The organism is Collinsella sp. AM29-10AC, assembly GCF_003469085.1.
In the GTDB taxonomy this organism is placed as follows: domain Bacteria; phylum Actinomycetota; class Coriobacteriia; order Coriobacteriales; family Coriobacteriaceae; genus Collinsella.
This window is the reverse complement of sequence record NZ_QSKB01000027.1, coordinates 1-41,537: the sequence shown is the minus strand read 5'-3', so window position 1 is coordinate 41,537 and position 41,537 is coordinate 1. Positions and strand designations below refer to the sequence as shown.

The following is a 41,537-nucleotide window of genomic DNA, read 5'->3' as shown; positions in this document are numbered from 1 at the left end:
CGGAGGCGGGGCATGCCCCGCCTCTTACACCACATCTCTGCGCGCTACCCTCAGCGAAAGTTTGGCCCGTTTCGATGCACAAAAATGGGATGAATCTTCCCTGGCAACCGCCCAGAAAGATCCACCCCAAAGCAAGCGCTCACTAGAACGTTCCGCCGCCGCCTCCGCCGGCGCCGCCACCACCGCCGCCAGAGAAGCCGCCGCCGCTGCCGCCGCTCGAGCTGTCGGAGCTCGAAGCCAGCTCGCGGATGGTCTCGTGGTACACATCGTTGAACGAATCGAGTGGGGACTCGTTGCCGTAGTGATGGTAATACCACCAGTAGCAGGGGTAGTTGTCGTAGAAATCGTCGCTGTTGCGCAGGTCCGCAGGCACGGCTTCGGCCAGCTGTCGCAGCACTTCTTTCGAAACGCCCAGGGCAACGCCCATCACCAGCAGCTTGTTCCACAAGATCAGGTCGCTGGGGACGGCCTCCTTCAGACGCGTAAAGTCCTCGAGCCAATGCTTGAGCGCCTTGCAGCGAGCCGCCACCTCGGCGCCCTCCGGCGTGTAACGGCGGAAAGTGCAGCTCAGGGCAAAGCCCACGATCGTGACGGGGATCGAGATCATAGCGGCACCGACATTGGCATCCGCAAAGTCGGTATAGATCAGAGAGCCCAGAATGCCAAAGACGATGATGATACCGAGAACCAGGCCGGCCACCATCGCGATGGTGCCATCCGATGCGATAAGCTCGCGCGCCTCCAGCTTGCCCTTAACCGTGCTCTGATAGTCCTCGAGCTTGTCGCCAACAGATGTGGTGCGCTCGCTAGCGTACTCCTCCAGCTCGCTAAACGTGCGCGAACGGACTCCGTCCTTATCGGGCTTAACGCCGGCGAAGAAGACCTTGAGCACATCGCGATCGATGCCGTCCTTCTTGGCAGCCTTCCAGGCCTCGTCGGTCACTGTGATGCGATACGTCTGCTCCTCTTTTTCGCGACGGAGCAGACCCTTCTTCTTGGTCTCGGTCGCTTCTTCCAGCTTGATCACGCGGTCGTCGGTGAGCTTCATAAGCGTGGCGATATATGCCTGATCGGGCACGTCGTTCCAGCTCATGAGAGCTGCAAGCACCGCGGGATGGTCGGCCGAGGGCACATCGCGGAAGTACTCGTCCTGGAAGAGCGGCTTGGGCTTGGGCCTGCGCAGCTTAAGCATCACGATCACACCGGTATAGGCAACCGCCACGACAACACACACCACGGCAATCGCGCTGGCAACCGCACGCGCGTGCTCACGGCGGGCGTTAGCTTCGTCGGCCCATTCCTTCTCTTCGCTCAGGATCGTTGACATGCGCTCTTCGCCCGAGGCGGCAAGCTGCGGCACCCAGTCGCTGGGGAAGGCGATGCGTGCCTCGGCGAATTCGCCCTGATGCACGCAGGGAATGGTATAGGTGACCATGGGCTCGTCCTCATCGAGCGACACGTCGCCCGTCAGCGGACCGTGGCCCCATGCGCGGAAGTTATCGCCCTTGACGGCAGCCGTCCCGGCAGCGGCATTTGCGAAATACACTTCCATCTCGACGTCATCGGAATCCGCCGACCAGCCGTCACCCACAAATTTCCAGTAAAGCTCGGCGGTATCGGCCCAGTTCATAACCGCACCGGTCATGGAATAACTCACGTAGTAGATTGCGCTGTCGCCGCTCTCGTGGGGGCTGAACACCTTAATCTTTACGCCGTCGTCGGACTGTTCCACCGTGTAAACGCCGTCGTCGCCTTTGTTTGCGCTGTCGACCTTGTTAAACGCAGTGTCGTCTTCCTCGACGCTTAGCACATTGACGACCACCGAGCCGCCTTGCTGGTTAGAGCCTGTATTGATATCCCAATACACGCCGTTGATGTCGTCGTCGAAATCGAACTGGCGTCCCTCGACAACGGTCAGCGAGCCATCGGCCTCAACCGTGGCGCCGATGTAGGTTTGGCTCATGGAGTAGCCGTCGGCGTGCGCGGCGGCAGGCAGCAGCAACAACGCAAGCGCGACGAGTGCGCAGACGGAAGCGAATCGCGCAAACAGGCGGCGCTGCCGACAGGGCTGGGCAACGGGGGCGTTCATAGGCACATCCTTTGTCTGTGGTACCAGTAGCGTCATTGTCCCACGTTTGCGGGCTCATGTGACGAACATCTAGGCCAGCGGAGTATCAAACGGGACGAAAGTCACGTCCACGGCCGGCACTTGGGGACGTTCCTTATCTGCCGGCAGTCTGGGACACTCCTTGCCATGGCCCGCGCCAGCAGCAGACACCACTTCACAGCTCCGTCACAGGTGTAGCGGCTTTGTGTTGCCGCTAAAACGCTGATTGAGCCTGCGGGCGAAGGGCATAAAGCAGTTGAGCGAAAACGGTTTGCCCCTTTCCCGTTCGCTCGAGGATCATGTCCCCCTTTTCCGCGGAAACCCCGGCAGTTGCGAAGAGCTGCCGGGGTTTCTGTCGTCTTAGGTGCCGAGTTGATGGACAGGTATCAAAGCACCGAGTCTGCGACCCGCCATACGCAATGAGGGGCCTCGACAACTTGCGGACCACAGTGACGCCTCCCCATCGCGCCCCGCGCTATACTCGTCCGCATGGATATCAAAGCACGCAACATAGCAACGCCCGCCGTGGCCACGTCGACGGCGACTCCCTCTCCCACCCCCGTCGTGGGCCGCTTTGCCCCGTCGCCCTCGGGCCGCATGCACCTGGGCAACGTGTTCAGCTGCCTGTGCGCGTGGCTTTCGGCCCGCAGCCAGGGCGGCAGTATCGTGTTGCGCACCGAGGACCTGGACGATCGCTGCAAGCGTCCCGAACTTGCGGCCCAGCTGATCGACGACCTGGCCTGGCTGGGTCTCGAGTGGGACGAAGGCCCCTACTACCAGCACGATCGCCTGGATCTGTACGAAGCCGCCTTGCGCCAATTGCAAGACGCCGGCCTCACCTACCCTTGCTTTTGCACGCGCGCCGAGCTCCACGCCGCGAGCGCACCGCACGCCAGCGACGGCACGCCCATCTATCGCGGCGCCTGCCGTGCTCTTTCGGCCGAAGAGGTTGCCCGCCGCAGCACCCTGCGCGCCCCGGCCACGCGCCTGCGCGTACCCACGGTCGATGACCTCGCCGACGATGTGGTCGAGTTCGTAGACCGCACGTACGGCGCCCAATGCGAGGCGCTCGCCACCGAGTGCGGCGACTTTTTGGTGCGCCGCAGCGACGGCGTATTTGCCTATCAGCTGGCCGTAGTGGTCGACGACGCCGCCATGGGCGTCACCGAGGTCGTGCGCGGATGCGACCTGCTGGGCTCCACGCCCCGCCAGATCTACCTGCAGCATCTGCTGGGACTTGCCACGCCGCACTACGCGCACATTCCGCTGCTCATGTCGGCGGACGGCCGCCGCCTTTCCAAGCGCGACCGCGATCTGGACCTGGGCGAGTTGCGCACCCGCTTTGCCACGCCCGAAGCACTGCTGGGCTGGCTCGCCGGGCAAACGGGCATCGCGCCAGACACCACGCCGTGCTCCGCCGAGCAGCTGGTCGAACACTTTAGCTGGAACGTCATTCGCGCACACCGCGAGAACATCACCATCATGGCCGAGTAACCAAACGCCCCGCCCCTACGCAACGTCCCAGGGCTGGAGTTCATCGCCCAGGCGAACGATGCAGTCGTAGAGCACGGTGTGGCGCTCGGCCGGGTTGGCATCCCGATGAAAATGCCCGTAGTACCAGCGCTTGTAATCCAGGCGGCCTTCTAGCTCGTCGAAAAATGCCGTAAGCCGATCGACATCGGGGTAATTCCAGCCAGGTGCCGGATAGAGCGTGGGCGAGAGCATGCGCGTGGAACAGGTGTGGGTGATTACGTAGTCGACCTTCCAGCCCACGCTATCGAGCTTTGTCCGCGCTTCCTCAAAGTTGCGCTCACCCGGCAGCTCCTGCGGCCACCAGCTGGAATACGGCACGCGGTATTCCTTGTCCACGCTCGTGGCGCCGCCCATGGTAAAGATCGTTGAGCCGTCGAGCTCAAAGACCTCGCCGCGCGTCAGGCGCCGTATGGGCGAGGTGTCCGATAGGCGCTGTGTCAGCCCACCGTGCCACAACTCCATGGGACGCTCCGCCCAGTGATCGAAGCGCTCGTGGTTGCCGTCGACGAACAGCACGGTATAGGGACGCGACTCGAGCCACGCGATATCGGCGCATTCCTCGGCAGAGAAATCCCACGGAAAGCCAAAGTCGCCCGCGATGATGAGATAGTCGTCGCTCGAAAGCGAGTCGCCGCGTTCCCAATCGCGCAGCTTTTGCATGTCGATGCCACCGTGGACATCGCCCGTCACATAAACCGTCATCGGATTGCCACTTCCCTCTTATAGGCTTCGAGATCGCGCTCAACCTGCTCATCGCCCGTGGCGTTGACCCACCACGGCCATTTAGCGCAACACACCGGCTCATCGACCTGCGCAAACCAAGACTTGAGCTCCTCCAGGCTCACCGGGGCGTAGCCGTTGGCGTCCACGCCCACGTCATAGCGCCGCAGCCCCTGCCGAAGGTTGAACGTGTTGTACGCGCCGCCGCAGCTGTGGATATGCCCGTGAAGATGCCAGCCGCCGTGCGACATACCCTGCCAGTCGGCCATAGGATAGTGACTCAGTACGATTTTTTGACGGTCGATCTTAAGCACGCAAATGGGCGGCTCGACGATCAAAGCATCCGCCACCGCAGGCTGCGTCCAGTCTTTGTCGTGGTTGCCGGGCAGCAGATGGACGCGCTTGCATGCGATGCTTTTGCGCAGTTCGTAGGTTTCTTGGACCGTCATCTTAAAGCTAAAGTCACCCAAAATGTAAAGCTCGTCGTCCACAGCGACTTTGCCATTAATGCTAGCGACCATGTCGTCGTTCATCTGCGCAACAGTCGACCAAGGCCTATCGGCGAGCCGTAGCACGTTCTCGTGTCCAAAGTGCGTATCGCTGGTAAACCAGATCATGGGGACCTCCTAAGGCTGCGGGGCGTCCATCCCTTAGGGCTTACCCTTCGTTCTTCCATCCAAACGGGTCAAACACCCAAAAAACTAGATCGAGTACGCCACCGGTCATCATGGCACCGGCAAGGGCGATGCAAACGTGCAGAGAGCTGGCACTTCGAAGCACGTCGAACGGCCTCAGAACAGCCAATAGCGCGACCGCTGCGCCGGCAAGGCACAGCGCGAGGCACAGCCCCGCGTCCTTAACACATTTCTTTGCGAGATGCTTGGTGTTGTCACTCATCGATTTCGAGCTCCTTAGAGAATCGTTGCTCAGGTTCATGCCGCCGCGGAGGAGTTGGCAGCAGGTTAAGTGTCACATGTCGTGCGGACACCGCTTGCAAGCCCTCGTATCAAAAGTCGCCCAAAACACGAACGATCGATCTGCTATCCTGGCGCAAACGTAGTCTTTCGAAAGGCCTGGTGAAATGGTTGCTCAGCAGCAGATTGATATTGAATTCGATTCGCTTACACGCGAGAACGATTCACCCAAGCTCATCGCCAACTCGAAGGCGACCGGCGGAACACTACTATCCGTTATCGAAGAGCAGCTCTCGACCTGCAGCTCCTTTGACTTTTGCGTTGCGTTCGTCGCGGACGGCGGTTTGCAGATCCTGGTCGAAGCATTCCAAGAGCTCAAGCAACGCAACATTAAGGGCAGGTTGCTCACATCCACCTATCTCAACTTCAACTCACCCGATGCGTTTCGCAAGCTCTTGGAGTACGACAATATCGAAGTCCGCGTGTTCCAAGGAAATTTGCACGCTAAGGGATACATTTTTGATAAAGGCGAAACCAGCACGGTTATCGTCGGCAGCTCGAACATGACGCAGACCGCCCTCACCTGTAATAAAGAATGGAATGTGCTCTACCAGACCGTTGAAAACAGCCGCCTGCTCGGAGAACTTAGAGGCGAGTTCAATTCGCTGTGGAACGACACCTCAACCGTTGCACTTTCCCAAGACTGGATTGATAACTACGCCACGTATCGAATGACCCATCCGCCAAAAACTAAATCGAAACCGACATTCAAATCTAGTGAGACGCCGACGCAAAATGACCTCGCTGAAATCAAGCCCAATAAAATGCAGCAGCGTGCCCTCGAAGCGCTTGGAGCGATCCACCGCAAGGGCGAAACTCGTGCTTTGCTGGTCTCTGCCACGGGTACAGGTAAAACCTTCCTTTCAGCTTTCGACGTACTCGCAACTAAACCCCGGCGCGTCCTCTTTCTTGCGCACCGCCGGCGCATTATTGACGCCTCCCGCGCAAGCTACGAACGGCTCTTAGGTAGTGCCTATACGTTCGACACCTATCAAACTGGCAAGAATACAAGCAAAGCCACCTGCGTGTTTGCCATGTGTTCTTCGGTCGCCAAACATTTGAGCGATTTCTGTCCCGATGAGTTCGACTACATCGTCATCGACGAGGCCCACCGCACGGGATCCCAGGGCTACCAATCCATCATGTCGCACTTTACGCCTCGGTTTTATCTGGGCATGACCGCTACACCCAATCGCACCGACGGCTATGACGTCTTTGCCCTTTTCAATCACGTCATCGCGTTCCAGATCACGCTGCAGGACGCTTTGGCCGAGGAGATGCTTGCCCCCTTCCATTATTTTGGCATTCACGATCTGGAGATTGACGACGAAACGGTCGAAGATACCGCCTTGTTCGGACGCTTAACATCCGACGAGCGCGTGCGTCACATCGCCGAGAAGATTGAGGAATATAGCGTCACCAAAAGCAACCGCAGGGGCTTAATCTTCTGCAATCGAAACGCCGAGGCCGAAGAACTGTCACGCAAGTTCAACGCTCTCGGATATCGAACAACTGCGATTAGCGGTCAAGATTCCGATGAGGTCCGCGATGTCGCAATCAGCCGACTTGAAGCCGGCGAGCTCGAGTACATTTTCTCGGTTGATATCATGAACGAAGGCGTCGACATCCCCTCGCTCAATCAGATCATCATGCTTCGACGCACCGACTCCGCAATCATCTTTATTCAGCAGCTCGGCCGTGGCCTGCGCTTGGACAGCGGCAAGGAATACGCACTGATACTCGACTTTATTGGCAATTACCAGAGCAACTTCTTGGTACCCATCGCGCTTTCGGGCGACAAGACGTACAACAAAGATCGCCTGCGTCGTCTCGTCCAAGAGGGCGATTCGGTGATACCCGGATGCTCGACCGTGAGCTTCGATCGTATTTCCGAGGCACGCATTTACAAGGCCATCGATGGCGGCAACTTTACCTCCGCCCGCTTTTTGAAGAACGAATATCTCGACTTGCGGCAGAAGCTCGGAAAGATCCCCTCGCTGCTCGAATTTGATCGCAACGGCTCTATCGACCCGCTACTCATCTTCAAAAGCAGCAAGTCCTACCACGATTTTCTTTCCAAATGTGAGCCGGACTACACGGTCCAGTTTTCCTCGGACCAGATCAAAATCCTCAGATTTATTTCTCAAAAACTTGCCGCGGGCAAGCGATTTGAAGATCTCTATTTGCTTCAAACGCTCGTCGAAGCCGGACACGAGGGCTACCGGCATATGCGCGAGGCTGCGCTTAGGAACTACCGCGCACAACTTAAGGACAGCGCCGTTAGGTCGGCAATCGCAGTCCTTAAGGGCGACTTTGCCACTCCTAAGGATTTCGTTTCCCTGCTTATTGACGATGGAACCGGACCTCGTCTGACCGAAGCGTTTGCGACCGCCCTGCGCAACGCAGAGTTCAAGCGTCAGATTCTTGAAGTGCTGGATTTTGGTATTGCGCGCAACCGACTCGACTATGCCGAGACGTACGAAAACACAAATTTCGTTCTCAACGCCAAGTACACATACGAGGAGGTTTGCCGCCTGATGAACTGGGAAAAGAACATCAACGGCCAAAATCTTGGCGGCTATTTCTACGACGAGAAGACCAATACATTCCCCGTGTTTATTAACTATGACAAGGCGCCCGACATTAGTGAGTCAATTCAGTATGAAGACCGCTTTGTTTCGCCGAGTAAGCTAGTTGCAATCTCTAAGAACAACCGTACGCTCAACTCCCCCGAGATTCAGCGCCTGAAGACATGGCCGGAAAACGGCCTGAAGACGTATTTGTTTATGCGAAAGAACAAGGACGATAAGGGTGGCAAGGAGTTCTATTTCTTAGGCGAAATGCATCCGACCGGTGAGTTCGAAGCTATTAAAACTAAGAGCGGCGACAACGCCGTTGAAATCGAATATGAGCTCAACGCACCCGTGAGGCAAGACATTTACGAGTTTATGCTCAGCGATTTGAGCGAGGCAGAGTGACAAAAAGGGGCGAGGCACCATGTGGCGCCCGCCCCTTTCTTACTTAAGCCCGAGTTTCTTCTCGAGCTCCCTAACGACTTTAACGTCCGCTGGAAGCCAATCGACATCCCACAGGTTATTGGTATCGAGCCACTTCATGTCCTCGTGAGCGTGCTCTTTGAACTCCCCCGAAAGGATGTTAGCCAGGTAGCACTGCATCGACAGGTGGAACGTCTCGTAATCGTGCTCGACCGTGCAAAGATAGTCGAGGTTACCGATCGTGACCTCGAGCTCTTCTTGAATCTCGCGCACGATTGCCTGCTCGCCGGTCTCGCCCGGCTCGAGCTTGCCGCCCGGAAATTCCCAGCCGTCTTTAAACTCGCCATAGCCGCGCTGGCAGCTCAGGATTTTTCCGTCCCTCTGAATAATCGCTGCTGCAACATTGATTGATTTCATAACTATTTATCACCTCTCCAGTTGAGCTCAACCAGTATAGGTGATCAACAAAGATCCGCGTGACGGAACGCTGTTAGAGACTGCATGTTTATTCGCATTACCCGTTCAGTACCATCAGCAAAGGCCTCATTAGTTCGCGTCGTTTGGCGGTTTTAGAGTTCTCTTCTACAAGATCTTTCAGCCGCTGCATATCGAGCCCTCGCCCAAGCGCGTCGTTATAGGCATCGATAATTAATGAGGGGTCCTCGCAATCGAGGCAAAGATCGACAAGCGTGCGCTCGGGTTTAGTTACCGGCAGGCCGTCGAGCCAAACGATGTCCCGCTCAGCAATCTCGCGCTTTACAAAAGAAAGGGATTCGTTTCTTGTATTGATACGCATGGGCGCGGTCATCCTGTAGGGGGACAGATAGAAATCGCCCATTTGCTGTAGGTTCGCCGCTGTCGTACCGCTCACGGCGATGCCATCCCACTGACGTTTTCTCTCCCACGCGCAAAGGGAGGGATTGGTGAGCTTCCAAAAGGCGTTGAGTTCGTCGGTGTCTCGGCGCTGCGTTCCAGACATCCGGTAGGCGCCGTGGCATATCCGTTCAAGACGCCCTGCGCGGCATGAGTGCGCCAGCGCATCTCGAGAGATGTCCATGCGAGCCGCCTGGGCTGTGGTGAACACGCCCTCGCTCTCGGAAAGCTCGCTTATCGCCGCTATGTTGCTAAAGTACTTCATGCTGCAATTGTAGGATATTTTCATACTTTTGCAACGTAGTTTTGATCCATGCGATCCATACACCTTTCTTATCCCATTTCTGCCGCCGGCTTGATACCGGCTCACCATCCCCCGCTATCGAGGTCTAATACTTTTCCCACCGCCACCCAAAAACTCATCCAACATTAATCTTGGCTCAAGAATCGCTTAATCTATAACCTGCACTATAGAGTTCGACCAAGGGCGGGGCGGCACCGCGCAACGCAGACCGCCGAACGCAACGCTCGCGCCCGGGCAGATCGCCCGGCGTCGCGCCCATCGAACGAAAGGACAGGTCATGGACGACCTCGAAAAAGTTGAAACCATCCGCACCAAGTGCAACGTGAGCTACACCGACGCCAAGGCCGCGCTCGACGCCGCCGACGGCAACGTCCTGGACGCCATCATTTGGCTCGAGTCGCAGGGCAAGACGCAGACCACGTCGGCGCACGCCGCCACCGAGTCCGCACCAGCCGACGAGCCCTCGGCTGAGATGGTCGCCGCGCAGGTCGCCTACGAAAAGTCGAGCGAAAAGACCGACTTCTCCAAGAAGATGGACAGCGTGTGGGAGTACCTCAAAAAGCTCTTCCGTCTGAGCCTGGACACCAAGTTTATCGCCACGCGCCGCGACGCGATCATCCTCAACATTCCCATCCTGATTCCCATCGTCGCCCTGTTTGCCTGGGGCGCCACGATATGGCTGATGCTGCTTGGCTTGTTCTTTGGCATGCGCTACCGCATCGATAGCGACGGCGACGTGCCCGGCAGCATCAACAACCTGATGGACAGCGCTGCCAATGCCGCGGACGACATCAAGCAAAATCTGAACGACGACAAGTAATCGCAGACGGGGGCACGTATGGCACGGATCCTGATTGTAGAGGACGAGGAGAAAATCGCCCGCTTTGTGACGCTCGAGCTGGAGCACGAGGGCTACCAGGTGGAGCACGCCGCCGATGGCCGCACCGCCGTTGACCTAGCGCTGGAGCGCGACTACGATCTGATTCTGCTCGATGTACTGCTGCCGCAGCTCAACGGCATGGAGGTGCTGCGGCGTGTCCGCAAGCACAAGGATGTGCCGGTGATCATGGTCACCGCGCGCGATGCCGTGATGGACAAGGTGGCCGGGCTCGACGCCGGTGCTGACGATTACCTGACCAAGCCGTTTGCCATTGAGGAGCTGTTCGCACGGATCCGCGTGGCGCTAAAGCGCTCGGAGGCTGTGCGGACGGCTTCGGGCGTTGGCGGCGTTGGGGCGGGCGGTGCGGGCGGGTGCGCCGTTGCGATACCCCCAGCTGGCGACTCGGCCAAGACCTCTGCCTCGCCCTCCCCCACCGCGCTCACCGTGGGCTCGGTTGCGCTCGATCCCGACCGCCGCGAAGTCACGGTCGGCGGCTCGCCCATCGTGCTGACCGCCCGCGAGTTCGATGTCCTCGCCCTGCTTATGACGCATGCCGGCACCGTGCTCACGCGCGAGCGCATTGCGCACGAGGCGCTAGGCTACGACTATGTGGGCGACACCAACAACGTCGACGTGCACATCGCGCACCTGCGTGCCAAGATCGAAGACGCCGGCGGTGCCCGCATCATCCAGACCGTGCGCGGGGTGGGCTATGTCTGCCGCGCGTAACGACGAGGCTAAGCGCGTCACCTCCATCGCCCGCGCCATCAACTGGAGCTATATGTGGCGCCGCTTGGTGAGCTACGTCTGGCTGGATCTGTTACTGCTGCTTGTTGCGGCGGCGATCCTCGTCTATGGCTACAACCAGACGCTGCCCGATGGCGCGTTTACCGCGGGATGGATCCCCAGCGCCAGCGTTCACGGCATGTCACTGACGCCCGCGCGCGGCTGGGACCTGACAACGCTCACCTATACCGTCGAGTTTGCGCGCACCACCAAGACCTTCCCCCTCGCGCAGGACCTCGTCGCGCTATGGCCTCTCTACCTTGTCGTTGTGGGTTGGCAGGTCATCAGCGTGCTCAACATGCTCGGCGGCGCCCGCCGCGTGCGCCGCACTATGGCGCCGCTCAACGACCTGGCCTTGCGTGTGGACGAGCTCGGCCGCATGCAGCTCGCCGGCGGCAAGATGGAAACGCTGGAGCAGGCCATCGAGCGCGCAAGCGTCGACTCGCCGAGCGTCACCACCGGCGACGCCGACCTGGCGAGCATCGAGGTCGCACTCAACCGCCTGCTGCGCCAGATGCAAGAGGCAAAGCTGCAGCAGATGCGCTTTGTCAACGATGCGAGTCACGAGCTGCGCACGCCCATCGCGGTGATTCAGGGTTACGTGAACATGCTCGACCGCTGGGGCAAAGACGACCCGGACGTGCTGGCAGAATCCATCACCTCGCTCAAAGCCGAAAGCGAGCATATGCAGGAGCTCGTGGAGCAGTTGCTGTTTTTAGCGCGCGGCGATGCCGGTCGCACCGTGCTGCGGCGCGCGAATACCAACCTGGCTGCACTGGTCGGCGAGGTTTGCGAAGAATCACAGATGATCGATGCCGGGCACACATATCGGCTGGCGTATGATGCCGCACTTACCGGCGACCCGCGCTGCAACGCATCGGTTGACGTGGCACTCGTGAAGCAGGCGCTGCGCGTGATCGTGCAAAACGCCGCCAAGTATTCGGACGCAGGCACGACCGTCACGTTTGCCATAACACCCGATGCGGGCGCGGGCACGATCGACATAAGTGTTGAGGACGAGGGTATCGGCATGAACCAGGAATCCGCAGCTCACGCGTTTGAACGGTTCTATCGCGCCGACAACGCACGCGATGCCGGCGCGCAGGGCTCGGGTCTGGGGCTCGCCATTGCCAAGTGGATCGTCGACAGCCATGGCGGTGTCATCGGCGTGACCTCAGTCGAGGGCGTCGGCAGCCGCTTTACGATTCGCCTGCCGCGGTAGGGGCGTCTCTCACGAATCGAAGGTGAATGCTTTTCCGCGAAGTGAACGACCTATTTTGGACCCCCGAAGCATCCACACTTTTTGACGCCAAAACCGCAGGAAAAACCTTACGAAACCGCAGGAAACGGTGCCTCCAAAGTGTCGATGCTCCAGGGGTCCGATTTCACTCGTTCACTTCGCGGAAAAGCATTCACCTTCGTTTTACGGCAGCCCGTCAGTCACCCTCTCGGCATTAAAAATGGGGTAAGGCCACGTGGCCTTACCCCATTTTTCGTTAGCTATAGCAGCCTGTGCGCTACTCGCGGCACAGGTGCACGGCAAAGCCAGCGAACTCGCGCTTAAAGTACACGAGCTTGGTGCCGCCGTCGGGCAGCAGCACGCGCGACTCCTCGTTGACCTCGAGCCCGCGCTCGGCAAACCACTTCTCGGCCGCATCGATGTCGTTGACGGCAAAGCCAATGTGACCCTTGGCGCCACGACCGTTCTGCTTCATGACCTCGATCAGCGAATCGTTAAAGTACGAAACCGGGGTCTCGATAACGGGCAGGCCCATCATCGTCGAGAACAGCTCCGCGATCTCCAGGGCATCTGCCGGGTCGGTGGCGTTAATGCCCACATGGGCAACGCGCATGCCAAAGAGCTCGACCGGATTGGCGTTCTGCTCACTCATACAGTCAGCGCCTACTGAGCCATGACGTCGAGGACGGCCTTCTCGGCAGCGACGCGGTTCATGCCGGTCATGAAGGGCACGCCGCTCACGTACGGGCAGGTGAGGCCCTCGGGGGCAACGGTGGTGGCGATCAGCAGGTCGGCGCCCTCGTCGCAGTAATCCTTGGCCTCGGAGATGGCGCACTGCACGATCTCATACTTGCCGGCATAACCGTTGGCGTCGAGCATGGTAGCGACCTTCTGGGCAACGAGCGTGGAAGTAGCAGCGCCAGCACCGCAAGCCAAAACGATCTTCTTCATGGGTAATGTCTCCCTTCATGGTTTACTTTAGGTAAGTGTACCGCAGCGAGCGATGGCACTCAGCCTCGATGAGCTTTTATGCCAGTTTGCTTGTGCGCTGCGTATAATACATCTAGTACGTGTTGTCATACCGCTCGCTTTATGAGCGACTAAGGATCCTAACATGCCCGATTCCCGCACACTCTGGACCGCCGTCGTTATCATCTGTATCGCCGTGTCGGTGTTCTTTAGCGTCAAAAAACGCACTACGTTTAAACGCCTGCAACAGTTGATGGCCGCCAAACAGTGGGCCGAGTTCGATCGTTTGCTCGACGGCAAACTCACCAGCATGCTGTACCCGCGCTACAACCGCGACTACCTGCGTCTGAACTCCTATCTGCTGCGCGAGGACCACGAGCGCGCCGGCGAGATGTTCGACCTGCTGCTGGGACTCAACCTGCCCAAGATGCAGCGCGTCGACCTGGTGATCAAGGCCTTTAACTACTACGTTGGCCAGGAGGACCGCAAAAAGTCCAAGGAGCTGCTGCACGAAATCAAGGGCTTTGAGGGCGGTCAGGCCGAGGCGGTCGCGCACGAGTGCCAGCTGATGTACGACACGATGATCCTCAAGCGTCACAACGACATTCCCGAGCTGGAGCGCATGCTCGAGGATGTGGGCGACGACCCGGTCAAGCGCTGCCGCTTGGAGTACCTGCTGGCCCTGCAGTACCAGAACAAGGGCGACGAAGCCAAGTTTGCCGAGTACTTGGAAAAGTCAGGCCAGCACTCGATGGCCGTCAACGCGTAACGGACGGCTTGTGCTAGACTTCTAGTCTCACGGGGGCGTGGCGGAATTGGCATACGCAGGAGACTTAAAATCTCTCGCCGCAAGGATTGTGGGTTCGAGTCCCACCGCCCCTACCATATGGCTTTTACGGGCCCGTGTCCCTTTGAGATGCGGGCTCGTTTCTTTTGGATGCCGGTGGGACTCGAACCCGCGAGGGGGCGAGCGTTAAGCGGACGCGCAGCGTCCGTAGTGAGCCGGCGAGGGCGCCGACAGGCGGCCGAAGCCGGTGCGTATTTGCGCAGCAAATGCGCGGACGTCCCACCGCCCCTACCATGTATTGTTTACGAGCCCGTGTCCCCTGGGGATGCGGGCTCGTTTCTTTTGGATGCCGATACAGATGGTGAGTTGCGGTGGAATAGTTCTTGTTTATGCTGTTTACCAGCCTATTTAAGAACTATTTCACCGCAGCTTAGGTTGATACTCCCACATTTTTCGATGGAAGAACGTGGTTGTCTCGCACATTTTTCGATGGAAAAACGTGGTTGTCTCGCACATTTTCCAAGGGAAACGCGCATATGGCCTTATACTAGCCGAGAGGGTTGGGAGGCAATATGCAACGACAGCTTATGAGTGAACTTATCGCTTGGAAATCAAGGGCGAATCGCAAACCTCTCTTGCTTAAGGGAGCCCGCCAGACAGGAAAGACGTGGCTTCTTAACAAATTCGCAAGCCAGCAGTATCGAAACGTCATTCGTTTTGACTTTATGCTCGAGCCGAGCGCACGTTCGCTGTTCGATGGGGACCTCGACCCCAAGCGCATCATCTCCCAGATAGAGCTCCTACGTGGCCAAACCGTAACGCCGACAGACACGCTCATCATCTTCGACGAGATCCAAGAGGCGCCACGCGGGATCACCTCGCTCAAGTACTTCAACGAGCTTGCACCCGAATACCACATCGTAGCAGCCGGTTCCTATATGGGCCTCGCGCTCCGACGCGAAAACGAGTCATTTCCCGTCGGCAAAATCGACCAGCTCACCATGCGTCCCATGGGGTTTGCCGAGTTCGTTCGCGCCGTCGACGGCAACCCGCTCGCCGACGCCATCCTTGCCGCAGACATGAACCTTCTAGCAAACGTCACCGAAAAGCTCGTGCACTTGCTCAAGGAATACCTTGTTGTCGGTGGTATGCCCGAAGTTGTCTCCGCTTTCGCCGAGACACGCGACTTCATTGAAGCCCGAAGGCTTCAGCAGCAAATCATCGAGGCTTACGAATCCGATTTTGGCAAACATGCACCCGCCCGCATCGTCGAGCGCATGAGGTTGGTTTGGAAATCCCTTCCCGGCCAGCTTGCCAAGGAGAACAAGAAGTTTGTCTATGGCGCCCTTCGCCCTGGAGCGCGCGCACGCGATTTTGAGGAAAGCCTCCAGTGGCTCACGGACTACGGAATCGTTCATAAGGTGCCACGTGTTTCCGCTCTAAAGGCACCGCTCTCGAGCTACGAAGACCTCTCGGGCTTCAAACTGTTCTGCATCGACACCGGCATCCTCGGAGCGCTCTCCGGTCTCTCTCCGGCCATCGTTCTTAACGGATCCGCTGTTTTTACCGAGTTCAAAGGTTCGCTGACCGAACAATACGTCGCGCAGGAGCTTTTGCTCCAGGACAAAACTCCCGTGTATTGGTCCTCTACCTCTGGCAATGCCGAAACCGACTTTGCCATCGACCATGCGGGAACCGTGCTTCCGCTTGAGGTCAAGGCGGCAGAGAACCTTAAAGCGAAGAGTCTGAAAATAGCCTGCGAAAAATTCAAACTCGAGCGTTGCGCGAGGAGCTCTCTGGCGGCATATAGAGACGAGGACACGCTCGTCAATATTCCGCTTTGGGAGATTGGGCAAATCGACAGGCTGGCATAAGTAGCTAAAATAGCCCCGTCCCAAAAAGACTAGTTTTAGAGGGTGCTCAGGCTCGGAGTCCAGGCGATGGTGGGGGTCGCGCCGTCGAGAACCTCATTGATGGTAGCGGCCATGCCGGCGAGCAGGCTGTTCTCGCTTACGGTGAGCGTGTCGTAGTTGCCGGCGCGCATGAGCTCGCGCATTACCACGGCACCGGCCAAGATCACGCTCGCGCGCTTGGGCTGCACGCCCGGCAACGCAGCGATGCCCGCAACATCAAGCGTGGACATACGCTCAATGGCGGCCGAGACCTGCTCCAGCGAAAGCTCGCGCAGGTGCACAAAGCTCGAGTCGTACGGCTCCAGTTCGTGGACCAGCGCCACGAGCGTGGTGACGGTGCCGCCCACCGCAACGAGGCGTTCGGCGCGCTCAAAGTCGCTGGGCAGGCCTTCAAAATAGGCGGCAAACTGCTCGCCTGCCCACGCGGCAGCGGCAGCAAGCTCGCCATCCGCGGGCGGCAACGCGGAGAAAAAGCGCTCCGTCACGCGGCGACAACCGATGTCCAGCGAGCGCGTTCCCTCCAGCGCAAAGACGCCGCGCTCCGGCGCGTACACGCCAGTCGCGAGCTCCGTGGATCCGCCGCCCGAATCGGCAACAATGATGCGCTCGCCGGCAAAGTCGTGCGCCACGCCGAAAAACGTCAGGCGCGCCTCGACCTCGCCCGGAATCATCTGTGGCTCAAGCCCCAGATCGCGCAGGCCGTCCAACAGCAGCGCGGCATTGGACGCATCGCGTGCGGCACTCGTACACGTGGTGCAGACGCACACGGCCCCAAAGGCACGGGCCTCGTCCACAAACATGTGACACGCAGCGAGCACACGCTCGACAGCCGCCTTGCAAAAGCGCCCCGTCGTGTCCACGCCCTCGCCCAGGTCGGTAATCTCGGTATGCTTGGACGATTCCACAATCGCTCCGCCCTCGACCTGGGCCAACACCAGTCGCGACGACACCGTTCCCAGGTCGATCGCGGCTACCTTATAGCGTTTGCAATTTGTCATTGCGGGCTCCCCTCCGGGCGCTATTTGCCGTTGGACACGACCGTCTGACCCTCGACGCCGTTAAACCCAAACAGCATGTCGAGCGCCTGGATGTACCACGGCGCGTCCTTGCCGACTTCTTCGATTTCCTTGGCCACTTCGCTGGCCTTCTTGGCGTTTGAGGACTTTTTGCTCGACGACGAGTCCGAATCGTCGTCCAAACCTAGCACGTCAATCTTCTTCTCGCCGGGCATCACCAGGCCCAGGTCCTCGGACGCCGCGTCCTTGATACCCTCCTCCGAGAGCAGCTTGTCGACGCTTTTTTGCAGCTCATCATTGTATTGCTGGCGAATCTCGACCTGCTTGGCCAAGATATCGCTCGAACGCTTTGCCACGTACAGATCGCGCACGGGGAAATACAGGCTCACGAGCACCAGCGCCACCACGATACCGATAAACAGCGGACGCAGAGGGCCATGCGTAAAGTCATAGATCGCCTTGACAACCGCGTTGTCGTTGGCGTAATGCATAAAGTCCGAGCCCGAAAGACGGCTCGAGGGCCTACTCGATTTGTCGTGTGCTTGAGTCGAGGGACGCGACGCATGCGACGAACGTGCCGGGCGCACCGGTCCATCTGCCAAGGTATTTGATTGAGCATTGGGGCGCGAGGTACTTGCCGGGCGCTGCGTGGAGCGGTCGGCGCCGGCATAAGCGGACCCACCGAGCTGCACCGTGCGCGCACGGCGAGGCGACGGCTCGCGCGAACCGGCGGAATAGTACCTGTTGTCGTAAATCTGATCCATGTGCGCCTTGTGCGGTTGAGGTTTGTTTGCGCTAAGTCCTTTAGTTATAGCACGAGCGCCCGCACCGCCTTCGCCAGCCTTTGCTCGACATAAAAAAGGCGCTGAGCCATATGGCCCAGCGCCCACAGCGCTTTGCGGCGTCCAGCCAAGGCGGGGCGGAACCGAGTCAGCCTCCTCCTCGCCAAATTCGCCCGTTTAGCGAATGTTGTAGAACGCGGCCTTGCCGGCGTAGCGCGCGCTGCCCTCGAGCTCGTCCTCGATGCGAATGAGCTGGTTGTACTTGGCGATACGGTCGCTGCGGCACGGGGCGCCCGACTTGATCTGGCCGGCATTGACGCCCACGACCAGGTCGGCGATCGTGGAATCCTCGGTCTCGCCGGAGCGGTGACTCACGATGCAGGCGTAACCGGCCTCCTTGGCGGTCTCGATGGCCTCGAGCGACTCGGTGAGCGTGCCGATCTGATTGACCTTGACCAGGATCGCGTTGGCGGCACCCAGCTCGATGCCCTTCTTGAGGCGCTCGGTGTTGGTGACGAACAGGTCGTCGCCCACCAGCTGCACCTTGTTGCCAATGCGACGGGTGAGCTCAACCCAGCCGTCCCAGTCTTCCTCGGCCATGCCGTCCTCGATGGAGATGATGGGATAGGTGTCGACAAGCTTCTCCCAGTAATCAACCATCTGGGCACTCGTGTACTCCACGCCCTCGCCCTTGAGCTCATACATACCGGTCTCAGCGTTGTAGAACTCGGTGGACGCCGGATCCATGGCGTACATGAAGTCGACGCCGGGCTTAAAGCCGGCCTTCTCCACGGCCTTGGTGATGTACTCGAACGGCTCGGCATTGGTCTTGAGGTTGGGCGCAAAGCCACCCTCGTCGCCCACGCCGCCGCCCAGGCCGGCCTCGTGCAGCACACCCTTGAGGGTGTGGTAGACCTCGGCGCACCAACGCAGGCCCTCGGCAAAGCTCGGGGCGCCCACCGGCATGATCATGAACTCCTGGAAGTCGACGTTATTGTCGGCATGCACGCCGCCGTTGAGGATGTTCATCATGGGCGTGGGCAGCAGGTGGGCGTTGACGCCGCCCAGGTACTGATACAGCGACAGGCCCGCCGACTCGGCAGCGGCGCGGGCAACTGCCAGCGACACACCCAGAATGGCGTTGGCACCGAGATTGGTCTTGTTGGGGGTATCGTCCGCGGCAATCAGCGCGGCATCGACGGCGCGCTGGTCGAAGGCGTCGAGGCCCACGACGGCGTTAGCGCACTCGTTATTGACGTGCTCGACGGCCTGCGAAACGCCCTTGCCCAGATAGCGACCCTTGTCGCCATCGCGCAGCTCGCAGGCCTCAAAGGCACCGGTCGAAGCGCCCGAAGGCACCATTGCGCGGCCAAAGCTACCGTCCTCGAGCACGACCTCGACCTCGACAGTGGGATTGCCGCGGCTGTCGAGCACCTCGCGACCGTAGACGTCCAAAATATCGCTCATGTTGTCTCCCTCTCACTTGGAAACATAGTGGATGCAAGCGACCGGCTGACCGTGCACCATTGGTGCGCCTCCGTAAGTTAGCCACGTCGCACTTTTTGCATTATGCCCTAAGTTAGCCGAGGGATACAATTGTTTTTCGAAAAATTCGGCGGGAACGATAAGGCATGTCAGCCCGTCGTTCCCGCAGTCTTACTCCTCTGCCTTTGCGGCATCCCAGAGGTCATTGAGGCCGTGGGTCGAAAGCTCGGCAAGATCCACGTGGGCGTCGGCCGCCATCTCCTCCATCGCGGCCCAACGGTGGCGGAACTTTGCCGTGCTCGCGCGCAGAGCACTCTCGGCGTCTATGCCCTCCTTGCGCGCAACGTTGACCAGGGCAAAGAGCAGGTCGCCAAACTCCATCTCGCGCTCGGGCGAGCCGGGAGTCTCGGCCTCAAACTCGACGCGCTCCTCGGCGACCTCGTCCCACACGTCCTGGACTGTCTCCCACTCAAAGCCCACGGCAGCCGCCTTGCGCGACACCTTCTGAGCCTGCATCAGCGCCGGCAGATGCGTGGGCACGCCGTCGAGCAGGCCCTCGGGCGCAGCCTCGCCCGCTGCCACGGCCTTGTCCCTTGCAGCCTTCTCGGCAAGCTTAACCTCGTCCCAGATCTTGAGCACCTCATCGGAGCTCTCGGCGTCCGCATCGCCAAACACGTGCGGATGACGACGGATGAGCTTGGCGTCGATATCGCGTGCCACATCGGCAAGTGTAAACTCGCCGGCGTCCGCCGCAATCTGCGCATGCAGTACCACCTGCATGAGCACGTCGCCCAGCTCCTCGCGCAGATGCGCCACGTCGTCCGCCTCGATGCAATCGAGCGCCTCGTAGGCCTCCTCGATCATGTTCTTGCCAATGCTGCGGTGCGTCTGCTCGCGGTCCCACGGGCAGCCGTCGGGCTGACGCAGGCGCCAGATGGTCTGCACCAGATGCTGCAGCTCGGCCGACACATCTACCAGCGTCGACAGGTCGCGCGAACCCTCGGCATTTTGCTGAGCCATATGCTCGGACATGGTTACTCCTCCTCCAGGATCACGTGGCGGAACGCGCCGCCCTCGTAGATACCGTAGCTGTGCGTGCCGTCTTTGGGAATGCTCACGCTACCGGGATTGAAGAGCCACAGGCCCGGGTGCGTCGCGCTCGCTTCGTTGACCTTAATGTGCGTATGGCCGTAGACGAGCGCGGAGCCCTCGGGCAGCGCGGGCGCGTGGTCGACGCTGTTGTGCATGCCGGCGCCAAAGACGTGGCCGTGCGTCAGGAACAGCTCGCGGCCGGTCTCGTCGAACAGCGTGGCGTAGTCGGCCATGACGGGAAAGTCGAGGACCATCTGGTCGACCTCGGCGTCACAGTTACCGCGCACCGCGATGATGCGGTCGGCCAGAGCGTTGAGCAGCGGAATCACACGCTTGGGGGCATAGTCGCGCGGCAGGTCGTTGCGCGGGCCGTGGTAGAGCAGGTCGCCCAGCAGAACGATGCGGCCGGGCTGCTCGGATTCGATGGCGGCGCACAGGCGCTCTGTCCAGTATGCCGAGCCGTGAATGTCGGAGGCGATGAGGTATTTCATGGTGGTCCTTTCGGGTGGGGTTGATGGGGCTGGACGTGGCGTGCCACCGGCCGCGTTACTCAAATCGCAGTGCCGAGGCTTGTGCCGCCTGCATCACGCGCTGGAGCGGCACGTCGCACTCACGGGCAAGGCGGGCGCAGTCCTCGTACTCGGGCGCCGCGCGCTCGCTGCCGTCGGGCAGGGTGGCCACTTTAACGGACACCTCGCCCCATGGCGTCGCTACGCGCTCAAAGCGGCGTGGCAGGCAAACACGCTCCATAACCTGGCGGCGGATGCCATTGGTCGTGGTTTCCAAAAAGATAATCGTCTGTAGACGTTCGATATCCTCATGCGAGCAGATCACCTGCAGCTGCCAGCCGGGACGGCCTTTCTTGCAATAAACGGGCAGCCAGTGCACCTCGCGGGCGCCCGCCTCGCGCAGGCGGTCGGCGGCATAGGCGAGTACCTCGGGCGACGCATCGTCGATGTCGCACTCCAGCTTGACGATAGTTTCGGGTGCATCGGTCTCGCGAGACAGCGGGGATGTACTATCGCATTGCATACGGTCCGGATCCTTTCCGCGCGGGCTCGTTTTATTCACCCAAACGCTAGCACATCGGACGTGGCACAGGCGTGACTTTCGTCCGTCGCCGCCCTCGCCCCTATCCAAACGTGTACGTCAGCCTCCAAACATGTCATTTTTTGCAGCTTTTGGAGGCTGACGTACACGTTTTGGAGCGGGGCCGCACACGATCAGAATTGCGCCCGCACTCCGTCCACCACAAAGTTCGCCGCACTCAACTATTTTGAACTTTCTACGCAGTTCATCGGCCAAAAAATAGCCCTCGGCATACTTACCCGCTGCACGATGTTACTCTAGTTGCATTTGGCTAACTAAGCGGCTGCCGAGAACCCCGCCCGGCACCGTTACGGTATAGGAGGTTTCATGTTCGAGAAGCGGCTCTTCTCCCTGGTTCCGCAGGCAACGCCCCACATTATGGCAAGCGTCCTGTTTAAGTGGATCGCGCTCATGGCAAACATCACGGTGATGTGGGTGCTTGCGCGCATCTTGGGCGGCATCGTCACGGACGGTCTTTCCGCCGCGCTCGCCGTCGACGCCCTCGCACAGGCGGCCTTGCCGCTCGCCGCCGCCACCATCGTGCGCGCCGTCTCCATCTACCTGGCCCAACGCGCCGGCGACAAGGCCGCGTTCGAGGCCGTCCGCCGCGTGCGCTCGCTCGTCTACGACAAGCTCACCGCACTCGGCCCCTCCTACACCGAGACCGTCCCCACCGCCGAGGCCGTCCAGACCAGCGTCGAGGGCGCCACGCAACTCCAGGTGTACTTTGGCGGCTACCTGCCGCAGCTCTTCTTTGCGGGCTTGGCACCCATCACGCTGTTTGCACTGCTCGTGGGCCAGGCGGGTCTTCCCGCCGCGCTGCTGCTCGCCTGCGTTCCGGTCATCCCCGTCTCCATTATGATGGTCATGCGCAACGCCAAAAAGATCGGTGCCGAGTACTGGGGCAGCTATGTCGATCTTGGCGGCATGTTCCTGGAGGCCGTGCAGGGTCTCACCACCCTTAAGGTCTACCAGGCCGATCGCAGCTGGCACGAGCGTATCAACACCGAGTCCGAGCGTTTCCGCACGGCGACCATGCGCCTGCTGGTGATGCAGCTGCGCTCCATTTGCGTTATGGACCTGGTCGTCTATATGGGCGCCGCGCTCGGCATTATCGTAGCCACGCTGCAGCTCGCCACGGGCAAGATTGGCTTTGAGGCTGCCTTCCTCATCGTCTTTCTGTCACAGGAGTTCTTTTTGCCCATGCGCCGCCTGGGATCGCTGTTCCACACGGCCATGAACGGCATGGCCGCCTCGCGCCGCATGTTTGGCATTTTGGATACGCCCGAGCCCGAGCGCGGCGATGTTGAGCTTGACGGTCGCGGCGATATCGAGCTCGCGGGCGTGAGCTATGCATACGGCGACCGCACGGTGCTGGACAGCGCCAGCGCGACCATTGCGCACGGCTCGCTCGTGGCACTCGTGGGCGAAAGCGGCGGCGGCAAGTCCACGATCGCGGGGATTATCGCGGGCCGCAAGGGTGCCTACCGTGGCAGCGTTCGCATCGGCGGCGTCGAGCTGCGCGACGCCACGGCCGCCTCACTCATGCGCGCCGTCACCCTGGTGCCCACCAACGGTCACCTGTTTGCCGGCACCCTGCGCGACAACCTGCTGCTCGCCCAGCCCAGCGCCACCGATACCGAGCTTTTGCGCGCACTCGACCGCACGCGCGTGGCGGCCTTTGTGCAGGCCAACGGCGGGCTCGACATGGTGATTAACGAGGGCGGCACCAACCTTTCGGGCGGTCAGCGCCAGCGCGTGTGCATGGCCCGCGCCCTGCTGCACGACTCGCCGATCTATGTGTTTGACGAGGCGACGAGCAATGTGGACGCCGCAAGCGAAGCCGCAATCGGCGAGGTCATTGCATCGCTCGCCGGCGGGCACACCGCAATCGTGGTGGCACACCGCCTGTCGACGATCGTAGGCGCCGATCAGATCCTGGTGCTGGAGCGTGGCCGTATTGCCGAGCACGGGACTCACGGCGAGCTCTTGGCCACCGCGGGCGCCTATGCGCGCATGTGGAACAGCCAGGAGCAGCTCTCGGCATATGCGTATGCGGAGGATGATGCCGAGGACGTCGAAGATGCCGGCGCGGTTGAGGCTGTTGACGGCAGCGCTGCCTGTACCGATGGCCTCAACGGTGCTAGCTCGTCTTCCGCTGCCGCGGCGCTTGACTCCGGCCGCGTCCGTCGCTCGGCGCCGTCCATCATGTGGCGCATGATGGGGCTCGTCCGACCGCTTGCCGGCTGGCTTGTGCTAGCCGTCGCGCTAGGCAGCATTGGTATGCTCACCGCCGCGTTCGTGCCGGCCTTTGGCGCCCTTGGCCTTATGGCCGCGCTGGGCCGCAACGCCTTGGGGCTTGGTCTTATCGCAGCATGCGCGGCCTGTGCCGCCTGCGGCATCGCACGCGGGCCGCTCCACTACGGCGAGCAGCTCTGCAACCATTACATCGCATTCCGTCTGCTCGCACACATTCGCAACCTGGTGTTTGGTGCCCTGCGCCAGCTCGCCCCCGCCAAGCTCGAGGGCCGTGGCAAGGGCGAGCTCGTGAGCCTGGTCACCTCGGATATCGAGCTGCTCGAGGTCTTCTACGCGCACACCATCTCGCCCATTGCAATCGCTCTGGTCTGCACCGTTGTGTTTGAGGGCTTTTTGCTGGCTGTGAGCCCCGAGCTCGCGGGCATCGCGCTCGTGGCCTACGCGGTCCTGGGCGTGCTACTGCCCCTGACCTCGGCCAAGGCATGCGGCACCACCGGCCGCCAGAGCCGCGAGGGCGCCGGTAAGCTGGGCGCCTATGTGCTCGACAGTCTACGCGGCGCGTCCGAGACTATCCAGTTCGCCGGTGGCGCCGATCGCAGCCGTGCCCTGGCCAAGCTGACCGAGCAAGTCGGCGCCGTGGACGCGCGCCTCAAGCGCCGCCAGGCGGCCAGCGAGGCCGTAGCCGATGCGCTTATTCTTGCGGCCAATCTGGTGATGCTCGGGCATGCGCTGCAGCTGGTGGCTGCGGGAACGATTGATTTTGCCGCAGCGTTTGTCGCCGTCTTTACCTTTGTGTCGTCGTTTGGTTCGGTAATGGCCGTGAGCCGCCTGGGCGCCTCACTGCAGGAGACGCTCGCTTCGGGCGCACGCGTGCTCGATTTGCTCGACGAGCGGCCCCAGTGCGCCGAGGTCGCCGATGGACAGGACGTTGAGTTTGCCGGCGCCGCAGCCGAGCATGTGAGCTTTAGCTATGCGGGCGGCGTGGACGCGGGCGGTGCCGGCGCCACAGAGCAGGTCGCGAACGACGCCGCTGCGAATCTCATCCTCGACGACGTGACCTGCACCTTTGCGCCCGGTACCATGACCTGCATCATGGGGCGCTCGGGCTCGGGCAAGTCGACGCTGCTTAAGCTGCTCATGCGCTTTTGGGACCCCGCAGCCGGCACCATCACGGTGAGCGGTGTCGATGCCCGCCACATCAACACGGCGAGCCTGCGCAGCCACGAGGCCTATATGACCCAGGACACACATCTGTTCTGCGGCACCGTACGCGAGAATCTGCTGGTCGCGCACGCCAACGCCACCAATGCCGAGCTGCTCGACGCTTGCCGCTCCGCTTCGCTTACCGCCCTCATCGACCGCCTGCCGCAGGGTCTCGACACCCCGGTTGCCGAGCTGGGCGACTCGCTCTCGGGCGGCGAGCGCCAACGCATCGGCCTTGCGCGCATCTTCCTCAACGACGCGCCTTTCATCTTGCTCGACGAGCCCACCAGCGCACTCGACGCCCTCAACGAGGCGTCCGTAATGCAGGCCGTTGACGAGCTCAAGCGCCGCGGCAAGACCATCGTACTCGTAAGCCACCGTGCCAGCACCTGCGCCTTTGCCGATTGCTCGCTTTCGGTCGAGCACGGGAGGCTGAGCTAGATGGCGCGCACCGCCGACACACCGGAGCTGGCACGCAAACGTGAGCGCGAGGCCCAAATGGTGTCGCAGATGATTGCGCTGTGGTGTCGTGGGCATCATGGCGGCGGGCATGCGGTCGAACAGGCTGGCGACGATGAGCCCGTGCGCGTGAAGCTCGGCCTTCGGACCATTACGCTCTGCCCCGAATGCGCCGAGCTGCAGAAATACGCCATCGCGCGCATTGAGCACTGCCCGCACATGGGCACCAAGACATTTTGCTCGGCCTGTCCTTCGCATTGCTACCGGCCTGCCATGCGCGAGAAGATCCGCGAGATCATGCGCTGGTCGGGACCGCGTATGATCCGCTATCGCCCCATCACCGCCGTAAGACACGCGATGGTAACGGTGCAGGCCAAACGCGTGGCGGCACGAAGCAAGTAGTCGCCGGCGCCGGCACGCGCCGCCTGCCCTTTCCAGTCGGTTTCGACTTGCAGCGTTCCCGCCGCGCCGAGGCTGCGCCATTACAATGAAGCGGATTCGCTTGACGCAAAGGAGTCACCATGCCCGCCTGCCCGCTGGTCGATTGCCATACTCATACCTCGTTCTCGGACGGGCACGCCTCGTTCGAGGACAACGTCCGTGCCGCTGCTGCCGCCGGCTGCCGCGTCATGGTCTCGACCGACCACCTTACCCTGCCCGCCAGTATGGATGCTAACTGCGAGGTGCAGGTCGTCGAGGGCGACTTGCCGGCACATCGTTTGTCCTTTGAGGACGCCCGCAAACTCGCCGCGCAGATTGCGCCGGAGCTCACCTTTATCTACGGTTTTGAATGCGATTGGTACGAGGGCTGCGAGCCCTTGGTAGAGCACTGGTCCCAGGGCGCCGTCGTACGTCTGGGCAGCGTGCACTGGATTGGCAACCCGGGCGATATTGCGGCAGGCGCCGCGGGCACGGCAGGGACAGAGGACGTCGCGCGCCCCGATACACCCGATTCCCTTTGCGGCTGGATCGACGACGATACCAACTTGCATGTTTGGGAAAACTTAGGCGTGCGCGGCGTGTGGGAGTGCTACGTCGACGACTGGTGCCGTGCTTGCGAAAGCTCACTCAACTTTGACGCGATGGCCCATCCCGACCTGGTCATGCGCTTTTCGAAGGACGGCTTTGCACCCGACTTTGACCCCGCGCCGTTTTGGGAGCAGATGGCCGAATGCGCCCACGATACGGGTCGCCGCGTTGAGGTCTCGACCGCCGCACCGCGCAAGGGGCTCGACGATTACTACCCCGCGACCGGGCTGTTGCGCCGCTTCGCCCATGCCGAGGTGCCCATCACCTTTGGCTCGGACGCGCACCGCGCCTGCGACATCTGCTGGAACATCCGCGAGGCCCAGGCCCACGCCTACGACTGCGGCTACCGGGCCTTCGATATCCCCCACCCCACCGGCGAATGGGAATCCACGCCCCTCGCCTAACTAGTCGTTTAAGAACGTCCCCAATGACTAGTGGCGGCGGGCGTTGAGTTCGCCGGCCAGTTCGTCGAGGGTGATGCCGTAGCGCTCGAGCGTCACGAGCAGGTGGTAGATCAGGTCGCCGGCCTCGTAGCGGATGTGATCGTGGTCGTTATCCTTGCAGGCCATGATCACCTCGCTCGCCTCCTCGGCAAGCTTCTTGAGAAGCTCGTCCTCGACGTCGGTCAGCAGACGGGCGGTGTAGCTCTCCTGTGGCGACGCATCGCGACGACCGTGAATCACCTCGGCCAGACCCGTCAGCGTCTCGCCGATATTTCCCGGCTGCACGTTAGCTGTTCTGACTCCCATGGTTATTTCCTCTCGTTACTGCAGCGTAAAGTAGGTACCGGTCTCATCGAACCGAGGCTTTGCGCCCTTTTTCTCAAAGAACTCGACGATGACGGCATGGGCCTCATTGAGCCTTTCCTTCTCGGCCTCGAGCCAAAGCGACTGCGCCCCGCAGGCATCAGTCAGGTGCACGCGGCATGGCACGCCCGCGCGGAGGAGCTCGGTGTTGCAGTCGGCGACCTCGAACGGCGTCACGGCTTTCATCACACTCCCCCTTCCACGCGCTTAAAGAAGCAGGTACGGTTGCCGGTATGGCAGGCCGGGCCCGGTGAGTCCACCTTGACCAGCAGCGTATCGCTATCGCAGTCGGCCCAGAGCTCCTTGACCTCCTGCATGTTGTCACTCGTCGCGCCCTTGTTCCAGAGCTCCTGACGGCTGCGACTCCAAAACCACGTGGTCCCGGTCTTGAGCGTCAGCCCCACCGATTCCTCGTTCATCCAAGCAACCATAAGCACCTCACCGGTGTCATGCTGCTGAACCACGCAAGGAATCAGCCCGCGGGCGTCGTATTTAAGCTCGGTAGCATTTATTACCTCAGTCATCATTTCTCCCAAGTAACAAACGAAATCCCACAGGTCGGCGAGGGTTGTCCAGGTGCCGCAGGTTGCCGCGAAAGAGGAGCGACGCGTACTTTGGTACGCGAGCGACGGTTTGAGCGGCAAGATGCGGTGCCTGGGCAAGCCGCAGCACTAGAAGTCCAGCCTCACAGGGATGCCTTGGCTGGCCATATACTCCTTCACCTGGCGAATGCTGAAAGTTCCAAAGTGAAAGACGCTGGCCGCCAGCACGGCATCGGCCTCGCCCTCGATCACGCCCTCGGCAAAATGCTCGAGCGTGCCCACGCCACCGCTCGCGATGACGGGAATCGGCACCGCACGCGCCACGGCGCGGGTGAGTGCCAGGTCAAAGCCGGCCTTGGTGCCGTCGCGGTCCATGCTGGTCAGCAAGATCTCGCCGGCGCCGCGGCGAGCCGCCTCCTCGGCCCACGCCACCGCGTCGATACCCGTGGCATTGCGGCCTCCCGCGGTAAAGACCTCCCACTTGTCGGCATCCGGCTGCCCAGGCAGGCCGACGCGCTTGGCATCGATCGCCACGACCACGGCCTGGCTGCCAAACGCCGCGGCAGCTTGGCTGATCAGCGACGGGTCGCGCACGGCGGCAGAGTTGAGCGATACCTTGTCGGCACCGGCCGCCACCATCGTTCGCATGCCCGCAAGGTCGCGAAAGCCACCGCCCACGGTGTAGGGAATGGCGAGCTCCTCGGCCGCATGCGCCGCCATCTCGATGGTCGTCGCACGGTTGTCGCTCGTGGCAGTGATGTCCAGGAACACGACCTCGTCCGCACCCTCGCGATCGTAGGCACGGGCAAGCTCCACCGGATCGCCCGCATCGCGCAGGCTCACAAAGTTGACGCCCTTGACCACGCGGCCGTCCTTAACGTCCAGGCAGGGAATGACGCGTTTGGTAAGCATGGGCTACTCCTCCCCTCGCGCGGCGGCCAACGCCTGTACCAGCGTAAAGTTGCCCTCGTAGAGCGCGCGACCGGTGATGGCGCCCTCAATAGCGCCCTCGCCCACCGCGGCCAGTGCGCGGATATCGTCGAGCGTCGAGATGCCGCCCGAAGCCACGACGGGAAAGCCCGCGACCTCGGCCACATGGCGATACGCCGCCACGTCGATGCCCGTCTGCATGCCATCGCGCGCGATGTCGGTATACACCAGATGCTTAAAGCCCAGCTCGGTGAGCTGCGCCACGGCGTCGTCGAGCGCCACACCCGCGCCGTCGCGCCAACCATTCACCTTGACCTGGCCGTCACGGGCGGCAATGTCTGCCACCAGTAACTCGCCAAAGCCTTGCGCCGCCACCTCGGCAAATCCCGGCTCGGTCACGAGCACCGTGCCTAGCGCGATGCGACGCGCGCCGTAGCCGGCCAGCTCGTCGATGCGCGCGAGCGAACGAACGCCGCCGCCCACGTCCGCGGACAGACCGTCGACGCCGCAGATGGCCTTAATCGCTGCCGAGTTGGCAGCGCGCGCGTCCTCGTCCTCGCCAAAGGCAGCGGACAGGTCGACGACGTGCACCCAGCTCGCGCCCTGCTCGGCAAAGGAGCGGGCAACGGCCACGGGGTCGTCAGAATACACCTTACAGCGGCTCCGGTCGCCGCGCTCCAGGCGCACGACCTTGCCGCCGATCAAATCGATTGCGGGAAACAGAATCATCGGCCGGCCCCCTCGACGATGCTCACGAAGTTCTTAAGGATGCGCTGACCCAGCGCAGAGGATTTCTCGGGATGGAACTGGCAGCCCCACACGTTGCCGTGGCGCACGATGCACGGGAAGCTCCGTGTATAGTGCGTGCGCGCCAACACATCGGCGGCATCGACGTCGTCGGCCACCGCGTAGCTGTGAGTGAAATACATGTTGGCGCCCTCGGCAAAACCGGCAAGCAACGGATCGGCCGCACCGGCGGGCGTCATGCGCACCTGGTCCCAGCCCACGTGCGGGACCTTCAGACGGCTCGACTCCAGGTGCGTGCACGAGCCACGCATGATGCCCAGGCCATCGACCCAGGGACCACCGGCCTGCTCGGAGGCATCGTCGTCCGCGTCCGCGTCCTCGTTCGCAGGCACGCCCTCGTTGCCGCGCTCAAAAAACAGCTGAAGGCCCAGGCAGATGCCGAGCAGCGGAGTTCCGGCGGCAACGGCATCGAGCACGGCCACCTCCTCGCCGCTCTGACGCATAAAGGCGATCGCGTCATAGAACGCACCCACGCCCGGGATGACCAGGCCGTCGGCGTTGCGGATCTGCTCCGGATCGTCCGACGTGCAGGCGGCAGCACCGGCGCGCGCAAGCCCGCGCACGACGCTCGACAAGTTGCCCTTGTGGTAGTCGACCACCACGATCTTCGGTTCGCCCACGCGACCCCTCCACTTCTCATCATCCAAAACCACCACAAAGAGGACAGGCATCTTCGTGGTGGTTTTACCCTTGTGACGGTTACAGCGAGCCCTTAGTGCTGGGGATACCCTGCACGCGGGGATCGAGTTCGCAGGCGCGGCGCATCGTGCGGCCCACTGCCTTAAAGGCGGCCTCGATAATGTGGTGCGAATTGCCGCCCGCCAGCTCGCGCACGTGCAGCGTGAGCTTGGCATCGCGCGCAAAGGCATAGAAGAACTCGACGGCCAGCTCGGTATCAAAGCTGCCCACGCGCTCAGTCGGCACGGGCAGCTCGCAATAGGCCTGCCCGCGACCCGAGATATCCACGGCGGCCATCACGAGTGTCTCGTCCATGGCGATCGCCGCGTCGGCAAAGCGCGTAATACCCGCCTTGTCGCCCAGCGCCTGGCAAAACGCCTCGCCCAGCACAATGCCCGTGTCCTCAACGGTGTGGTGCGCGTCGACCTCGACGTCGCCCACCGCATGCACCGTCAGATCGAACAGGCCATGGCGGCCAAAAGCGTTGAGCATGTGGTCGAAAAACGGCACTCCGGTCGAGATATCGCACACGCCAGATCCGTCCAGGTCGAGCTTTACGACAATGTCGGTCTCGCCCGTCTTGCGGGTTACCTCGGCATAGCGGTCCATCTACATCTCCTCCTTCACCAGCGCGGCAAACGCGGCCAGCACCTCGTCGTTTTCTTGCGGGGTACCCACGGTAATGCGCAGGCAGTCCGCGAGCCCCGGCGCGTAGCTAAAGTCGCGCACCAAAATTGAATACTCGTCGCGCAGACGCTCGCGCACGCGCGTGGCATGCGGCGTGCGCACGAGCACAAAGTTCGCCGCGCTCGGCCATACCTCCACGGGCAGGCCCTCGGCAGCCATTGCGCGCAGGGCGCACAGCTCGCGCTCGCGCTCGGATGCGACCTGTGCCACCACGGGCGCGTACGCATCGCGGGCACGCACGCAGGCAAGCGCCGCCGCCTGGCTCAGCACATTGACCGAATAGATCTGGCGAATCGCCGCGAACACGTCGATGACTTCGGGTGCCGCGATCACGTAACCCAGACGCGTACCGGCAGCGCCAAACGCCTTGGACAACGTATGCAGAATCACCAGGTTGGGATGCTCGGCGATAAGCCCCTGCGCCGTGGTGGCCGCGCCAAACGAATCGTCGGCAAACTCAACGTAGGCCTCGTCGACCATGACCATGCCGGGGCACGCATCGCACAGCGCCGCGACAAAGTCGAGCGGTGCCACGTCGCCCGTGGGGTTATTGGGCGAGGTCACGATGGCCAGGTTGCACTCGGGTGCCGCCGCAAGCACGGCTGCCTGGTCGAGCTCAAAGGTCGCCGGGTCGCGCCACACATCGCGCACCTCGGTCTGGCACAGAGACGCAAAGAAGGCATACTCGCTAAAGCACGGCGGGCAGTTGAGCAGGGTCCTCCCCGCGCCACCAAACGCCAGCAGATAGTTATAGAGCAGCTCGTCGCCGCCGTTTCCCACGCAGACATTCTCGCGCGCCACGCCATGCCAGGCAGCAAGCTCGTCGCGCAGGTCGTTCGACATGGGATCGGGATAGCGGTTGAGCGGCGTGGCAGCCAGGGCCGCATCAACCGCCTCGCGCACGCCGGCGGGCACGGGATAGGTGTTCTCGTTGGCCGAAAGATTGATGCGCGTGGGCGTAAAGTTAGGATCGTAGGGCTCAATACCGGTCAGGTAAGGCTGGACAAGCTCCTTCATGCGGGGCGTCAGCTCGGCCATATTAGGCCTCCCCGCCGGTCGCACCGGCGCCATCCGCGCCTGCAGCCGCCAGGTCCACGCCCTCGGCAACCGTCGCCACGGCGTCGCCCGGCCAGGCGACCTTGGTCAGGTCGGCCGCAGCCAGCGACTCGGCACTCACGGCATCCTCGCCCTGCTCCAGCACACGACGACGCAGTGCGGCCGAAAGCGCGTGCGCCCACAGGCCCTCGGCCTCGGCCAGACGCTGCGTAGCGGGAGCGTCGGAGAGCAGGCCCTCGGGCGTATAGCATATAACGCTCGAGCGCTTAACGAACTCTTCGACCGAAAGCGGGTTGGAGAACATGGCCGTGCCGCCGGTCGGCAACGTGTGGTTGGGACCGGCAACGTAATCGCCGAGCGGCTCGGAGCTCCAAGCGCCCACAAAGATGGCGCCGGCGTTGCGAATGCCGCCGAGCAGGCCCATCGCATCCTTGCAGTGCAGCTCAAGGTGCTCGGGCGCCACGGTGTTCACGGCCTCGACGGCGGCCGCCATGTCGGCGGCCACCACGATGGCGCCTTCGTTGTCGAGCGAGGCACGCGTGATCTCGGCACGCGGGGACTGTGCCACCAGGATGCCGATACCTGCCTCAACCTCACGCGCAAACTGCTCGTCGCAGGTCACCAGATAGCAGGCCGCCAGCGGATCATGCTCGGCCTGGGCCATCAGGTCGGCCGCGACCACCATGGGCTTGGCCGTGGCGTCGGCCAGCACGCAGACCTCGGAGGGACCGGCGACCATATCGATACCCACATCACCCGAGACAATCTGCTTGGCAGCGGCGACAAAGGCGTTACCCGGGCCGGTAATCTTGTCGACACGCGGAATGGTCTCGGTACCGTACGCCAGCGCGGCCACGGCCTGGGCGCCGCCCACCATATAGATTTCGTCCACGCCGCCGAGCTTGGCCGCCGCGAGCGTATAGGGGCTAATCAGACCATCTTTTTGCGGCGGGGTCACCATGACCACGCGCTCAACGCCGGCGACCTTGGCGGGAATGGCGTTCATAAGCACGGTGGAAGGGTACTGCGCGCGACCGCCCGGTACATAGATGCCGGCCGCCGCGAGCGGGGTCACCTTAACGCCGAGCATCGTGCCGTCCGGGCGCGTGGTAAACCAGCTCTGCTCGACCTCGCGCTGGTGGAACTCGCGAATCTGGCGTGCAGCCTTTTCGAGCGCCGCGACGAAAGCGGGATCGAGGCCTTCGAGCGCGGCATCGATCTGCTCTTGCGGCAGACGGAAGCTCTGCAGCTCAACGCCGTCAAAACGCTGACAGTAATCGCGCACCGCGGCATCGCCGTTGGCGCGCACGTTGGCCACGATATCGCGGGCGGCGTCGACGATGTTTTGCGGCAGCACGCCCTTGCGGTTGAGCTGGTTGGTAACGAGGCGCTCACCGGGAGCAAGCTTGATAGTCTTCATATCGGTATCCCCTATCGGTCGAGGTTGTGTTCGAAAAACGAGAGGCCGGGCGGCGGCGTCAGTCGGCCCGCCGCCCGGACGTTGGGGCGCCCGTGCGCGCTCGCGCTATTGTGCCGAGCCCGCGACGGGCTCAAAATGCTTGTCCTTCACGGCAGTCGCCAGGCGATCGGCCAGGTTGCGAACGCGCGGGTCCAGGCGCGCGGCGCCCGGGTTGACAAAGAAGCGGGCCGTGCAGTCCATGATGCGGCCGGTGATGACCAAGTCGTTGTCGCGTAGGGTGGCACCAGTGGCGGTAATGTCCACGATGCGATCGGTCATGCCGACGATGGGCCCCAGCTCAATATTGCCATGCAGCGAAACGATGTCGGCGTTCACGCCGCGCTCGGCATACCAGGCACTCGCGATGCGCGGGTATTTGGTTGCCACGCGAAGCGACCCGCGACGGGCATAGTTGCGCTCGGCCTGACCGGCGCGCCATGCGGGTTCCGCCTCGATAAAGGTGCACAGGCCGTAGCCCAGATCGACCAGCTGTAGCAGGTTGAGGTCGGCCTCGATGAGCGAGTCCCAGCCGCAGATGCCGCAGTCGGCACCGCCGCAGCCCACAAAGGCGGGCGCGTCGCTGGGACGCACGATGACAAACTCGATATCGCCGACCGCGCCCTCGCCGGCACGCGTGTCGCGGCCGCGCACGATCAGGTGACGGCCGGGGTCGCGCAGCTCCGAGACATCCAAGCCCGCGGCCTCGAGCACGTCGAGCGTGTCGGCCTTGAGCGAGCCCTTGGGCACGGCGATGCGAAGCGGGCCCTCGACGCCACGACCCACGGCGTGATCGCCATCGGAAGCGGCGTCCTCGGCCGAGGTGCGCGCGGCCTCCAGGCGCTCGAGCGAAAAGGCGAAGCCCGCCGCCGGCACCTCGATGCCGTCGCCAAATGCGCCGGTAAAGATGGAGTCATAGCGTCCGCCCGAACCGACCGGATCGGGCAAGCCGCCGGCATAGGCCTTAAAGACCAGGCCCGTGTAGTAATCGAAAGAGTTCATGATGGAGAAGTCGAACGACAGCACCTGGGCGTCCTCGGGTGCCAGGCCCTCGACCAGGGCACGCAGCTCGCGCGTCAGCGGCGCGACGATACCGGCGGCCTCCAGCAGCGCGTCCACGCGGTCGAGTACCTCGGCACCGCCGTGCAGACGCGGCAACTCGCTAATGGCGGCCTTGACGGCATCGGACTCGGCGCTTGCCGCCACGCGGGCATCGAGGCCCACAAAGTCGTTGGCGTGCACGCAGCGCAAGGCCTCGGCGGCCAGCTCGCGATCCTCGCACGCCGCGAGCAGCTCCTTAAACGGACGCACGCTACCTGCGATAATGCGCGCATCGGGCAGCGCCAGCTCGCGCACGGCCTCGGCCACGAGCGAGACAATCTCGACATCGCCCGCGGTATCGCCCGCACCGATAAGCTCAAAGCCCAGCTGCGTAAACTGACGCGAGCCACCGGCATTGCGCTGGCACTCGCGAACCACCGGCGCCTCATAGCGCAGGCGCAGGGGCAGGTCGGCCGCGCGCATGCGGGTCGAGACCAGACGCACGATCGGTAATGTGTTGTCGGGACGGACCACCAGCAGACGGCCATCATCGTCAAAAAGCTTAAACGGCGTGTCCGCGATGCGGCCGCCATCCTCGAGTGAACCCTTGTCCTCGAGCAGCGGCGTTTCGACCGGAAGGTAATGATGCTCCCTGAAGCAGCCCTTCACCGTATATGCGATCTCCTCGCGCGCCTGAGCCTCCTCGGGCAATATGTCCCGGAACCCCCACGGTGTGGCCGTCATCTGGTGAGCCTCCTCATGCTGTGTTTCATATAGAGCAGAAGACCGGCATAGCTCCGCCGGTCTTCTGGGTACTTTAGCATACTAGAGTGCTTGCGGGGAAAATCCGTCGCAACCGCTCACACCGTATTCATCTGGAAACATAGAGTAGGTTGCCGCAGCCCAACCCCACCTAGGCGCCAATCGCACGACGATACTCTGCCATTACCTGCGCATCGGCAGCTGCGGGGTCGGCAAAATAGCGCCCGTCATAGGTCTCGGCCGAAACAACTCCGCGATAGCCGCGCGCCACCAGCCTATCCAGGTCAGCGCGCATATCGCGGTCGCCGTCACCCCAGGCAAGATGCGTCGTGCCATCTGCCGCAACATCGACAAAATGCACGTGGGCGACATCATCGCCAAGCAGGTCGAAGTAATCGTCGATGGTATCCCCCGCCACCGCCATGGCGCCCATATCCAGACACGCCTTAAGTGCCGGATGATCAACTGCCTCGATCATGCGCTTCGTATCGGCCGCCGAGTTCACGATCATCGACTCAACCGGCTGTAGGGCCTCGAGCACCAGTCGCACGCCGCGCTCTCCCGCATGCTCGGCAATCGCACGCAGCATCGAGGCGCTGCGACCCCACGCATCCTCAATCGGCTCGTTCAAAAATGCCCAGCCGCTCGAGACCATGACCTGCTCGGCTCCAAGTTCCGCCGCGATATCCACAACGTTCTTAAAGTACGCGAGCGTGCGGGCACGCGCCTCATTCCCGCGCGCCGCGATATTCCACGGCTTGGGGTTGTTCTGTTCGGGACAAAGCCCCACAATCCGAACCCCATACCGCTGTGACAGCTCCCGCACCTGCTCGATCGAATCGTATCCATGGCAATCGACATACAGATGCATCGCCCCGGTCCAAAGCTCGCAACACGTGTAGCCCGAGGCCGCTGCCGAGGAAAAGAATTCCTCAAGGTCAAAATAACGATGGCTGATATTCATGACGGCAAGCTGCGGATACTCCATCTTGTCCACCTTTCGGCAAAAGGGCGCCGCAGCACAATGTGCGCGACGCCCCCTCTTATATTGTTTTAATTATGACGGATACCCTACTGGACACCAAGCACTCCAAAGAACGCGCCGGCGATACTCACGAGTAGGATCACGAGCATGATGAGCAGCGGATTCATCTTCTTCTTGAGCATGAGATAGACAATTCCAAACAGCCCCATCGTGACAAAGCCCGGGAAGATTCCGTTGAGCAGCTCGGCGAGCGTCTGAGCGCCATCGCCCGCGCCGACCATGAGCGGAATGTCCACGGTGACCATCTCCATGGTCATAGCGCCGATCACCATGGCGCCCATGATAGAGGCCATCTTGACGATCGTGTCCATAATGCCCGATTCCTGGACCTTGCTGATCATGTCCGAGCCAAAGCGATATCCCACAAACGTCAGCAGGTAACGGATGATGTAGTGGGGGACGTTGAACACGAGCAGGAACAAAATCGGGCCAAGAATAGAGCCCTGCAGCGCCAGCGACGTGCCGACACCCGTTGCCAAAATTCGCAGCGTACCCCAGTAGAAGGCATCGCCCACGCCGGACAGCGGTCCCATCAAAGCAAGCTTGACATTAGAGATCGCGCTCGTGTCAAAGTTATCTTCGGTGGCGTTGACTTCTTCCATTGCGGCAGCAATGGACATGGGGAGCGTCGAGATATACGGCGTGACGTTATAGAGCTCCATATGGCGCTTGAGTGCGGCCTTAAAGTCCGCATCCTGCGGATACAGCTTGCGAAGGATCGGCATAAGGGCCCACATAAAGCCGATATGGCCCATACGCTCGTAGTTCCAGGAATGCTCATAGGGAATCGAGCGCCAGAACAGCTTCTTAAGGTCTGCGCGGGAAATCAGCCCGTTGTAAGAAGACTCAAACTTAAAACTCATCAAACCCACTCCCAATCGCAGGATCCTCGGTTGCCGCTGCGGGCTGCTCCGCCTTTTTCTTGTCACCCAAAACCGTCATCGCGACGACGATAATCGCGGCAAAGATCGCCACGCCCGTCGTGCTAATGCCAAAGTAGGCGACGAGGAAGAAGCCGGCGAAGAAGAACGGAGCCACTGTTTTGTTCATAATCATCTGCGCCAGCATCGCAAAGCCGAGTGCGGGCAAGAAGGCGGCGGCGACATCCATGCCGGTCTGAACGAAATCGGGGATGATGTTGAGCAGGCTGGCAACAGCATCGGCGCCAAAGAAGAATGCCAGGGGAATGATCAGCAGGCCGCACCAGCTCTGCGCGTAACCGGCGATGAGCATGTTGCGCGTGATGGCCTTGGTGTCTCCGTCCTCGACGTTTTTGTCGATACGGTGCACCAGCAGCAGCATGACCGGCTGGCCCAGGGCCGTATCGAGCGCCAGGACGATCGTTGCGATGGGAATACCCAGGGTCAGGGCCGCCGAAGCGTCCGCGCCGGCCTGCATGGCAAGAGATACACCCAGGATAGTGCCGGAAATCGTATCGGGCGGGTTATAGGCGCCGACCGAGATGGCGCCGACCATGGCAAGCTCCATCGTGGCGCCCATAATGGTGCCGGTCACCACATCGCCCATGACAAGGCCGACCAACGGTCCGAGCACAATGGGGCGCTGAAGGTAACTCGTACCGGTCAGCCACTCGAATAGCCCAAAAGGGCAATCAGGAAAATCAGGATCGTCTTGATAACCATGACAGCCCCTAACCGATGACCTTTGCGGCGTCAGTCTTCGCATCCGCCGGAATCATCTGAATGAACAGCTCATAGCCCTCGCCGAGTAGCTCCTTCACGTAGGCCTCGTTCTCGGACGTAAGGAATACGCTCGTCGAGACCTGGCGGGCATCCTCGCTAAAGGCCACATTGCCGAGGTTGATCTTTTTGACGCCCATCGCCTTGGCGACGGCACCGGCCTGTTGGATCGTCTCGCAAACCACGAAGAGCTTGTACTTGTCGGTCACACCGCTCTGGAGCGCCTTGACGGCATCCTCGGTGTTTTTGACGACGACCTTGCATCCTTCGGGCTTTGCAAGGGACAGGGCCTGCAGACGAAGCTTGTCGTTGAGGACCGTGTCGCTCACTAACAGGATGCAGTCGGCACCCAGAGCCGAGGTCCAGCTAACGGCAACCTGGCCGTGAAGCAGTCGATAGTCCACGCGAATCATCTGAATCATGATGTGCTCCTAACGATTAAAACTCATCGAGTTCGGCCTGCCCCAGCAGGTCGTTGACGTACTTGACCTTGGTGTCGTCCGCCTCGACGATCTGGCGAATGGCCTCATCGATCGGGGTGGAGTCGGGCACGAACAGCAGCTGAATAAGGAGCGGCAGGTTCATATTGGTCACAAGGTGCGTGTTGGGGCGCGTCTGGACGATCTTGGTGAACTCGTTGTTGACGCTGCCGCCAAAGAGGTCGGTGCAAACGACGACCTCATCGTCCGCGGCAAAGTCGTCCAGAATCGCCGCAGCCTCCTTGACCAGGTCCTCGTTTCCGTCGACATACATAGACAGCGCATGGACGTTTTCGCGCTCGCCGGAAAGCAGGCCGATGCTCTCGACGATTCCAGACGCGAAATGAGCATGGGACGCCACGATAAACTGCCTCATTCGATTCCCCTTTCTTGCGAACTTCGGCATAAAAATGCCCGGACGCATGCGCCCGGGCAGGGTGCTTCTTGATCAGTAGCTAATTTGTCGCCGATTAGTAATCGAACTGGTGATAGTAGCGACGGTAGTTGAGGTTGTGCTTGGTGACCGTCTCGTAGTAAGCGGCAAGGCGATCGGTGATCAGCGAGGAGAGGATCCACGGAGACACGATGACGCGGAACTCGTCGTCAAGGCCGGGGATCGCGAACTCGGCGGTGTCGATGATGTTGATGTCGGTGTCGCCGGTCACGCCGCGGGTCAGGAACGCGCGGACGCGCTCGTCGAGCTTGCGGTTCTCGTCCTCGCCCATGAACAGGAACACGGGGACGCCGGGCTCCACGAGCTCGAGGGTGCCGTGGAAGAAGTCGGCCGAGGTGATGTAGCGGGTGCGCTTCCACTGCATCTCCTCCAGGATGCACATCGAGAACAGGATCGTCTCGCCCCACAGGGCGCCGGAGCCGATGAACATGGTGTAGGGGGCCAGGGCGTACTTCTTGGCGAGCTCCTCGGCGCGCGGCTCGAAGCTCTTGCGGATGTCGACCAGGTGGGTCCAAACGTCCTTGGTCTGCTCGATGAACTTATCGAACTTGGGGAAGCAGCCGCGGCGGTTGAGCAGGCGCAGGCCGAAGCAGTCGGCGAGGTAGTAGCCCATCTCGCAGCCGCCGTTACCGTGATCGGAAGCCATCTTGACGCAGTTCTCGGCACCGACAGCCTGGCCGATGGGGCCCTCGGGCTTGGTCATGGCGTAGACGCGCACGCCCATGTCCTTCATCTTCTTGACGGCCTCGAGGACCTCGGGGGTGGTGCCGGACTCGGAGGCGGTGAGCACGACGGACTTCTCGGTCATGCGCTTGTGGCCCATGACGTTCCACTCGGCGGCGTGGATCAGGTAGACCTCGAGGTCGCGGTCGCCGAACTTGTTCATGAGGTACTCGAGCTGCATGAGCTCGTCCCAGGTGCCGCCGACGCCCATCAGGAACACGGCGTCGTAGCCCTCGTCGGCGACCTTGTCGGCGAGGGCGGTCATCTTCTTGCCGGCCTCGTAGACGTTCTTGCCGTCCTCGACGTAGCCCTCCTGGCTAAAGTGCATGATCTCGATCTTCTCGGTTTCCTTCATGGCTTTTCCTTTCTGCCCTGCACGCGAATCTATACATCGCGTTTCTTTTCGATACCAATTATAGACATACAGCTAACGTGTTTTTAATACCACTTTACAATCTGCTCCAATCCTCGGTGAACGGTCGAGATTCTCTGGTGAGTGGTCTTAAATTAGAATTTGATGTATAGCTAACGCCCCTGGCGTCTCCCTTGTGTGACAAAGAACAGCGTTCCTACCAGCGCAATAATGGTCGATGCCCCAAACAATACCGTCTGGACGCCCAAAGCCTCCGCCAAAAACGGAGCCGCCAGCAGCGGCACCACGCCGGCGCTCATCAGGCCAAAACGCACAAAGCCGGTAATGCGCCCCAGGTATTTGATGTCGGCGCGCTCCTGAATCAAGATCATCTGCAGCGGCTCCAGGAACCCCCAGGCCAGACCGTTAATCGCCTGACCGACAATCGCGACCCCCAGCATATCGGTGCCCACGTACACCATGGACCCAATGCCCACGGCCATGAGCGCGCCGAGCAGCAATCGCAGGTTGACATGGCGAGCAGAAAGCTTGGTCAGGATGAACGCACCCACCGAGGAAGTGAGGCCCACGACCGAGGACAGCCAGCCCAGCCAGACGATATCCACGTTGAGCACATCGCGGTAGAACAACGACTCCAGCGAATCGAACGCGCCGAACGCAAAGAAACCCAAAAAGCCCGAGATAAAGATGAGGCGCAAGTCGTGGTCGCGAAACGTAAGTCGCGCACCCTCGGCCATACCGCCCAGAATACCGCCCTTCGGCTTCTCCCCTTTTGCGGGAGCAACACACTCATGACAGCCCAAGGAGAGTACGGCCGCCACACCCATCATGCCCGCCATGAGCAGATAGACCGATTGCGTGGCAAAACAGCTCACGATGGCACCGCCGAGCAGCGGGCCAGCGGTATAGGCGATATTGCTGTAGAACACCATGAGACCGTTCACGCGGGTACGGCCCTCGGTGGTCGACTCTAGGTATCCCGGAAACGCATGCGTGCAGGTGTTGATAAAACCGCCCGCAAGTCCCAAGACACACGCGGCAAACACAAGCCCGGGGACAGACAACGGCGCCAACCCCACGCCAAGCGAAAGCACCGCCGTAATCACGCACGTCACAAACGACGTCCGACGCGGTCCAAAGCGATCGATGACCGAGCCCGACACCATATTGCCCACCGACGTCATAAGATTGCGCACGAGCGTAATGGCAGCAACCAAAAAGGCCGTGCCAGCCAGATCATACGTGGCCGCACCGATAAGCCCCAAAAAGTAGACCGCGTTGTTGGCGCACCACTGCAGGGACTCAATAAGAATCAGCCTGACCTCTGCCGGCGTCAGGCGCATTGCTTCGCGATCCTTCGCGAACATACGAACTCCTTCTATACAAAAAGGGGATGGAGGGCATAGGCCCGCTCCATCCCCTTTCCAGGTTGCAACGAAAATCTATGCAGCCGGGCCCTTACGCCAGCACGCCGAAGAACGCGCCGACGATGCCCACGACCA

At 61.4% G+C, this 41,537-nt stretch carries 41 protein-coding genes and 1 tRNA gene; 11 read left to right on the top strand and 31 right to left on the bottom strand.

What is annotated here, in order from left to right; all coding sequences use genetic code 11:
• Positions 1 to 142: 142 nt before the first annotated feature.
• A complete protein-coding gene (locus DW754_RS10995; RefSeq protein WP_158561645.1) occupies positions 143 to 2,089 on the bottom strand; it encodes a DUF2207 domain-containing protein in 1,947 nt (648 codons plus the stop codon).
• A 507-nt stretch (positions 2,090 to 2,596) separates the two neighbouring features.
• Here DW754_RS10995 and gluQRS point away from each other — a divergent pair.
• Entirely contained in the window at positions 2,597 to 3,601 is a 1,005-nt protein-coding gene (gene gluQRS / locus DW754_RS08960; RefSeq protein WP_255413527.1) for a tRNA glutamyl-Q(34) synthetase GluQRS, read from the top strand.
• 15 nt (positions 3,602 to 3,616) lie between these two features.
• On the opposite strand, the gene DW754_RS08955 is transcribed toward gluQRS, so the two are convergent.
• Genes DW754_RS08955 through DW754_RS08945 form a run of 3 tightly spaced genes read right to left on the bottom strand, consistent with a single transcriptional unit; the run spans position 3,617 to position 5,257 of the window.
• A complete protein-coding gene (locus DW754_RS08955; protein WP_117759454.1) occupies positions 3,617 to 4,342 on the bottom strand; it encodes a metallophosphoesterase in 726 nt (241 codons plus the stop codon).
• Complete coding sequence (locus DW754_RS08950) at positions 4,339 to 4,977, bottom strand: metallophosphoesterase (protein ID WP_117759452.1); 639 nt, start codon at positions 4,975 to 4,977, stop codon at positions 4,339 to 4,341. The genes DW754_RS08955 and DW754_RS08950 overlap by 4 nt, the downstream gene beginning before the upstream one ends.
• A gap of 40 nt (positions 4,978 to 5,017) precedes the next feature.
• On the bottom strand, positions 5,018 to 5,257 hold the full coding sequence (locus DW754_RS08945; RefSeq protein ID WP_117759451.1) for a hypothetical protein: 240 nt from the start codon (positions 5,255 to 5,257) through the stop codon (positions 5,018 to 5,020).
• A 184-nt stretch (positions 5,258 to 5,441) separates the two neighbouring features.
• Between DW754_RS08945 and DW754_RS08940 the strand changes: the two genes are divergently transcribed.
• A complete protein-coding gene (locus DW754_RS08940) occupies positions 5,442 to 8,312 on the top strand; it encodes a DUF3427 domain-containing protein (protein WP_117759449.1) in 2,871 nt (956 codons plus the stop codon).
• Positions 8,313 to 8,351: 39 nt separating this feature from the next.
• Here the strand turns inward: DW754_RS08940 and DW754_RS08935 are convergent, their stop codons facing one another.
• The gene (locus DW754_RS08935; protein ID WP_117759447.1) at positions 8,352 to 8,747 is read right to left on the bottom strand and encodes a (deoxy)nucleoside triphosphate pyrophosphohydrolase; all 396 of its coding nucleotides are present in this window, start codon (positions 8,745 to 8,747) and stop codon (positions 8,352 to 8,354) included.
• Positions 8,748 to 8,844: 97 nt separating this feature from the next.
• The gene (locus DW754_RS08930) at positions 8,845 to 9,468 is read right to left on the bottom strand and encodes a type IV toxin-antitoxin system AbiEi family antitoxin domain-containing protein (RefSeq protein WP_117759460.1); all 624 of its coding nucleotides are present in this window, start codon (positions 9,466 to 9,468) and stop codon (positions 8,845 to 8,847) included.
• A gap of 316 nt (positions 9,469 to 9,784) precedes the next feature.
• On the opposite strand from DW754_RS08930, the gene DW754_RS08925 reads away from it, so the two are divergent.
• The 3 genes from DW754_RS08925 to DW754_RS08915 are packed head-to-tail and all read left to right on the top strand — an operon-like array spanning position 9,785 to position 12,395.
• Positions 9,785 to 10,327, top strand: a complete 543-nt coding sequence (locus tag DW754_RS08925; protein WP_117759445.1) for a DUF4342 domain-containing protein — start codon at positions 9,785 to 9,787, stop codon at positions 10,325 to 10,327.
• An 18-nt stretch (positions 10,328 to 10,345) separates the two neighbouring features.
• Positions 10,346 to 11,116 carry a response regulator transcription factor gene (locus DW754_RS08920; protein ID WP_117767008.1) on the top strand — a complete coding sequence of 257 codons (771 nt, stop codon included), beginning with the start codon at positions 10,346 to 10,348 and terminating at the stop codon, positions 11,114 to 11,116.
• The gene (locus tag DW754_RS08915; RefSeq protein ID WP_117759442.1) at positions 11,100 to 12,395 is read left to right on the top strand and encodes a cell wall metabolism sensor histidine kinase WalK; all 1,296 of its coding nucleotides are present in this window, start codon (positions 11,100 to 11,102) and stop codon (positions 12,393 to 12,395) included. Before DW754_RS08920 ends, DW754_RS08915 begins: the two co-directional genes overlap by 17 nt.
• A gap of 295 nt (positions 12,396 to 12,690) precedes the next feature.
• Here the strand turns inward: DW754_RS08915 and DW754_RS08910 are convergent, their stop codons facing one another.
• Both DW754_RS08910 and DW754_RS08905 read right to left on the bottom strand, forming a co-directional pair.
• Positions 12,691 to 13,065 (bottom strand): VOC family protein, encoded by a 375-nt coding sequence (locus tag DW754_RS08910; RefSeq protein ID WP_117759440.1) that lies wholly within the window; start codon positions 13,063 to 13,065, stop codon positions 12,691 to 12,693.
• 11 nt (positions 13,066 to 13,076) lie between these two features.
• Complete coding sequence (locus DW754_RS08905; protein ID WP_117654890.1) at positions 13,077 to 13,364, bottom strand: PTS sugar transporter subunit IIB; 288 nt, start codon at positions 13,362 to 13,364, stop codon at positions 13,077 to 13,079.
• Positions 13,365 to 13,527: 163 nt separating this feature from the next.
• Between DW754_RS08905 and DW754_RS08900 the strand changes: the two genes are divergently transcribed.
• From DW754_RS08900 to DW754_RS08890, 3 genes are all read left to right on the top strand, one after another.
• A complete protein-coding gene (locus DW754_RS08900) occupies positions 13,528 to 14,151 on the top strand; it encodes a hypothetical protein (RefSeq protein ID WP_089573579.1) in 624 nt (207 codons plus the stop codon).
• Positions 14,152 to 14,182: 31 nt separating this feature from the next.
• Positions 14,183 to 14,267 (top strand) — tRNA-Leu (locus DW754_RS08895).
• A gap of 489 nt (positions 14,268 to 14,756) precedes the next feature.
• Entirely contained in the window at positions 14,757 to 16,043 is a 1,287-nt protein-coding gene (locus DW754_RS08890) for an ATP-binding protein (RefSeq protein WP_233508915.1), read from the top strand.
• A gap of 35 nt (positions 16,044 to 16,078) precedes the next feature.
• Here the strand turns inward: DW754_RS08890 and DW754_RS08885 are convergent, their stop codons facing one another.
• The 6 genes from DW754_RS08885 to larC all read right to left on the bottom strand — a co-directional run bounded on the left by DW754_RS08885 (position 16,079) and on the right by larC (position 21,489).
• Entirely contained in the window at positions 16,079 to 17,080 is a 1,002-nt protein-coding gene (locus DW754_RS08885; protein ID WP_117759436.1) for a hypothetical protein, read from the bottom strand.
• A 20-nt stretch (positions 17,081 to 17,100) separates the two neighbouring features.
• The gene (locus DW754_RS11190) at positions 17,101 to 17,862 is read right to left on the bottom strand and encodes a septum formation initiator family protein (RefSeq protein WP_233508914.1); all 762 of its coding nucleotides are present in this window, start codon (positions 17,860 to 17,862) and stop codon (positions 17,101 to 17,103) included.
• 195 nt (positions 17,863 to 18,057) lie between these two features.
• Positions 18,058 to 19,347, bottom strand: coding sequence for a phosphopyruvate hydratase (gene eno, locus DW754_RS08875; protein ID WP_117759434.1), 1,290 nt, complete (start codon positions 19,345 to 19,347; stop codon positions 18,058 to 18,060).
• Positions 19,348 to 19,536: 189 nt separating this feature from the next.
• Entirely contained in the window at positions 19,537 to 20,397 is an 861-nt protein-coding gene (gene mazG / locus DW754_RS08870) for a nucleoside triphosphate pyrophosphohydrolase (RefSeq protein WP_117759432.1), read from the bottom strand.
• Positions 20,398 to 20,399: 2 nt separating this feature from the next.
• A complete protein-coding gene (gene yfcE / locus DW754_RS08865; RefSeq protein ID WP_117759430.1) occupies positions 20,400 to 20,948 on the bottom strand; it encodes a phosphodiesterase in 549 nt (182 codons plus the stop codon).
• Positions 20,949 to 21,003: 55 nt separating this feature from the next.
• Positions 21,004 to 21,489 (bottom strand): nickel insertion protein, encoded by a 486-nt coding sequence (gene larC, locus DW754_RS08860; protein WP_117759428.1) that lies wholly within the window; start codon positions 21,487 to 21,489, stop codon positions 21,004 to 21,006.
• Between the two features lie 384 nt (positions 21,490 to 21,873).
• On the opposite strand from larC, the gene DW754_RS08855 reads away from it, so the two are divergent.
• From DW754_RS08855 to DW754_RS08845, 3 genes are all read left to right on the top strand, one after another.
• Positions 21,874 to 25,449, top strand: a complete 3,576-nt coding sequence (locus DW754_RS08855; protein ID WP_117759426.1) for an ATP-binding cassette domain-containing protein — start codon at positions 21,874 to 21,876, stop codon at positions 25,447 to 25,449.
• The gene (locus DW754_RS08850) at positions 25,450 to 25,869 is read left to right on the top strand and encodes a nitrous oxide-stimulated promoter family protein (protein ID WP_117654881.1); all 420 of its coding nucleotides are present in this window, start codon (positions 25,450 to 25,452) and stop codon (positions 25,867 to 25,869) included.
• A 119-nt stretch (positions 25,870 to 25,988) separates the two neighbouring features.
• Positions 25,989 to 26,900 (top strand): PHP domain-containing protein, encoded by a 912-nt coding sequence (locus DW754_RS08845; RefSeq protein WP_117759424.1) that lies wholly within the window; start codon positions 25,989 to 25,991, stop codon positions 26,898 to 26,900.
• Positions 26,901 to 26,927: 27 nt separating this feature from the next.
• On the opposite strand, the gene hisE is transcribed toward DW754_RS08845, so the two are convergent.
• The 17 genes from hisE to DW754_RS08760 form a co-directional block, all read right to left on the bottom strand.
• Positions 26,928 to 27,245: a phosphoribosyl-ATP diphosphatase gene (gene hisE / locus DW754_RS08840; protein WP_117583614.1), complete on the bottom strand. Its 318-nt coding sequence runs from the start codon at positions 27,243 to 27,245 to the stop codon at positions 26,928 to 26,930.
• A 15-nt stretch (positions 27,246 to 27,260) separates the two neighbouring features.
• Positions 27,261 to 27,488 carry a hypothetical protein gene (locus tag DW754_RS08835; RefSeq protein ID WP_117759422.1) on the bottom strand — a complete coding sequence of 76 codons (228 nt, stop codon included), beginning with the start codon at positions 27,486 to 27,488 and terminating at the stop codon, positions 27,261 to 27,263.
• A complete protein-coding gene (gene hisI / locus DW754_RS08830; protein ID WP_117759420.1) occupies positions 27,488 to 27,826 on the bottom strand; it encodes a phosphoribosyl-AMP cyclohydrolase in 339 nt (112 codons plus the stop codon). The genes DW754_RS08835 and hisI overlap by 1 nt, the downstream gene beginning before the upstream one ends.
• A 147-nt stretch (positions 27,827 to 27,973) precedes the next feature.
• Positions 27,974 to 28,756: an imidazole glycerol phosphate synthase subunit HisF gene (gene hisF / locus DW754_RS08825; protein ID WP_117759418.1), complete on the bottom strand. Its 783-nt coding sequence runs from the start codon at positions 28,754 to 28,756 to the stop codon at positions 27,974 to 27,976.
• 3 nt (positions 28,757 to 28,759) lie between these two features.
• Positions 28,760 to 29,503, bottom strand: coding sequence for a HisA/HisF-related TIM barrel protein (locus tag DW754_RS08820; protein ID WP_117759416.1), 744 nt, complete (start codon positions 29,501 to 29,503; stop codon positions 28,760 to 28,762).
• Complete coding sequence (locus DW754_RS08815; protein ID WP_118334194.1) at positions 29,500 to 30,201, bottom strand: imidazole glycerol phosphate synthase subunit HisH; 702 nt, start codon at positions 30,199 to 30,201, stop codon at positions 29,500 to 29,502. Before DW754_RS08815 ends, DW754_RS08820 begins: the two co-directional genes overlap by 4 nt.
• A gap of 79 nt (positions 30,202 to 30,280) precedes the next feature.
• Positions 30,281 to 30,868, bottom strand: a complete 588-nt coding sequence (hisB, locus tag DW754_RS08810) for an imidazoleglycerol-phosphate dehydratase HisB (RefSeq protein WP_117757617.1) — start codon at positions 30,866 to 30,868, stop codon at positions 30,281 to 30,283.
• The gene (gene hisC / locus DW754_RS08805) at positions 30,869 to 31,984 is read right to left on the bottom strand and encodes a histidinol-phosphate transaminase (protein WP_199411482.1); all 1,116 of its coding nucleotides are present in this window, start codon (positions 31,982 to 31,984) and stop codon (positions 30,869 to 30,871) included.
• A gap of 1 nt (position 31,985) precedes the next feature.
• Positions 31,986 to 33,422, bottom strand: a complete 1,437-nt coding sequence (gene hisD / locus DW754_RS08800; protein WP_117759412.1) for a histidinol dehydrogenase — start codon at positions 33,420 to 33,422, stop codon at positions 31,986 to 31,988.
• A gap of 105 nt (positions 33,423 to 33,527) precedes the next feature.
• The gene (gene hisG / locus DW754_RS08795; RefSeq protein WP_117759410.1) at positions 33,528 to 35,243 is read right to left on the bottom strand and encodes an ATP phosphoribosyltransferase; all 1,716 of its coding nucleotides are present in this window, start codon (positions 35,241 to 35,243) and stop codon (positions 33,528 to 33,530) included.
• Between the two features lie 169 nt (positions 35,244 to 35,412).
• Positions 35,413 to 36,249, bottom strand: a complete 837-nt coding sequence (locus tag DW754_RS08790; RefSeq protein ID WP_117759408.1) for a sugar phosphate isomerase/epimerase — start codon at positions 36,247 to 36,249, stop codon at positions 35,413 to 35,415.
• Positions 36,250 to 36,332: 83 nt separating this feature from the next.
• Positions 36,333 to 37,169: a PTS system mannose/fructose/sorbose family transporter subunit IID gene (locus DW754_RS08785; protein ID WP_117759406.1), complete on the bottom strand. Its 837-nt coding sequence runs from the start codon at positions 37,167 to 37,169 to the stop codon at positions 36,333 to 36,335.
• Entirely contained in the window at positions 37,159 to 37,992 is an 834-nt protein-coding gene (locus tag DW754_RS08780; protein ID WP_199411481.1) for a PTS sugar transporter subunit IIC, read from the bottom strand. Before DW754_RS08780 ends, DW754_RS08785 begins: the two co-directional genes overlap by 11 nt.
• Positions 37,958 to 38,428, bottom strand: a complete 471-nt coding sequence (locus DW754_RS08775; RefSeq protein WP_117759404.1) for a PTS sugar transporter subunit IIB — start codon at positions 38,426 to 38,428, stop codon at positions 37,958 to 37,960. Before DW754_RS08775 ends, DW754_RS08780 begins: the two co-directional genes overlap by 35 nt.
• A 16-nt stretch (positions 38,429 to 38,444) precedes the next feature.
• Positions 38,445 to 38,861, bottom strand: coding sequence for a PTS sugar transporter subunit IIA (locus DW754_RS08770; protein WP_117757609.1), 417 nt, complete (start codon positions 38,859 to 38,861; stop codon positions 38,445 to 38,447).
• A gap of 94 nt (positions 38,862 to 38,955) precedes the next feature.
• Positions 38,956 to 40,017, bottom strand: coding sequence for an SIS domain-containing protein (locus tag DW754_RS08765; RefSeq protein ID WP_117833490.1), 1,062 nt, complete (start codon positions 40,015 to 40,017; stop codon positions 38,956 to 38,958).
• A gap of 170 nt (positions 40,018 to 40,187) precedes the next feature.
• Complete coding sequence (locus DW754_RS08760; protein WP_199411504.1) at positions 40,188 to 41,402, bottom strand: MFS transporter; 1,215 nt, start codon at positions 41,400 to 41,402, stop codon at positions 40,188 to 40,190.
• Positions 41,403 to 41,537: the final 135 nt, after the last annotated feature.

Coding starts and splice junctions, on each gene's coding strand:
- DW754_RS10995 (WP_158561645.1), bottom strand. CDS start 2,089: ATGAACGCCCCCGTTGCCCAGCCCTGTCGGCAGCGCCGCCTGTTTGCG.
- gluQRS (WP_255413527.1), top strand. CDS start 2,597: ATGGATATCAAAGCACGCAACATAGCAACGCCCGCCGTGGCCACGTCG.
- DW754_RS08955 (WP_117759454.1), bottom strand. CDS start 4,342: ATGACGGTTTATGTGACGGGCGATGTCCACGGTGGCATCGACATGCAA.
- DW754_RS08950 (WP_117759452.1), bottom strand. CDS start 4,977: ATGATCTGGTTTACCAGCGATACGCACTTTGGACACGAGAACGTGCTA.
- DW754_RS08945 (WP_117759451.1), bottom strand. CDS start 5,257: ATGAGTGACAACACCAAGCATCTCGCAAAGAAATGTGTTAAGGACGCG.
- DW754_RS08940 (WP_117759449.1), top strand. CDS start 5,442: ATGGTTGCTCAGCAGCAGATTGATATTGAATTCGATTCGCTTACACGC.
- DW754_RS08935 (WP_117759447.1), bottom strand. CDS start 8,747: ATGAAATCAATCAATGTTGCAGCAGCGATTATTCAGAGGGACGGAAAA.
- DW754_RS08930 (WP_117759460.1), bottom strand. CDS start 9,468: ATGAAGTACTTTAGCAACATAGCGGCGATAAGCGAGCTTTCCGAGAGC.
- DW754_RS08925 (WP_117759445.1), top strand. CDS start 9,785: ATGGACGACCTCGAAAAAGTTGAAACCATCCGCACCAAGTGCAACGTG.
- DW754_RS08920 (WP_117767008.1), top strand. CDS start 10,346: ATGGCACGGATCCTGATTGTAGAGGACGAGGAGAAAATCGCCCGCTTT.
- DW754_RS08915 (WP_117759442.1), top strand. CDS start 11,100: ATGTCTGCCGCGCGTAACGACGAGGCTAAGCGCGTCACCTCCATCGCC.
- DW754_RS08910 (WP_117759440.1), bottom strand. CDS start 13,065: ATGAGTGAGCAGAACGCCAATCCGGTCGAGCTCTTTGGCATGCGCGTT.
- DW754_RS08905 (WP_117654890.1), bottom strand. CDS start 13,364: ATGAAGAAGATCGTTTTGGCTTGCGGTGCTGGCGCTGCTACTTCCACG.
- DW754_RS08900 (WP_089573579.1), top strand. CDS start 13,528: ATGCCCGATTCCCGCACACTCTGGACCGCCGTCGTTATCATCTGTATC.
- DW754_RS08890 (WP_233508915.1), top strand. CDS start 14,757: ATGAGTGAACTTATCGCTTGGAAATCAAGGGCGAATCGCAAACCTCTC.
- DW754_RS08885 (WP_117759436.1), bottom strand. CDS start 17,080: ATGACAAATTGCAAACGCTATAAGGTAGCCGCGATCGACCTGGGAACG.
- DW754_RS11190 (WP_233508914.1), bottom strand. CDS start 17,862: ATGGATCAGATTTACGACAACAGGTACTATTCCGCCGGTTCGCGCGAG.
- eno (WP_117759434.1), bottom strand. CDS start 19,347: ATGAGCGATATTTTGGACGTCTACGGTCGCGAGGTGCTCGACAGCCGC.
- mazG (WP_117759432.1), bottom strand. CDS start 20,397: ATGTCCGAGCATATGGCTCAGCAAAATGCCGAGGGTTCGCGCGACCTG.
- yfcE (WP_117759430.1), bottom strand. CDS start 20,948: ATGAAATACCTCATCGCCTCCGACATTCACGGCTCGGCATACTGGACA.
- larC (WP_117759428.1), bottom strand. CDS start 21,489: ATGCAATGCGATAGTACATCCCCGCTGTCTCGCGAGACCGATGCACCC.
- DW754_RS08855 (WP_117759426.1), top strand. CDS start 21,874: ATGTTCGAGAAGCGGCTCTTCTCCCTGGTTCCGCAGGCAACGCCCCAC.
- DW754_RS08850 (WP_117654881.1), top strand. CDS start 25,450: ATGGCGCGCACCGCCGACACACCGGAGCTGGCACGCAAACGTGAGCGC.
- DW754_RS08845 (WP_117759424.1), top strand. CDS start 25,989: ATGCCCGCCTGCCCGCTGGTCGATTGCCATACTCATACCTCGTTCTCG.
- hisE (WP_117583614.1), bottom strand. CDS start 27,245: ATGGGAGTCAGAACAGCTAACGTGCAGCCGGGAAATATCGGCGAGACG.
- DW754_RS08835 (WP_117759422.1), bottom strand. CDS start 27,488: ATGAAAGCCGTGACGCCGTTCGAGGTCGCCGACTGCAACACCGAGCTC.
- hisI (WP_117759420.1), bottom strand. CDS start 27,826: ATGACTGAGGTAATAAATGCTACCGAGCTTAAATACGACGCCCGCGGG.
- hisF (WP_117759418.1), bottom strand. CDS start 28,756: ATGCTTACCAAACGCGTCATTCCCTGCCTGGACGTTAAGGACGGCCGC.
- DW754_RS08820 (WP_117759416.1), bottom strand. CDS start 29,503: ATGATTCTGTTTCCCGCAATCGATTTGATCGGCGGCAAGGTCGTGCGC.
- hisB (WP_117757617.1), bottom strand. CDS start 30,868: ATGGACCGCTATGCCGAGGTAACCCGCAAGACGGGCGAGACCGACATT.
- hisC (WP_199411482.1), bottom strand. CDS start 31,984: ATGGCCGAGCTGACGCCCCGCATGAAGGAGCTTGTCCAGCCTTACCTG.
- hisD (WP_117759412.1), bottom strand. CDS start 33,422: ATGAAGACTATCAAGCTTGCTCCCGGTGAGCGCCTCGTTACCAACCAG.
- hisG (WP_117759410.1), bottom strand. CDS start 35,243: ATGACGGCCACACCGTGGGGGTTCCGGGACATATTGCCCGAGGAGGCT.
- DW754_RS08790 (WP_117759408.1), bottom strand. CDS start 36,249: ATGGAGTATCCGCAGCTTGCCGTCATGAATATCAGCCATCGTTATTTT.
- DW754_RS08785 (WP_117759406.1), bottom strand. CDS start 37,169: ATGAGTTTTAAGTTTGAGTCTTCTTACAACGGGCTGATTTCCCGCGCA.
- DW754_RS08780 (WP_199411481.1), bottom strand. CDS start 37,992: ATGCGAAGACTGACGCCGCAAAGGTCATCGGTTAGGGGCTGTCATGGT.
- DW754_RS08775 (WP_117759404.1), bottom strand. CDS start 38,428: ATGATTCAGATGATTCGCGTGGACTATCGACTGCTTCACGGCCAGGTT.
- DW754_RS08770 (WP_117757609.1), bottom strand. CDS start 38,861: ATGAGGCAGTTTATCGTGGCGTCCCATGCTCATTTCGCGTCTGGAATC.
- DW754_RS08765 (WP_117833490.1), bottom strand. CDS start 40,017: ATGAAGGAAACCGAGAAGATCGAGATCATGCACTTTAGCCAGGAGGGC.
- DW754_RS08760 (WP_199411504.1), bottom strand. CDS start 41,402: ATGTTCGCGAAGGATCGCGAAGCAATGCGCCTGACGCCGGCAGAGGTC.